General features: G+C 41.0%; 53 protein-coding genes (1 of these 53 running past the window's edge). 41 read left to right on the top strand and 12 right to left on the bottom strand.

The genetic code is table 11. The annotated features are described in order from the left end of the window. The 14 genes from WCV88_03215 to WCV88_03150 form a co-directional block, all read left to right on the top strand. Positions 1-1,377, top strand: the 3' portion of a protein-coding gene (locus WCV88_03215) for a DUF2723 domain-containing protein (GenBank protein MFA6475193.1). It extends 198 nt beyond the left edge of the window; the window shows 1,377 of its 1,575 coding nt (coding positions 199-1,575); its start codon lies off the left edge, out of view; its stop codon occupies positions 1,375-1,377. Then, positions 1,361-3,145, top strand: coding sequence for a translation elongation factor 4 (gene lepA / locus WCV88_03210; GenBank protein MFA6475192.1), 1,785 nt, complete (start codon positions 1,361-1,363; stop codon positions 3,143-3,145). The genes WCV88_03215 and lepA overlap by 17 nt, the downstream gene beginning before the upstream one ends. Positions 3,146-3,152: 7 nt before the next feature. Then, complete coding sequence (locus WCV88_03205; protein MFA6475191.1) at positions 3,153-4,997, top strand: hypothetical protein; 1,845 nt, start codon at positions 3,153-3,155, stop codon at positions 4,995-4,997. After that, entirely contained in the window at positions 4,997-6,160 is a 1,164-nt protein-coding gene (gene ftsW / locus WCV88_03200) for a putative lipid II flippase FtsW (GenBank protein MFA6475190.1), read from the top strand. The genes WCV88_03205 and ftsW overlap by 1 nt, the downstream gene beginning before the upstream one ends. Position 6,161: 1 nt before the next feature. Beyond that, positions 6,162-7,160, top strand: coding sequence for a UDP-N-acetylglucosamine--N-acetylmuramyl-(pentapeptide) pyrophosphoryl-undecaprenol N-acetylglucosamine transferase (locus WCV88_03195; protein MFA6475189.1), 999 nt, complete (start codon positions 6,162-6,164; stop codon positions 7,158-7,160). Further along, the gene (locus WCV88_03190; protein ID MFA6475188.1) at positions 7,153-8,289 is read left to right on the top strand and encodes a folylpolyglutamate synthase/dihydrofolate synthase family protein; all 1,137 of its coding nucleotides are present in this window, start codon (positions 7,153-7,155) and stop codon (positions 8,287-8,289) included. The genes WCV88_03195 and WCV88_03190 overlap by 8 nt, the downstream gene beginning before the upstream one ends. Positions 8,290-8,303: 14 nt before the next feature. Then, positions 8,304-9,680: a UDP-N-acetylmuramate--L-alanine ligase gene (gene murC / locus WCV88_03185; protein MFA6475187.1), complete on the top strand. Its 1,377-nt coding sequence runs from the start codon at positions 8,304-8,306 to the stop codon at positions 9,678-9,680. Continuing rightward, positions 9,659-10,513, top strand: a complete 855-nt coding sequence (gene murB, locus WCV88_03180) for a UDP-N-acetylmuramate dehydrogenase (protein MFA6475186.1) — start codon at positions 9,659-9,661, stop codon at positions 10,511-10,513. Before murC ends, murB begins: the two co-directional genes overlap by 22 nt. Before the next feature lie 18 nt (positions 10,514-10,531). Then, entirely contained in the window at positions 10,532-10,876 is a 345-nt protein-coding gene (raiA, locus tag WCV88_03175) for a ribosome-associated translation inhibitor RaiA (protein ID MFA6475185.1), read from the top strand. 6 nt (positions 10,877-10,882) lie between these two features. Continuing rightward, positions 10,883-13,516 (top strand): preprotein translocase subunit SecA, encoded by a 2,634-nt coding sequence (gene secA, locus WCV88_03170; protein MFA6475184.1) that lies wholly within the window; start codon positions 10,883-10,885, stop codon positions 13,514-13,516. A gap of 22 nt (positions 13,517-13,538) precedes the next feature. Further along, complete coding sequence (locus WCV88_03165; GenBank protein ID MFA6475183.1) at positions 13,539-14,531, top strand: calcium/sodium antiporter; 993 nt, start codon at positions 13,539-13,541, stop codon at positions 14,529-14,531. Between the two features lie 103 nt (positions 14,532-14,634). Beyond that, positions 14,635-15,786 carry a fibronectin type III domain-containing protein gene (locus tag WCV88_03160; protein MFA6475182.1) on the top strand — a complete coding sequence of 384 codons (1,152 nt, stop codon included), beginning with the start codon at positions 14,635-14,637 and terminating at the stop codon, positions 15,784-15,786. A gap of 170 nt (positions 15,787-15,956) precedes the next feature. After that, the gene (locus WCV88_03155; GenBank protein MFA6475181.1) at positions 15,957-17,015 is read left to right on the top strand and encodes a Fic family protein; all 1,059 of its coding nucleotides are present in this window, start codon (positions 15,957-15,959) and stop codon (positions 17,013-17,015) included. 22 nt (positions 17,016-17,037) lie between these two features. Next, positions 17,038-17,316: a hypothetical protein gene (locus tag WCV88_03150; GenBank protein ID MFA6475180.1), complete on the top strand. Its 279-nt coding sequence runs from the start codon at positions 17,038-17,040 to the stop codon at positions 17,314-17,316. A gap of 18 nt (positions 17,317-17,334) precedes the next feature. Here the strand turns inward: WCV88_03150 and WCV88_03145 are convergent, their stop codons facing one another. Further along, positions 17,335-18,570 (bottom strand): MFS transporter, encoded by a 1,236-nt coding sequence (locus WCV88_03145; GenBank protein ID MFA6475179.1) that lies wholly within the window; start codon positions 18,568-18,570, stop codon positions 17,335-17,337. A gap of 122 nt (positions 18,571-18,692) precedes the next feature. Here WCV88_03145 and WCV88_03140 point away from each other — a divergent pair, with 122 nt between their 5' ends. The 22 genes from WCV88_03140 to WCV88_03035 all read left to right on the top strand — a co-directional run bounded on the left by WCV88_03140 (position 18,693) and on the right by WCV88_03035 (position 45,269). Next, positions 18,693-19,721, top strand: coding sequence for a Fic family protein (locus WCV88_03140; protein ID MFA6475178.1), 1,029 nt, complete (start codon positions 18,693-18,695; stop codon positions 19,719-19,721). A gap of 12 nt (positions 19,722-19,733) precedes the next feature. Continuing rightward, positions 19,734-20,411 (top strand): type I 3-dehydroquinate dehydratase, encoded by a 678-nt coding sequence (locus tag WCV88_03135; protein MFA6475177.1) that lies wholly within the window; start codon positions 19,734-19,736, stop codon positions 20,409-20,411. A 52-nt stretch (positions 20,412-20,463) separates the two neighbouring features. After that, positions 20,464-21,834 carry a hypothetical protein gene (locus WCV88_03130; protein MFA6475176.1) on the top strand — a complete coding sequence of 457 codons (1,371 nt, stop codon included), beginning with the start codon at positions 20,464-20,466 and terminating at the stop codon, positions 21,832-21,834. 25 nt (positions 21,835-21,859) lie between these two features. After that, a complete protein-coding gene (locus WCV88_03125; protein ID MFA6475175.1) occupies positions 21,860-21,982 on the top strand; it encodes a hypothetical protein in 123 nt (40 codons plus the stop codon). A 92-nt stretch (positions 21,983-22,074) separates the two neighbouring features. Continuing rightward, positions 22,075-22,395 carry a hypothetical protein gene (locus WCV88_03120; protein MFA6475174.1) on the top strand — a complete coding sequence of 107 codons (321 nt, stop codon included), beginning with the start codon at positions 22,075-22,077 and terminating at the stop codon, positions 22,393-22,395. Positions 22,396-22,397: 2 nt separating this feature from the next. Beyond that, complete coding sequence (locus WCV88_03115) at positions 22,398-23,786, top strand: L,D-transpeptidase family protein (GenBank protein MFA6475173.1); 1,389 nt, start codon at positions 22,398-22,400, stop codon at positions 23,784-23,786. A gap of 24 nt (positions 23,787-23,810) precedes the next feature. Then, positions 23,811-25,202, top strand: coding sequence for a L,D-transpeptidase family protein (locus tag WCV88_03110; protein MFA6475172.1), 1,392 nt, complete (start codon positions 23,811-23,813; stop codon positions 25,200-25,202). Between the two features lie 3 nt (positions 25,203-25,205). Then, positions 25,206-25,754 (top strand): hypothetical protein, encoded by a 549-nt coding sequence (locus WCV88_03105; protein MFA6475171.1) that lies wholly within the window; start codon positions 25,206-25,208, stop codon positions 25,752-25,754. After that, positions 25,751-27,391 (top strand): protein translocase subunit SecD, encoded by a 1,641-nt coding sequence (gene secD / locus WCV88_03100; GenBank protein MFA6475170.1) that lies wholly within the window; start codon positions 25,751-25,753, stop codon positions 27,389-27,391. Before WCV88_03105 ends, secD begins: the two co-directional genes overlap by 4 nt. Before the next feature lies 1 nt (position 27,392). Further along, positions 27,393-28,277, top strand: a complete 885-nt coding sequence (gene secF, locus WCV88_03095; protein MFA6475169.1) for a protein translocase subunit SecF — start codon at positions 27,393-27,395, stop codon at positions 28,275-28,277. A 58-nt stretch (positions 28,278-28,335) separates the two neighbouring features. Continuing rightward, complete coding sequence (locus WCV88_03090; protein ID MFA6475168.1) at positions 28,336-29,430, top strand: sigma factor-like helix-turn-helix DNA-binding protein; 1,095 nt, start codon at positions 28,336-28,338, stop codon at positions 29,428-29,430. Continuing rightward, positions 29,414-30,901 carry a hypothetical protein gene (locus WCV88_03085; GenBank protein MFA6475167.1) on the top strand — a complete coding sequence of 496 codons (1,488 nt, stop codon included), beginning with the start codon at positions 29,414-29,416 and terminating at the stop codon, positions 30,899-30,901. Before WCV88_03090 ends, WCV88_03085 begins: the two co-directional genes overlap by 17 nt. A gap of 2 nt (positions 30,902-30,903) precedes the next feature. Next, on the top strand, positions 30,904-32,967 hold the full coding sequence (locus WCV88_03080; GenBank protein ID MFA6475166.1) for a type IV secretion system DNA-binding domain-containing protein: 2,064 nt from the start codon (positions 30,904-30,906) through the stop codon (positions 32,965-32,967). A gap of 53 nt (positions 32,968-33,020) precedes the next feature. After that, a complete protein-coding gene (locus tag WCV88_03075) occupies positions 33,021-35,717 on the top strand; it encodes a hypothetical protein (GenBank protein MFA6475165.1) in 2,697 nt (898 codons plus the stop codon). Further along, positions 35,714-37,285, top strand: coding sequence for a hypothetical protein (locus WCV88_03070; GenBank protein ID MFA6475164.1), 1,572 nt, complete (start codon positions 35,714-35,716; stop codon positions 37,283-37,285). Before WCV88_03075 ends, WCV88_03070 begins: the two co-directional genes overlap by 4 nt. A gap of 51 nt (positions 37,286-37,336) precedes the next feature. Then, positions 37,337-37,585 (top strand): hypothetical protein, encoded by a 249-nt coding sequence (locus tag WCV88_03065; GenBank protein MFA6475163.1) that lies wholly within the window; start codon positions 37,337-37,339, stop codon positions 37,583-37,585. A gap of 2 nt (positions 37,586-37,587) precedes the next feature. Continuing rightward, positions 37,588-37,857 (top strand): type II toxin-antitoxin system RelE/ParE family toxin, encoded by a 270-nt coding sequence (locus tag WCV88_03060; GenBank protein MFA6475162.1) that lies wholly within the window; start codon positions 37,588-37,590, stop codon positions 37,855-37,857. Beyond that, positions 37,850-39,412, top strand: a complete 1,563-nt coding sequence (locus WCV88_03055) for a hypothetical protein (protein ID MFA6475161.1) — start codon at positions 37,850-37,852, stop codon at positions 39,410-39,412. Before WCV88_03060 ends, WCV88_03055 begins: the two co-directional genes overlap by 8 nt. A 7-nt stretch (positions 39,413-39,419) precedes the next feature. Beyond that, the gene (locus WCV88_03050; GenBank protein MFA6475160.1) at positions 39,420-41,036 is read left to right on the top strand and encodes a zinc-ribbon domain containing protein; all 1,617 of its coding nucleotides are present in this window, start codon (positions 39,420-39,422) and stop codon (positions 41,034-41,036) included. 110 nt (positions 41,037-41,146) lie between these two features. Beyond that, positions 41,147-41,926, top strand: coding sequence for a helix-turn-helix domain-containing protein (locus WCV88_03045; GenBank protein MFA6475159.1), 780 nt, complete (start codon positions 41,147-41,149; stop codon positions 41,924-41,926). Between the two features lie 29 nt (positions 41,927-41,955). Next, positions 41,956-43,641, top strand: a complete 1,686-nt coding sequence (locus tag WCV88_03040; GenBank protein MFA6475158.1) for a zinc-ribbon domain containing protein — start codon at positions 41,956-41,958, stop codon at positions 43,639-43,641. After that, positions 43,638-45,269, top strand: a complete 1,632-nt coding sequence (locus WCV88_03035; GenBank protein ID MFA6475157.1) for a zinc-ribbon domain containing protein — start codon at positions 43,638-43,640, stop codon at positions 45,267-45,269. Before WCV88_03040 ends, WCV88_03035 begins: the two co-directional genes overlap by 4 nt. On the opposite strand, the gene WCV88_03030 is transcribed toward WCV88_03035, so the two are convergent. Continuing rightward, positions 45,251-46,009 carry a class I SAM-dependent methyltransferase gene (locus WCV88_03030; GenBank protein ID MFA6475156.1) on the bottom strand — a complete coding sequence of 253 codons (759 nt, stop codon included), beginning with the start codon at positions 46,007-46,009 and terminating at the stop codon, positions 45,251-45,253. The two genes, WCV88_03035 and WCV88_03030, sit on opposite strands and share 19 nt — an antisense overlap. 16 nt (positions 46,010-46,025) lie before the next feature. Here WCV88_03030 and queG point away from each other — a divergent pair, with 16 nt between their 5' ends. Together queG and WCV88_03020 are read left to right on the top strand one after the other, a co-directional pair. Further along, entirely contained in the window at positions 46,026-47,081 is a 1,056-nt protein-coding gene (gene queG / locus WCV88_03025; protein ID MFA6475155.1) for a tRNA epoxyqueuosine(34) reductase QueG, read from the top strand. A gap of 67 nt (positions 47,082-47,148) precedes the next feature. After that, positions 47,149-47,325, top strand: a complete 177-nt coding sequence (locus WCV88_03020; GenBank protein MFA6475154.1) for a hypothetical protein — start codon at positions 47,149-47,151, stop codon at positions 47,323-47,325. Here the strand turns inward: WCV88_03020 and WCV88_03015 are convergent. The 7 genes from WCV88_03015 to WCV88_02985 are packed head-to-tail and all read right to left on the bottom strand — an operon-like array spanning position 47,315 to position 52,540. After that, a complete protein-coding gene (locus WCV88_03015; protein MFA6475153.1) occupies positions 47,315-48,310 on the bottom strand; it encodes a BadF/BadG/BcrA/BcrD ATPase family protein in 996 nt (331 codons plus the stop codon). The genes WCV88_03020 and WCV88_03015 overlap by 11 nt on opposite strands. Continuing rightward, on the bottom strand, positions 48,288-48,785 hold the full coding sequence (locus WCV88_03010) for a cob(I)yrinic acid a,c-diamide adenosyltransferase (protein ID MFA6475152.1): 498 nt from the start codon (positions 48,783-48,785) through the stop codon (positions 48,288-48,290). The genes WCV88_03015 and WCV88_03010 overlap by 23 nt, the downstream gene beginning before the upstream one ends. After that, a complete protein-coding gene (locus WCV88_03005; protein MFA6475151.1) occupies positions 48,778-50,022 on the bottom strand; it encodes an ABC transporter permease in 1,245 nt (414 codons plus the stop codon). Before WCV88_03005 ends, WCV88_03010 begins: the two co-directional genes overlap by 8 nt. 3 nt (positions 50,023-50,025) lie before the next feature. Next, a complete protein-coding gene (locus tag WCV88_03000; protein MFA6475150.1) occupies positions 50,026-50,706 on the bottom strand; it encodes an ABC transporter ATP-binding protein in 681 nt (226 codons plus the stop codon). Further along, the gene (locus WCV88_02995; protein MFA6475149.1) at positions 50,706-51,608 is read right to left on the bottom strand and encodes an HlyD family efflux transporter periplasmic adaptor subunit; all 903 of its coding nucleotides are present in this window, start codon (positions 51,606-51,608) and stop codon (positions 50,706-50,708) included. Before WCV88_02995 ends, WCV88_03000 begins: the two co-directional genes overlap by 1 nt. A 39-nt stretch (positions 51,609-51,647) precedes the next feature. Then, the gene (locus tag WCV88_02990) at positions 51,648-51,947 is read right to left on the bottom strand and encodes a hypothetical protein (protein MFA6475148.1); all 300 of its coding nucleotides are present in this window, start codon (positions 51,945-51,947) and stop codon (positions 51,648-51,650) included. Next, the gene (locus WCV88_02985; protein ID MFA6475147.1) at positions 51,932-52,540 is read right to left on the bottom strand and encodes a thiamine diphosphokinase; all 609 of its coding nucleotides are present in this window, start codon (positions 52,538-52,540) and stop codon (positions 51,932-51,934) included. Before WCV88_02985 ends, WCV88_02990 begins: the two co-directional genes overlap by 16 nt. Before the next feature lie 28 nt (positions 52,541-52,568). Between WCV88_02985 and WCV88_02980 the strand changes: the two genes are divergently transcribed. Both WCV88_02980 and truB read left to right on the top strand, forming a co-directional pair. Further along, positions 52,569-52,982: an STAS/SEC14 domain-containing protein gene (locus WCV88_02980; protein MFA6475146.1), complete on the top strand. Its 414-nt coding sequence runs from the start codon at positions 52,569-52,571 to the stop codon at positions 52,980-52,982. Continuing rightward, positions 52,982-53,623, top strand: a complete 642-nt coding sequence (gene truB, locus WCV88_02975; GenBank protein ID MFA6475145.1) for a tRNA pseudouridine(55) synthase TruB — start codon at positions 52,982-52,984, stop codon at positions 53,621-53,623. Before WCV88_02980 ends, truB begins: the two co-directional genes overlap by 1 nt. Here truB and WCV88_02970 read toward each other — a convergent pair. Beyond that, complete coding sequence (locus WCV88_02970; protein MFA6475144.1) at positions 53,571-54,380, bottom strand: metal ABC transporter permease; 810 nt, start codon at positions 54,378-54,380, stop codon at positions 53,571-53,573. The two genes, truB and WCV88_02970, sit on opposite strands and share 53 nt — an antisense overlap. After that, positions 54,370-55,083, bottom strand: coding sequence for a metal ABC transporter ATP-binding protein (locus tag WCV88_02965; protein ID MFA6475143.1), 714 nt, complete (start codon positions 55,081-55,083; stop codon positions 54,370-54,372). The genes WCV88_02970 and WCV88_02965 overlap by 11 nt, the downstream gene beginning before the upstream one ends. Before the next feature lie 75 nt (positions 55,084-55,158). Between WCV88_02965 and WCV88_02960 the strand changes: the two genes are divergently transcribed. Beyond that, entirely contained in the window at positions 55,159-55,626 is a 468-nt protein-coding gene (locus WCV88_02960) for a hypothetical protein (protein MFA6475142.1), read from the top strand. 8 nt (positions 55,627-55,634) lie between these two features. On the opposite strand, the gene WCV88_02955 is transcribed toward WCV88_02960, so the two are convergent. Further along, positions 55,635-57,671, bottom strand: a 2,037-nt coding sequence (locus tag WCV88_02955; GenBank protein ID MFA6475141.1) for an integrin alpha, incomplete at its 5' end; no start/stop codon positions are given.

Below are 57,671 nucleotides of genomic sequence, written 5' to 3'. Positions count from 1 at the left end.
CCAGATAATATAGCCCTAACTTTAGTGGCGGCTCTATTTGGTTGGGTGTCTGTTATTATGCTGTATTTATTGTGTTATCAATTATCGAAGAAAAACCTGACTGCCGGATTAATCAGTTTAGCCTGGATGGTTAATCCGTTATTTTGGTTGAATCGTGAGGTGGCTCTAACGTATACGGTCGATGCGGCGGCGAGTATCACTTTAGGGTATTTGGTTTTTCTCACCATGACTAAACGTGACAGACAGTATTTAATTTTTGGAGCATTAACACTAGGATTAGCCGGAGCCTTTCGACCCTCACTGTTGTTGTTATTATTACCATTATTTATCTATCAGGCGTCTTTTCACCGCCGGAACTGGAAATTATTGCTAATAACCAGTGGTATAATTATTGGACTGACACTACTATGGTTTATCCCCGTCGTTTGGTTAACGGGTGGCTTGAATAATTATCTAGAATTATCACGGAAGTTGTACGGTAGCGCCGCGGCCGATACCGCCTGGACCTGGAATCAAATTAAGTTTGTTGGCAGTACTTTATTGTTGAGTTTGAATCTTGTTTTGGTTGGTTTAGGTTGGGCGGTTTACAAGATCATTCGTGGCCAGCGCTCATGGATTTTATTTGGCTTAGCGTGGGTGTGTCCGGCTTGGCTCATTTATGGCTTGATTCATTTTGGACAAGTCGGTTACGCCTTAGTGTTATTACCACCAGCCTACTTACTATTAGTACCGTTAGTGCAGCGCCGCTTAAGTTTAGCCGGTGTGATAATTGTTTTAAATCTGAGTATTTTTTTACTGCTCAGCCCAGTGTATGCTCAGACTAATTTTTTTCCACACACGCGGGCTCAGGTCTATTTACAAAAACTGGCGCGTTACGCACCAGAGCTGTTTAAGTGGAACTACCTGGCCTTGCAAAATCAATCAACTTATTTGTTGGAAGTACAAAAACTGGCGCAACACTATCCGGCCGATCAAACTTTGGTTGTAACAACGCGCAATTTACAATACCCCTCTCCAGCCAATGGTTTATTACTACGCAATAAAGATGCTTTTCGTGAAATATCCTACATCTTACCCGATTATCAAGTAGTGGAAGTGTCACCGGGTCGGGATTATGCTCTGAAATCTTTCAATTATGTCATGAGTAGTTCAGATCATTCAAAATTAACCGTGGCCAATAACATTCGTTATGTCATTATAGTGACAGATGCTTTTCCGTCTGAAGATATCCCTCAATCTATTATCACTCAGCCCATCCCTGTACCACACACTGATCATTTTGTTCAGCTGGGCATAATGGATAAACCGTGGCAATTCGCTAACATTGCCTTTGCGCGGGAAGCTGATATACTCGGGCTGCATGACACCACTCGATAAAATCCGCAATTTTTGCATTATTGCTCATATTGATCATGGTAAATCAACCTTAGCTGATCGGCTGTTAGAATTAACTGGCACTGTCTCCAAACGGGAGATGAAAGATCAATTGTTGGATTCCATGGATATTGAGCGGGAACGAGGTATCACCATAAAACTGCAGCCGGTACGCATGGAATATCACGGTTACATACTAAATTTAATTGATACACCTGGCCACGTTGATTTTACTTATGAAGTATCGCGTTCATTAGCCTGTTGTGAGGGAGCCTTGTTAGTGGTCGATGCGAGCCAAGGGATCGAGGCACAAACTTTAGCTAATTTGTATTTAGCTATTGAGCAAGATTTGCAAATCATACCGGTCATTAATAAAATTGATTTACCAGCTGCCGATGTACCGAAAGTGCGGCAAGAAATAAAACACTTGCTCGGCTGTACCGATGATGAAATTATTTGTGTGTCAGCCAAAACCGGTGAGAATGTTTTATCAATTTTAGATGCGGTTATTAATAAAGTTGCATCGCCGACAGTGGTAGGCGAAACCACTCAAGCCTTAATTTTTGATTCCACCTTTGATGATTATCGTGGAGTAATTGCTTATGTTCGGTTAATGCAAGGCAGTATTGATAGACATAGTAAATTGTTATTTATGATTAACAAAGTCACCTCTGAAGCCATTGAGGTGGGGTATTTTAAACCAAAATATTTAGCTCAACCCAGTTTAGGCGCCGGTGAAATTGGCTATGTGGTGACGGGCTTAAAATCTGTCGAGGAGTGTAAAGTAGGAGATACTATTACGCTAGCGAAAGATCCAGCTGCAGTGCCATTACCGGGTTATCGGCAAGCCAAGCCGATGGTGTTTGCTAGTATTTTTTGCAAAGAGGGTGATGATTTTCCTAAATTGCGTGAAGCCTTGGGTAAATTAAAATTAAATGATGCGGCTTTAACTTTTGAACCGGAAAATTCGAAAGCTTTAGGATATGGTTTTCGGTGTGGGTTTTTGGGTTTACTGCATCTTGATGTGGTGCAAGAGCGCTTACACCGTGAATATAATTTGGATTTAATTGTGACGGTTCCGGCAGTGGCGTATCGCGTGACTCTGACCAATGGTACCGTTACTACTATTTCATCGCCGCTTGATTTACCTGATCCGACACAAATGAAATTAGTGGAAGAACCGGTCATGCAAGTTGATGTGGTGACACCAACCGCCTATATTGGCGGCATCATGGCTTTACTGCAAGATCGACGGGGGCAACCATCCAATAGTGATTTGGAATATCTCGATCCGGAACGGGTAGTGATTCATTATAAGGTGCCACTGTCTGGTATCATTGTTGATTTTTATGATCGTTTAAAAAATGTGTCGTCTGGTTATGCCTCACTCAATTATGAGGTCGTGGGTTATACTACCTGCGAGGTTAGACGGATGGATATTCAAGTAGCCGGTGAACCCATTGAAGCCTTATCTTCGATTGTTTATAGTGATGATGCCCAGAGTATTGGACGAAAGATAGTAACATCATTAAAACAGGTTTTACCGCGCCAAATGTTTGAGGTTCGACTGCAAGCGACGATTGGTGGTAAGATAATAGCATCCGAGCGCATTCCAGCCATGCGCAAGGATGTCACGGCCAAACTGTATGGTGGTGATGTTAGCCGGAAACGAAAATTGCTGGAAAAACAAAAGAAAGGTAAGGCCAAAATGAAATCTATTGGCAAAGTAGATATTCCGAAAGAAGCATTTTTGGCAGTTTTAAAAAGATAATATTTGTATGTATAGATATTGGTTAATTTGTTTAGTTTGTATCAGTGTACCGGTTTTAGGACGGGCAGCAGCCGAGACCAGTCTGGCTGATTTTGCTTCAATTACCAATACAGCGGCCAGTCAATTTGCGGGAACAGCTGTGGCTAACGTTGGTGATCTCAATGCTGATGGTTATCAAGATATGATTGTGTCAGCACCATCGGCCGGAACAAATTCTGAAGGCGCGGTTTATATTATCTATGGGCAAGCCGCGCGGATTGATGAAATTGTTTTTCCTGATCAACCAACGATAACAGGCGAAACTGCCGGTGACAAACTTGGTGAACAACTGGGTGGGTTAGGAGATATCAATGGTGATGGGTTTGATGATTTTGCTGTCGTGTCAAATTATCATGACAGTAGTAATTCTAATCCTGGCACTATTTACATTGTGTATGGACAAATCAGTCATATCACAAATCAATCGGTTAAAAATTTCCCGCGCTTCTATGGAGAAAATTCTAAAGATGGAGCCGGGGCGGCTGTGCAAGGAGTTGGCGATATGGACGGCGACGGTTATGATGATTTTGCCATTGGTGCAACCTGGCGCAGTAGTCGATCCGGTGGAGTCTATCTCGTGTATGGTCAAGCCGCTAGTTTCTCAACCACTGAAGATTTAGGTGATTATACCTTATTGTCAGGTGACAGTTATGACTATACCGGTTCAGCCATTGCGGCCGGTGATGTTACGAATGATGGTGTCAGTGATATAATTGTGACCGCCCATCGCCATGATGGGTCAACTCGAGATGCTGGTTATGTTTATATTGTTCCCGGACAAACGACCCATTATACCAATCAAGCGCTAGATAATTTTAGTAATATTGCCGGACAAACCCGGAACGAAAAGATTGGTGATAGTTTAGCGGTGGGTGATGTGACCGGTGACGGTTATAATGACATTGTGATTGGTGCTCCAGCCAGTGATGCTGATGCCAGTAACGCGGGGCGGGTTTATATTATGTCTGGAGCGAGCAGTTTACCGGAGTCGCAGTCAATCAATTCTGGTATTATTTTAACAACTGCCTTCGCCGATGATGCTTTAGGTACGGCCGTGACTGTGCTAAAGGATTTAAATCATGATGGGATTGACGATCTTTTGTTGGGGGCACCGTCAAATTTAGACAACCAAGCCGGGCGGGCTTTCTTAGTGTTAGGTAGTACTTCGTTAACTAGTCATAATGTTACGGATGATTATCCATTTACTGGTGAAGCCGAGGCAGATCTAGCGGCCGCCAAAGTGGCAGCAGTTGATTTTAATGGAGATGGCGCTTCTGAGATTGTAGTTGCTGCCAGTCAGTATAATAGCGGCAATGGTAAAGTTTATATTGGTTATTGGCCGATTTATACCTGTGAGAATTCTGTCACTTTGGGCGGTATTTTAGCTAATTATCCCACCACCGATTATAAATTGCGTAAGTATGCACGCAATCGACGCTATCGCATTGTGGTTGAAAAAGTTGGCCAACAAGCTTGGGTGGTTAATTGTGCGACAAATACCATTGTCCAAACTTTAACTTTTAATGATCGTGCCCAACGCAAGATATTAGCGCGGGTGTTTGCGGCACGCCATGAATATCTTTTTATCGCTGTCACTAGAACACCTAGTAAAAGAAAGATAAAAGTGTTTTTATATAAACAACAAACCAAGTCTCTGTTAGAGACACAAACTTTTACTAAAAGATGGCGACCGCGTGGGTTTAGAATTAAACTAGGCAAGAAAAATCGTGTTACATTACAAGCTGGTCAAGAAGCCAAACATAAGCTACATTATTTAGTGACACGTAATTTGCAATTAGACCAATTAAACTAATGAAGCACAGTGTAAAATCCCGCGCCGCTGCTTTTTTCCATAATCCTAATTACACCTTAGTGGGATTAATCTTCATTGTGTTGATTTTTGGTTTAATTATGTTGTCGTCGGCCAGTGCGCCAGACGGTTTTGGTAGCCATGGTGATCCATATTATTTTGTAAAACGACAATTACTCTATGGTGTGTTGCTTGGGTTACCGGCGTTGTGGGCTTTTTCACGCTTGGATTATCACATTTGGAAAAAATTGGCCTTTCCATTAATTCTTTTGAATATTGTACTGTTGTTAGCGGTTCTAATTCCGGGTGTGGGTGTTGAATTATTAGGAGCACGGCGCTGGATTGATTTAGGCGGCATTTTATTTCAACCGTCAGAAGTTATTAAGTTAACTTTTTTATTGTACTTAGGTGTTTGGCTAGAAGCAAGAGAAAAAAGCCAAGCGATTCATGATTTTAGCACTGGTTTCATGCCATTTATGGTCATGGTTAGTTTTATGGTATTAATCATTGCCGGCCTGCAAAAAGATCTGGGCACGATGGTAGTCATTGCGGTGATTGCGATTGTGTCATATTACGTGGCCGGGGCGCCCTGGAAACACTTGGGGATTATTTTTGCCGCGGCCGGTGCCACATTTTTTGTTATGGTTAAAGTACTGCCATTATTTATGTCTTCTTTTGTTTATCGCGCCGAACGTTTGTCGGTCTTTCTGCATCCAGATTTAGATCCATTGGGCATTGGTTTTCATATCAATCAGGCCTTATTGGCGATTGGATCAGGTGGAATGTTTGGTTTAGGTTTAGGCCATTCCCGGCAAAAGTTTAATTATTTACCTGAAGTAGCAACTGATTCTATTTTTGCGGTCGTGGCTGAAGAAATGGGTTTTATTATTACAGTCAGTGTGGTGGCTTTGTTTATGGCGATTATGTGGCAGGGCGTGCAGGTGGCCAAACATGCTCCGGACAGTTTTGGAAAAATTGTGGCCACCGGTGTGGTGACTTGGATTTCATTTCAAGCGGTGGTTAACATGATGGCCATGTTGTCTTTATTACCATTAACCGGCATCCCTTTACCATTAATCAGTTATGGCAGTACATCTATGGCCACAATTCTAGCCGCGGTAGGCATTCTAATAAATATTTCCAGACAAACATCTTTACAACGTTAATATGCGCATAATGTTTAGTGGTGGTGGTACCGCCGGATCAGTCACACCGTTACTCGCTGTCGCTGAGCAGTTGCGAAAGCATGAGTTATTTTTTGTCGGCACGTATCAAGGAGTAGAAAGACAATTAGTGACCGACCTGGTTTATCTGCCGTTATTATCTGGAAAATTACGGCGGTATTTTTCTATACGAAATATTATTGATCCGTTTATTATTATATTGGCGTTCTGGCAAAGTTGGTATTACATCATGAGATATAATCCAACTGTCGTTGTTTCGGCCGGTGGGTTTGTGTCTGTACCATTAGTGTGGGCGGCTTGGTGGTGCAATGTTCCAGTGGTGGTGCACCAGCAAGATGTGCGGTTAAGTTTATCTACTAAACTGATGAAACCATTTGCTACAGTATTAACCAAAGCCTTTGCTGAAACACCTTTATCTGTCGAGCCGATTGGTAATCCGGTGCGAGATTTATCTGTTACCACTAATGAAATTAAATTAGATAGTAGTGTACCAACAGTGTTGATTATGGGTGGGGGAACAGGGGCACAGTTTATTAATGATTTAGTGTCTACAGAACTATGTAACCAGGTTAACGTGATTCATATTACCGGTGAAGGTAAAATGATACATACCATTAATCATGCACGTTATCACCCATATACTTTACTAACCAACGAGTTTAATGAGGCCATACATAAAGCTGATTTAGTGGTGTGTCGTGCCGGGTTGGGGACACTCTCTGAATTAGCGGAGTTGGGTAAACCAACTATGATTATCCCAATACCTAATTCACATCAAGAAGATAATGCTAAAATATTTACCAAACATAATGCAGCGGTGGTGTTGGAGCAAACCACACTGACACCGGAAAGGTTTACTCAGGAAATTACCAATCTACTACATGATCAAACTAAACTTGATCAGTTAGGAAAAAATATTATTGCTGTGCTACCAAACGGAGCGAAGCAACGGTTGGTTCAGTTGATTTCTAGATATGGATAACCAACTCACCGTTAATTATCAACTCGAGCGCATGCAAGCCGCTGTCGAACGGTTTGGGCATCCGGAGCGTAAATATAAAGTGATTCATGTCGGTGGGACATCAGGCAAAGGTTCCACCTGTGCCATGATTGCGAGTATTTTACAAGCAGCGGGCTATAATGTGGGATTGTTTACTTCACCGGCCTTGGTGACGGAGACAGAACGCATCACGGTAAATGGTAAACCGATTCGTAAACTAGTACCGCCAGTCGATGTTAATTTAACTGAGTTTGAACAATATACCTTAGCAGCGTTGTCATATTTTGCCGATCGTCAGGTGGATTACGCTGTGATCGAAGTTGGGATCGGTGGAAAATTCGATGCCACCAATATAGTACAACCCACTGTGGCCATAGTGACTGATATTGGTTTGGATCACATGGACATATTAGGTAAGACAAAACAAATCATTGCTCGTGATAAACAAGACATTATTAAACCTGGGTGTATTGGCCTAACTGGTTCAACGTTTATTAAACGTGGCACCTACATTGATTTATCAAAATTCAAACTTAAACAAGCTGATTTAACCGGTAGTGTGTTTGATTATAAACATTTAAAGGATGTGCAGCTTAATTGGGTTGGTCACTATCAAATTCGCAATGCCATTTTAGCCATTGAAGCCGTGCAACGTTTGGGTATCGGTAGTGCCGCCATTCGTTATGGTCTAAAAACCGTGCAGTCACGTGGGCGGTTTGAAGTAGTTAATCGTAAACCATTAATTATTTTAGACGGTGCACATAATCCACAAAAAATGTCGGCGTTTACGCACTCATTAAAACAACTAGTACCATTAAAAGATAAAACCGTTATTTGTTTATGTAGTATTAAATCAACCAAAGATCTAATCAATACATTAAAACCATTATTATCATTAGTTGATGAAATAATTCTCACTACTTTTCCCAATAGTTATTCTTTAACGCAATTAGAAAAAGCCGTAAAAAAATTGGATAAAACTATTAAGATCAAAAAATTAACCGATTCAACCGCTGCGTTTAAATACTTCAAGAAAAAATTAACCAAACAGGATGTTGGTATCGTTACTGGTTCACTCTATTTGATTGGCAAAATACTGCCACTACTATAGAATAGAGGAGGACTATGAAAATCAATCAAGCGAAAAAAATCTATTATATTGGCATCGGTGGAGCCGGCGTATCTGGTTTGGCGCGCATCACCCATCAACTCGGTAAATCCGTGTCTGGTTCCGATGGTGCCGGCGGTGCCGTGATAGATGGTTTAAAGGCCGAAGGAATTACAGTGCTTATTCCTCAATCAGCTGATCATGTGCCGTTAGATGCAGACTTATACATTTATTCTGATGCAGTGCCAACCACTAATCCAGAACGAGCTATAATCATTGAAAAGAAATTGGAACATAAAACTCAAACTTATTTTGCAGCCGTGGGAGATTTAATGTCAGCCTATAATCATCGTGTGACTGTGTCTGGCACACACGGTAAAACCACCACAACGGCTTTACTGACACTAGTTTTAACGGCCGCGGGTTACGATCCCACTGCGATTGTGGGTAGTACAATAAAATCTTTAGGGAGCAATGTGCGCGTGGGTAAAGATCATGGCACGATTGTGGTGGAAGCGTGTGAATATCGGGCGCACATGTTGGAGTTAAGTCCGAATGCCATCATCATTACAAATATTGAAGAAGATCATTTGGATTATTATCGCGATCTCGATCATATTCAAGCCACCTTTCAAAGTTATCTGGATAAACTACCTAGTGACGGTGTGTATGTGCGTAACGCCGATGATTCTGAAAGTAAAGAGTTAGGTTTCGATGGCACAGTAGTATCATTTGGTATCAAAGAGTCAGCCGATTATATGGCTAAAGATATTACCAAATCTGGTCACCAACAAACCTTTTCGGTTGATGGAGCACATTATACCATTCACGTGCCGGGGGATTTTAATATCTACAATGCTCTAGCTGTCATTGCTTATGCTCGACATTTGGGGATTGATGCTAAAACCATTCAAGCTGGGTTAGATCAATTCACCGGTACCTGGCGGCGGTTTGAATTAGTTGGGCAATATCGGGGAGCCGATGTCATTTCAGATTATGCTCATCATCCTACGGCACTGACTAGTACGTTAAAAGCCACTAAAGAGTGGTATCCAAATCGACGCATCGTAATTGTGTTTCAACCCCATCAACATAATCGTACAAAAAGATTATTTAAAGGTTTTGCTGAAGCGTTTGATCTAGCTGATTTGATTATCATGCAAGAAATTTACGATGTGGCCGGGCGTGAAGCCAGTTCTGATCAAGCTGTATCCTCACATGATTTAGTCACCGCCATTGAACAACGCGGCAAAATGGTTTTATATTCGAAAGATAATTTGGCTACGGAACATTTGTTGGCCGAGCATGTTGAAGCGAAAGATGTTGTGTTGATCGTGGGGGCAGGGGATGTTTATGAAGTGGCCGATACCTTATGCAAGACAACGTCAGCTTAGCCGCTTTTACCACTTTAAAAATTGGTGGTTCGGCCAAGTTTTTTGTGCGGGTAAAAAATACGGCTGAATTATTATCAGCCTTAAAGGAAGCCGAAACTAAACAGTGGCCGGTGTTTGTGTTAGGTGGGGGAAGTAATGTATTAGTGCATGATCATGGTTTTGCCGGGTTAGTGATTAAAGTAGATATTGGTGGAATTTCTGTCAATGATAATTATGTTAAAGCCGGAGCCGGATTACCACTTAGTGCGGTGATTCGTACCGCCGTTGGTCAGGGTTTAGCCGGTTTGGAATTTGCCACAGGTGTGCCCGCCTCAGTCGGTGGAGCCGTGTGGGCGAATCTTGGTTGTCGCGGCTCAGATATTTCTCAAGTATTAAAAACCTGTACGGTCACAGATTATGAAGGGAGAATAGCTACTTACACTAAAGCTGACTGTGCTTTTCAATATCGCGATAGTATTTTTAAACATCAACCCTTAGTGGTGCTCGATGCTACTTTCCAGTTACAACCGGGTGACCCGATGGCGTTACGTAAAACCATGATTGGTTTAGCTAATCAGAAAAAGCTGGAGCAAAATGTGGGCGAGGATACGGCTGGCTGTACTTTCCGCAATCCACCTGGCGATAAAACCGCCGCTCAGTTAATTGATGAGTTGGGTTTAAAAGGTTACAAAATCGGCGATGCCATGGTATCTAACACCCACGCCAATTTTATATTAAATGTTGGTCATGCCACCGCTGATCAAGTGGTGCAGCTGATTTCATATATTAAACAACAAGTCCGCGATAAAACCGGCGTGCAGTTAATGGAGGAGATTGAATATATTGGGTTCTAGTGTTATACTACCCCCACTATGAATATCCAACTATCCGGCAAAAACATTGAGCTGACCGAGGCTCTCAAGCAATATGTCGATACCAAAATCGGTGGTTTAGCGAAATTTAATGAGTCTATCACTGAAATTCGCGTCACCCTTGAGGATGTGCGCGAGCAACATAAGGAAGAGTTTAAAGCCACGGCTCAATTTCATGTTGGGCATGAGGTGCTTTTTACTGAGGAAGTCGCGGCTACGATGTATGCGGCGATTGATATTGTGAAGGATGAAATGGAACGACAATTACGTGACTTAAAAAATAAATTAGAAACAAAACATCGTCGAGCTAATGCTGAAAGTCGCGACCGCAAGTCGGCGGTGTAACGGAGTATGAATTTTCTCGATAAATGGTTTGGCGACGAAAGTAAAAAAATCGTCAAAGGCATTCAGCCCATCATTGATCAAGTCGATCAGTTGGAGGCGGCTTATCAAGCCATGTCTGATGCTGAGTTGCAAAGTCAAACTGGAAAACTTAAAGAGCGTTTAACCAAAGGTGAAACATTAGATAATATTTTGCCTGATGCTTTTGCAGTTGTGCGTGAAGCCGCCAAACGGGTGTTGGGGCAACGTCATTATACGGTGCAGTTAATTGGGGCAGTGGTGTTGCATCGCGGTATGATTGCCGAAATGAAAACCGGTGAAGGTAAAACTTTAACGGCTACAGCGGCAGTGTATTTGAATGCCTTATCTGGCCAAGGCGTGCACGTGGTTACAGTGAATGATTATTTAGCCAAACGAGATGCCGATTGGATGGGGCAACTGTATCACTGGTTAGGTTTATCGGTCAGTTGCATTCAACACCAAATGGTGTCATTTAAATTTGATCCAACTACTGAAGAAAATGAAGTAGATAAAACTGCGTCTTTTAAAGTAGACATGTCGAATTTAAAACCAGTCTCACGCCGTGAGGCTTATCAAGTGGATATTGTTTATGGTACCAACAATGAGTTTGGCTTTGATTATCTGCGGGACAACATGGTGACAAGTAACGAGCGCAAAACGCAACGTGGTTTAGCTTATGCTATCGTCGATGAAGTGGATAGTATTTTAATTGATGAAGCCCGCACACCATTGATTATTTCCGGTGAAGCCGAAGCCGCGACCGATCAATATTTCCGGTTTGCGCAATTAGTCGAAAAATTAGTGGAAAATGAAGATTATAATGTCGATGAAAAAATGCGTGTCACTACACTGACCGCTGGTGGCATTGCTAAGATGGAAGATTGGTTAGGAGTTGGGAATATTTATGAAAGTGGTGGTGTGACGACAGTGCATCATATTGAACAAGCCTTAAAAGCCTTTGCTTTATTTAAGCGCGATCGTGATTATGTAGTAAAAGAGAATGAAGTGATTATTGTCGATGAATTCACCGGCCGTTTAATGCCCGGCCGACGCTACAGTGAAGGTTTACATCAAGCCATAGAAGCCAAAGAACGCATTGAAATCAAACGTGAATCGCGTACATTGGCCACCATTACTTTCCAGAATTTATTTCGGTTGTATACTAAATTATCTGGTATGACCGGTACCGCTGAAACTGAGAAAGAAGAATTCTATAAAATTTATAAACTCGATGTGGTGGTGATTCCCACCAACATGCCACTAGTGCGGAAAGATTCACCCGATGCCATTTTTCGTAATGAGAAAGGAAAGATGGCTGCCGTGGTGGAAAAAGTGCGCCAATATCATGAGGCTGGTAATCCAGTATTAATTGGTACTATCTCGATTGAAAAAAATGAATTACTGTCTAAACTACTTTTTAATGCCGGTGTACCACACCAAGTCTTAAATGCGAAACAGCATGAACGTGAAGCTGAGATTATTGCTCAAGCCGGTAAGAAGGGGGCAGTGACCTTGGCTACCAACATGGCTGGCCGCGGTGTGGATATTATTTTAGGTGGTAATCCGCAAGATGCCGCCGAAGCGGAAGCGGTGCGCGCGGTCGGTGGGTTAGTGGTAGTCGGTACGGAACGGCATGAAGCGCGTCGGATTGACAATCAATTGCGTGGTCGGTCTGGCCGGCAAGGGGATCCGGGTATTTCCCAGTTTTTTGTCTCCATGGAAGATGACCTAATGAGAATTTTTGCCACCGATCGAGTGAAAGGTTTGATGAATAGTTTAAACTGGCCGGAGGATATGCCGATTGAAAATCGCATTGTATCGCGCTCGATTGAAACGGCTCAGAAAAAAGTGGAAGGACACAACTTTGATATCCGCGAACATTTGGTGAAATATGATGATGTCATGAATCGGCATCGTGAGGTAATTTATCGCAAGCGCAATGAAATCTTAGCGGTGCAACCGAATGAAGTGAATAAGTTAATCATGGAGTTAGTTGAAAACGAAATTGAGTATGTCGTGTCTTTTCATACCAATCAGGAAAAAGATAAACAGTGGGATATTCAGGAAATATATGAAACCGTCAATTCTATTTTTCCAGTAGCCGCTGAACAACGAAAAAAGTTAGAAGACATTAAAGCCCAAGGTGGTGATAAGTTACACGATGTTGAAGCCAGAACCCATATTGTGGAATATCTCATGAATTTAGCCCGTGAGCGTTATGCTAAAATGATTGAAGATGTCGCCGATACTAACTTAGTATATCAAATCGAACGAGGCTTCTATTTGCGCGCCATTGATACTTTATGGATTGAGCATCTCGATCAAATGTCCTATTTGCGTGAAGGAATTGGCTTGCGTGGTTATGGCCAAAAAGATCCGTTGGTAGAATATAAAAATGAGGCTTACGGCATGTTCACTGAATTGATTGCTAACATTCAAAAACAAGTGGTGTATAGTATCTACAAAATGGCCGATGTGAAAAAACTAGCTCCCGAGCCCGCCCAAAAACAACCCCAAAAACTCATGGGTGGTGACGAAAATGTCGAACCCGCCAAAGTTGGCCGCAATGATCCTTGCCCGTGTGGCAGTGGGAAGAAGTATAAGAAGTGCCACGGTCAATAGTTTTTTTGCTATACTACTCAACATGGCGTATGTGATCCCAATTGTACTTGGCGCAGTAGGGATGTTTATTCTCTATAAAGGTTCAACTCTGTTCTTGGATCATAGTTCCGCGTTAGCGCGTTACTGGCGAGTCCCATTGATTATTATTGGTTTAACCATTGTAGCCCTGGGAACGTCCTTACCAGAATTAGTCGTTGGTATTATTGCGGGCCTCGAGCAGAAAAACGATATTGTACTTGGTAATGTTTTGGGTAGTAACGTGGCGAATATTGGGATCGTGCTGGGGCTAAGCATACTGATTTATCCCATCAATCTAGGTTTAGCTAAAAAGTCACGGTTAGAATTATTTGGTTTGCTCTGTTCCATAGGGTTGCTTTATCTTATGGTGATTGATGGCTATTTGAGTCGCGTTGATGGGGTGATATTGGTGGCATGTGGAGTAGGGTTTACTTGGATAGCCGTACGTTACCACAGCCAAAATAATGGCATTGAACGAGACGATATAGCAACCAACATAGCCATTCGGCAGCGGAAAGATTTAGTAGTATCAGTAGCAGCATTGCTGGCCGGCTTAGCCTTGTTATTTGTTGGTGCACGGATGGTTGTGACCAATGCCATTGTGTTGGCACGATTATTTCAGTTGAGCGAATTATTTATTGGCATTACCATTGTGGCAGTTGGTACATCGTTACCAGAAATTGTCACCGGCATTACTGCTTCACTACGAAAGTCAAATGATTTAGTGATTGGCAATGTGGTCGGTAGTAATATTCTCAATATTTTGATTGTCTTAGGTGTTACTATCTGTATAGCGCCGATTACGGTTGCTGCTAGCTTCTGGAAGTTTGACTTGCCATTGGTTTTACTACTAACACTTTTACTAGCTGGATTAATGTATAGGGGACAACGTCTGAGCAAAGGGTTTGGGGTAATGTTTTTGAGTGCCTACGGGCTCTATGTTCTAATTGCGTTTTTGGTGGAGCAAGGTATACTAAATTCCTTCCCATTAAGATAGCACTTCAAACGTTGCCATGGCCAATAGGTTACAAAGGGAGGGCCTTGTTAATTAAAGTAAGGGTTTGTTATACTACTAAAATAGGATTATTAAATAATATTTTATGGTTCCATTGAAAGTGTTTATTATCAGCATCATCTCTACCAGTTTGGTCATTGGCAGTACCTTATTGCCCAATGTTGTCTCAGCCGATGGTAACGCCTGCAGTGGCGTAGTCATTGATAATAATACGGGCGACTGGGCAGATGTTGAGTCACTGACTACCGATGGATCAGATCTCACTGGAATTAGTTACTATTATAGTGACACTGGTTGGTCTACTACGGAATCTAGTGGAGATCGTTATACTACCAACATCGACCTGATGAGTGATTTAGAAAATATAAAAGTCTGTAATACGGCCACACAATTGCAACTCTATATTGACTCTTTCCACCCCTTATTATCGGTATATGATCTAGTGGAAGAAAAATACTATGAATTCGGTGACCAAGATGGCCCAGGTGACAATGTTGGTTTACCCGCTGACCTGGATATGTGGTTAGTGTTTAAGATGCAGAAAGGTGATTCTGGTTCCATTCTGTACTATGCGGTTTACCTCCACGCCTTGCGTGATAGTATCGGCATGGAAAATGGTCCTGAGGTCACGGCTATTTATGAAGAATCCACAACTGAAGATTTTGCTACAGCCGCATTTAATCCAGATGAAGATAGTTTGTTAGTTGTCATTGATCCAGAAATCGGTGACACCTCTAAGGGTGGGGAGTCGGGCAAAAACGTGGATAGCGCTGGTGGTTTTGAAACGGATTTGAATTTAACCAATGCCGATGGTACTGGATTATTGAATCTGAAAAATATTGATTATGGTGATATGCTGAATTTTGCTGTGCAAACCTATGCTGGAGGTGATTTTACTACTAGTGCATTAATGGCGGCCGATGCTGCTCAAGATTCAACTGACCAGTTGAGTTATAAAATCAAAAAGGTTGGTGTACAAAATGTGGCTGTACCGAAAGCTAATCGTACAGACAGTAGTGCGCGGGTTACTTGGGATACACTTACCGATGTGCAGAAATACACGATACAACTTCGGTCAACTTCTGGAAAAGTGCTCGATACGATCAAAACGACTGCTGCTAAGCATACCTTGTCTGAACTACTATCCAATCATCATTACCAAGTCAGGGTGCGTGCGAAAATTGGCGGCGTCTTAACACCTTGGTCAGATTCGGTTAGTTTTAAAACCGATCAATAAATGCGCTCAGTTTGGCGCCACCGGTAAAGGCACAGTCAATAAGATAATAAATTTTCCATTAAGATAACACTTCAAGAAGTGTCATGGGCAGTAAAATGTTAATCAGGCTTGCGCGATTTATGCGCGGATCTTGCGCGATTAGATTTTTTGTAGTATTATTACAATGCCGTATGTTTCATCCAAAATATCAATTGACTGATAAAATTGTTCACCTGTTAACTGCTATTTCCGAAGGTAAAGCAGTAATTGAACGTGCGCGAATTTTGCCGCAACAAGAACTAAAGCTCCGTCGGCAAGCTTTAATTAGAATGACTCATAGTTCAACGGCTATAGAGGGCAACATTTTAAATGTTCGAGAAGTTGAAGCATTGGCGAACAAACAAAAGATTACTGCCCCGGTGCGAGATATTTATGAAGTAGAAAATTATCTCAAAGCACTCAAATATATTGACCAAGTTGTTAAAGAAAAAAAGGTCATAACTAAACAGGTTATTTTAAAGATTCATCGTTTAGTGACAACCAATACATTGCCAGTTGGATCATCTGGTAAATATAGAAAACACATGGTGTATGTTGTACGTAGATATGCTGACGGTAGACAGGAGATCATGTACACAGCTGCCGCGGTAAATGCTGTACCAAAGTTAATGGATAATTTAATCGAATGGATGCAGTATAGTATCAAAGAGCAAATTAATCCGGTTATCGTAGCAGGCATTGTCCATCAAGAAATTGCTGCGATTCATCCTTTTGCCGATGGCAATGGTCGAACGGCTCGCGCCCTAGCCACTTTAGTGCTCTATCAGCGTGGTTATGATTTCCGTCACTTATTTGCGTTGGAAGATTATTATAACAATGATCGGCCAGCTTATTATGCCGCCATTAATATTGGCAAGGATTATGATACTCGTCGCCAAGATTTTACCCCTTGGTTGGAATATTTTATAAATGGCTTTAAAGAAGAAATCGATCTGGTGAGACGTAAAATATTCAGTTTGCCAGTCAAGCTGAAGGATTTAAATATCGACACGCAAATATTTTTGGATAAAGATCAAGTTACTATTTTAGATTTTCTTGGTTCGCTTGGTAGACTGACCATCAGTGATGTGGTGGATATTTTACATTGTCCAAAACGAACCGCTCAATTACATCTACAAAAGTTGAAGAAAATTAAAATGATTGCAGCGCACGGCAAAGGCAAAGCGACGTATTATCGTTTGAAGAAATAATTTATATATTAACAAGAATAATATGGAAAAATCACCCTTTAAAGTACAGCCCAAAAATATAGAAGGTATGAAACCTACCTTAAAGGAAGAATCAGAACAACCCATGACAGATGAGGAAATTAAAAGTGAAATTGCCTTTTGTGCGGCAAGAAAACGGGAGCAGCTTGATAACTTCGAAAAATATAGCGGTAAATATAAAGAGGGTGAAATGGTTCCAGAACTTGGCGAGTGGCTTAGTAGTGATACTTCAGTGTGGGATAATAAAATTAGTGCTTTGAAAGCCCACCTAATACAAGAATAGTTATAGAAACGTAGCACCTTAATTTTCACGTTTATATTCTGCTGTCAGTTTACTGTTCTTTGTAGCGTAATAATAAAGTGGGATCAGAAACAATAGTATCAGGCCGGCCAAGAGCCAGGTGAGTGAAATGGAATATTGTCGGGCTAAATAACCAAATAAAATTAAGCCAGCGCCGGCACATAATTTGCTTATTAAGGAATCAAACGATAATAACGTCGCGCGTTCATTTGCTGGAATGTGTTTATTTAAAAAACTTTTATGGAGTGGCGTTAGTAAACCACGGCCAATCTCATAAATGAAGAAGCCACTTAGCAATGTCGATACTACGGAGGTTGAGGCAATGATAATAATTGGTAAAGCTAATATCAAAGTTGTGATCACAAACAACCAGTGCTGAGACATCGTGAATTTGGTAAAGCGTTGTGCTAAATAAGCTCCCAACATTAGACTAAGAGAGACTCCGATCCAAACATAACTTAATAACCAAACTTGATGATTAGTCATTTCCATTACGCGGGGCGACCAATACATGTTCAATGGTTGAAATGCAAAATTAGCTACCCCGGTCGCCAGTAACAACCAAATGACCACCGGATTAAAGGCATGTCTAATACTTTTTACACCGGTTAGCCAGTGAAATTGGCGGCGTTTAGTGTGATTAATTGTTTCCATCATTCCCCAGTAGGTGAATAACAATACTAATAAACCAAAGATAGCTCCAAAACCAAATGGTAAACCTAATGAAATATTTCCCAACTGCGCACCAATTACACCACCCAGCAGTAAAGCTAAACCACTAGCGATACCACCATGTGAAAAAACTAAATCAGTTTTACTGGTATAACCCTGGTGTTGTATTTGATCAATTACCCAAGCATCGAGAGCACCAGATAAGCAGGCTACAGCAAAAGCAATCCAAAGTTCGGCGAACATAAACCAACCGATTGATGAAGAGAAATAATATATTCCAAAGCCGATGGGTAAACACGCAAAACTGAGGAGCACGGATATTTTGCGGCCAGCGTAATCGGCCAACGCACCAGTTGGAATTTCAAAAATTACACTACCCAACATAAAAACCGTGTTGACTAAATTGACCTGAAATAAATCTAAGCCGTTACGGAGTAGGTATAGTGAATAAATAGTGGCGGTTAGACCAACTAAGAAATCAAAAGAAAATACTAATACGTAATAGATTGCTCGGGTATCTTTAGTTAGCAAAGCCTGAAAAAAGGTGAGTCTTGTTGTTAACATTGTGTCGTATTATATCACAAAAACAAACTCCATATTGTGGTCTATCTGTGCAATTTCAGTTTGACAATCGTCTATGAATCGTCTATAATGCGTCTATAAATAAATAGATACATCAGACAATTATGTTTGAACCCAAGTACACTATTACCAATCAATTACTGGCTAATATTAAGAAAATTAGCCAGATAGTGGAAATTTTGAATAACCGGCGTTTTCCGCAAGTAGTTTTATTTGAACTGGAACGAATTGCACGTGAAGTGTCAGCTCATGCTTCAACTAGTATCGAGGGGAATCCCTTACCATTAACAGATGTGAAACAACTTCTCAAACAAGCTCCGGCGCATATTCGTGATACCCAACGAGAAGTGTTGAATTATAATCAGGCTTTAATGATGTTAAATGATCAACTAAAAACTGGCAGACATATACTTGATGAATCTTTAATATTAAAAATTCATCGTCAAGTAACAACAGGAGTCATGTTGGAATCATCCTCAGGAGTGATAAGAACTGCGCCAGTGTTTGTACGTGATCCAAGCATTGGTCAAACAGTTTATTGGCCACCAGATCAGCAGGATGTGCCAAATTTACTCGGAGATTTAATAGAGTTTATTGCTACTCAACAAGGCACGATTGATGCTTTAATCTTATCCGGAATTTTTCACAAACAATTTGTTTTAATTCATCCGTTTATTGATGGCAATGGTCGAACCGTGCGTTTGGCTACCAAAGTATTGTTAGCTGGATTAGGTTTAAATACTTTTCAATTATTTAGTTTTGAGCGTTATTATAATAATAATGTGACAAAGTATTTTTCTCTGGTGGGAGAGAGAGGTAGTTATTATGATTTGAAAGTTGATTTTACGGTGTGGCTAGAATATTTTACGGACGGAATCATTGATGAACTAATACGAGTGAAGACTGAGCTAGATAACACCAGCCAAGCCCCCGCTTCAGGTTTAAAAGAGTATCACCATATTATCATGAACTATATTCGAGCCCATGGCTCGATCAATGATGCGTTTTATGCCACATTGGTAAAACGCGCCAAATCAACTCGCGCCGCCGATTTGCGTTATCTCGTTGATCAAAAAATGATTACAGCACACGGTAAAGGCAAGGCAACGTATTACAAATTAAAACAGAACTGATAATTTAATGCTATGACTATAAAATACTGTCTACCCATAATTAAGAGCACTCAAGCAGAAGTGTTAGCAACTATTCAGGCTAATCTGTCTGACTATACCTACTTCGAAGTGTGGTTGGATTACATCACTGATTTGGATGATTCATTTGTTCCACAACTGATTAAACAATTGGGTAAAAAACTTATTCTGGTGTTGCGCAGACAAAAGCTCGCTCGAGTACGTTTGGATGCCGATCAACATTTAAGAATTATCCAACAAGTGCGTAACACACCGGCTTGGTTGGATTTAGATATTTCCGATCAAACTGACGAGTTAGAGCTTATCAAAAACCACCATTGGTCTGTTCAACAAATTGTGTCTTATCATAATTATCACAATACACCGCATCTGGAAAAATTATGGGAAATAATTGATGTCATGCACCGGTATGCACCCAAGATTTATAAAATCTCAACCCTGTGTTTACATAAAAAAAATGCCCTGACCTTACTGCAATTATTACTGGAACTAAAAGCTAAAAAGTTTCCGGTTATTGTTCTCGGTATGGGCGAATGGGGGACAGTGACCAGAATCTATGGATCACTGTGGGGCAATGAGATGATATTTGCCCCGTTAACTAAAGCCGAGCAATCCGCCCCCGGGCAATTAACCAAAGCTCAACTGCAAACCATGTTCACACAACTAAGTTGATCTTTCCCCTTTTTTCGATTACAATACAACCTATTACTATTTACTAACCCCTATGGATCAACCAACAAAACCAGTCTCACTACTTGCCAAAAACAATTATTTATTAATCCAGTATTTTACGGCGGTGATTATTCTGGCCATGTCGATTGGAGTATTTAGTTTAATTATGATGGCCGTGGTTAGTACCCGAGAAGATATTACCGCCAGTAATTATGACGCTGTCAGTGCGGTTTATAATGGATCACTCACACAAACTTCGCCTAGTTTAGCAGGGGTTGATTCGGCTGAACCTTTGTATGACAAGGAGCAACTTAATGCCGAAAAAGTGAAACGCTTTGTTGAGAATACTTCTCTCACTAGTACTTCCGGTCAAGTAGATATCACCGCGGATTATGTGAAAAAAGGTTTAACCTACCAACCCACTTACCGCACAAAATTTAGTGCTGATTATGTATTAAGTAATACCTTAGCTGAAACGGCGGCCGTGTCGTTTAGATTTCCTTTCCCCAGCGAAGCGAGTGATAATGAAATTAGTAATGCCACCTTATCGGTTGATGGTAAACCAGTCTCAAATGCCAAGACTACTATTAAACTGGAAAATAATACCGACACGTACGACTATTATTATCCCAGCGTCACGGAAAATCTTGGTTTAGAATGGAATGGTGAGATTCCGGCTAATGGTAATGTGACAGTTCATGTGACCTATAACACAGTTGGTTTAGCCGTGTTTACTTATGAAGGGATTGATAATCCCAAAGGGTCGCAGGATTTTCATTTTATCGGACGCATCAACGGTATTCGGTCTTACGATGTCGCCAAAGGTTTATCGGTTGATCAGAGAGAGTTTGGTGCGAACTATGTGCAACTCACTTGGGATAAGCCTGACCTTTATTCCAAACCAACTATTTCTATAGCGATCGGGGATAAGGTTAACCCATCACTGCAAGTATCGCGCGTTTATGTGGTGATGGCGCCGATCTTTGTAGTCTTTATTATCATCTTATTATTTTTAGTTTATCAGTTTGGTAGCAAACCATTATCGTTAATCGATTTGTTTTTACTATCAATTCTATATACTTTATTTTTCCCACTATTCCATTATTTATCGAGCTTTACGATTGATCCAACCATTGAAGTGTTTGCCAACATTACAAATGTCCCATATTTTTCGATGCCACTGTATGGCGCCTTTGTCAGTGCGTGGGTATTAATAAGTGCACTCATGTTGTATTTAGTTGGGCGCGTGGCTGGTGGTAAATTCTCCATAAAATTCCTCTTGCCCATGTTGGTATTGTTCATGGGTTTCTTCCCCTTAGTGGTTACCATTCCGGAATACTCAATTTTGTTAGCCTTAGTCGGAGTAGTGGCCTTAATGGTGATTGTGATTCAAAGTCGGTTAAAGTTATCAACTAATCAATAATTAAGCAGTCACTAAACAAAAATGTATGAGTAAATATTTGCGCAATAATCGGTCTGGTCTAAGTACCACCATGATGATCGTCTTAGGTTTTGGCGGAGCTGTGGCGTTGGTTTTCTTGGTTGGAGTGATCGTCTATTTTGTCAGCTAGTTGACGAAGGTCATTTTTTTTGCTATACTTTGTTTATAGTGATTTTGAGTTAGTTCAAAAATAAAAAACGGTAGTTAAAACACAAGCAAAATATGACAGAATTAAAGCCTGATTTTTGGAGGCACCGTAATAATGAACGCGGTTCTATTCCTGAACAAACTCGTAGTGGTACGATAGATGTGAATATTCCAGGGAGCGATCAACCGGTCAAGTTTGCCGTGGTAATGACAAAAGATGTCGGTACCGGTTCGATGTCTGTCGATATTACACCTACATACGGAGCAGTTGTCGAAAATGAGGCTTTGCAAGGTTTTAAAGATCTGAAATTTAGTGGTTCTTCACTAGCAGAAGTTATAGCTGAATTAACTAAGTCTCAATACACAGTGGTTGAGGGTAGTTTAAATATGAATTGATTATGAAGACACACTACATAATAGTGAGTTTATTTTGCCTTCTGATTGGAACAACTGTCGCCACCAATGTTCAGGCGGCCACATATTTGCGAGCACCGGAAGTACGGGTGTTTTCGAATAGTAATGGACAGTACAACCAAACTACTCATTTTTTTGCTTACGATCAAGCCTTTACGGGCGGCGGTACAATAGCGATCGCTGATCTAGGAACAGATGGCATACCAGAAATAATTACGGCGGCCGGTTTAGGAGGCGGGCCGCAAGTTAGAACCTTTCGATTAGATGGTTCATTTATTAATCAGTTCTACGCGTACGATACCAACATGCTAGCAGGGGTGAATGTAGCCGCTGGTGATGTGGATGGAGATGGTCGAACCGAAATTATCACTGGGCCAAAAGTTGGTGGTGGTCCACATATTCGCGTGTTCGATGGCAGTGGTCGGGTGGATCAAACAGTAGGCTTCTTCGCCTTCGATCAATCTTACAATGGCGGAGTCAATGTCGCCGTGGGAGATGTTGATGCCGACGGTAAAGCTGACATCGTAGTGGGCAGTGGAGAAAAAATGGCACCAACCGTGCGTGTTTTCTCAGCGACCGGTAAACAAAAAACATATGAGTTTCATCCGTTTGCCAATGACAACCAGGGTGGTGTCAGTGTCGCTGTTGGTAATGTCGATAACGATCCAGCCGCCGAAGTGATCACTACTATTCAACAAGATGGCGATGCTTGGGTTAAAATTTATAACTACGATGCCCAACAAACTATCGTTAACGAATTTAAAGTTTTCGGTGAAGGGTTTAGAGGTGGCGTGAATGTCGCGGCCAGTGACATTGATAATGATGGTAAAGTTGAAATAGTGGTAGGTGTACATGGTAAGGGCGGTCCACAAGTAAAAATGTATGAGGCCAATGGTAAAGATATCAATCCTGGTTTCTTTGCCTATGAAGAAGATTTTCACAGTGGCGTGAATATAGCAGTCTACCAAGATCGCATCGTCACCTTGCCTGGTAAACTAAAACCAGATGGTCGCACTGATGTGGCTAAATATGTGCGCGTAGATTTAAGTGAACAAAGAATGTATGCATACGAACAGGGTTATTTGGTGAATAGTTTTTTAATCTCGTCCGGTGTCCCGGGTATGGGCACACCGCCAGGGGAGTATCATATTCTAAGAAAAATCTATAGTAAGTTATATTCTGGTCCTGGTTTTTATCTACCAAATACCTTATATAATCTTGAGTTTAGACCTCATTATTATTTACACGGTGCCTACTGGCATAATAATTTTGGTCATCCTATGAGCCATGGTTGTGTGAACATTTCTTATACCAATGCCGAGTGGCTCTATGGTTGGATGAATGTGGGCGACCTTGCGGTTATTGAACAATAAGACTGAACCTGCTACACTAGCGCCATGCATAAATATGGTCTAGTAATAACACTTAGTTTGTGTTTTCCAGTGCTGACCTTGGCCTACGATAGTATGGCACCCGAGGTACGAGTATTTGATAAATCTTTTAATCAAACTACTAGTTTTAACGCCCTCAATGGTAGTTTTGATGGTGGTCTTGATGTAGCAGTGGGTGATGTGGATGGCGATGGAGTTGATGAAATTGTGGTTGGAGCCGGCCGGGACGGTGGCCCAATGGTGCAAGTGTTTGAAGGTGACGGTACGTTAGTATCACAGTGGTTTGCTTACGATCAGTCTTTACGCACTGGTGTAAAAGTTGCCACCGGTGATTTGAACCACGATGGTAAAGCGGAGATTATCACCGGAGTTGGTGCTGGCGGTGGGCCACAGGTGCGGGTGTTTGATGCTGCGGGCAAAAGTGTATTTGGCCCAGGTTTTTTTGCGTTTGCTTCTAATTTTCGCGGTGGCTGTGATGTTACCGTGGGTGATTATAACGGCGATGGCATTTCTGAAATAGCGGTCGCGGCCGGCCCAGGGGGTGCTGCGGATGTGCGCGTGTTTTCGCGTAAAGGTCGTTTTTTGGGGACTGAGTTTCATCCTTTTGCCAGTGACAATGTTGGTGGTGTCGCTATAACAACCGCCAATGTGGATGGTGGTAAAGATGATGAACTGGTCATGTCAATTTATTCAGCCGGTGAAGATTGGGTGAAAGTTTATAAAAATAACGGTGACATATTAGGGAACTGGAAAGCTTTTTCCGGATTATATAGTGGTACTAATGTAGCCGCGGGTGACATTGATCATGATGGTATGGCTGAAGTAGCGGTTACGCCTCGGCAAAGTGGTGGCCCACAAGTTATTTTTTTTGAAGGGTATGGAGCGAACACCAGTAAAAGTTTTTTTGCTTACCCAGCAGATTTTCGCGGTGGCTTAAACCTGGCACTGGGTGATGTGACTGGCGATGGTAAGATTGACGTCGTAACCGTCCCGGGCAAGAATCGCGCCCAAGGCCGAGCGGATTTAATTCGCTATATTGAAACTGATATATCCGAACAAAAAACGCGCGTCTACGAATATGGTGAATTAGTCCGAGAGTTTTATGTTTCCACCGGGATTGATAAATATCCCACACCGCTTGGTCAATTTGCTGTGCAAGAAAAAATATTCATGAAAGATTATACCTGGAATTATGGTACAAACAATCCTGATAACTATGATTTAAAGAACGTCAAATGGAACCTACGTTTTTCTGGACCATTTCACCTACACTATGCCTACTGGCATCACAACTTTGGTCACAAAATGAGTCATGGTTGTATTAACATTGATGCGACCAATGCCGAATGGTTGTATAATTGGGGTCAAGTGGGCGATGTTGTAATAAATGTTCCATAAGTTATGATTTGGTTTTTAACTTTATTATTTCCACTAATGGCTCAAGCTGTGTCTCTACCGCAGCCATCAGATGTGGTATTGTTGCATGATGGCCAATCCGATGAACAACAAACGCGATATAATTATGTTTTTACTTTAGCCAATGATGCTACGATTTACACTTGTCAGGGTAATCGGTGTAGTTTAACGCCATTTCGTGAGCAAGCCTCAGTTGATGCCACATTTTATCAATTGCCGGAAGGTTATCCGCGGGTGGCTAATCTGACCGATCAAACTATCCTACAAAGTTATCAACAAGCTGCCGTCGCTCAATATTCAGTGACAGGTTTAGCCACAGCGCTGGAAGCGGGTGATAAAAATCGCAGTTATCATACTATCAATATTAAAGCTGATGGGAGTTATACTAGTGATGCTGTTACGCAAGAACGGAATAAACCGATTGTACTGGATGACACTAATGCCGTAAAATACTGGCCGTGGGTGGTAGGAGGAGTGATTGGTGTGCTACTTATTTTATCAGCCGGTTATTATATCTATCGTAAACGCTTATGACAGTGCGTCGGAAACTTTGGTGCTTGTTTGGTGGTATTATGGCTTTGGCGGTGGTGGCCGCGGTAGTGGATTACCCGAATGGTCCGGATATCACCTGGCAAGGCAAAATGGTGCGTGAATTAAAAGTGCAGTTAGGTCTTGATTTACAAGGTGGTACGGCTTTAGTATATGAAGCCGATTTGTCTCGCGTCGCAGCCGGTGAAGAAGCCGATGCTTTAGCTGGTTTACGTGATGTGATTGAACGGCGCGTTAATGCTTTTGGTGTATCTGAGCCAGTGGTACAAAGTAGCCGGTCGGGCGAACACTGGCGGGTGTTGGTGGAATTACCCGGTATCACCGACATCAATGCCGCCATAAAACAAATTGGTGAAACGCCATCGTTACAATTTAAAACTGAGTCCACTGATCAAACGCTCAGCGCTGATCAAAAAAATTTCTTAGATGGCCTTAATGTCCAAACACAAACCCAAGCGCAAGGCACATTGGATAAAGCCAAAGCGGGGGAAGATTTTGCTACGTTAGCGCCTGATAATTATACGGCTTTAGGTTATGTCTCTCGTGTGCAAATTGATCCAGCCTTAGCCGATACTGCGTTTTCAGCAAACAGTGGGGCTGTGATACCGAATTTGATCGATAAAAGTGATGCCTATGTAATATTAAAAGTGGAAGATAAACAAACCGGTGTGCTAGATGTTTTAAATGGTATCAGTACAACAGCTCCGGAAGGTGCCGCCACCATCGAAGCTGTGAAAATAAGTACTATTGAATATAAAAAGTATCCCTTAGATATTAGTGTGTTTGGTCCACAGTATGATGATACTGAATTAACCGGTAAACAATTAAAAAAAGCGTCAGTCCAATTTGACCAAACCACATCAGTGCCACTGGTAGCTTTGCAGTTTAACGATGAAGGTTCAAAATTATTTGAAAAAATTACCGGAGATAATGTTGGTAAAACGATTGCGATTTATTTAGATGGTAGCGCTATCAGTACGCCAGTGGTGAACGAAGCGATTAGTGGTGGTCAAGCTACCATTGAAGGAAATTTCACATTAGATGAAGCTAAAACCTTAGCCCGCCGTTTAAATGAAGGGGCTCTACCAGTACCAATTACATTAGTTAATCAGCGCAACATTGGCCCTAGTTTGGGTATAGAGGCCTTAGAGCGTAGTGTTTTAGCTGGCCTATTAGCTATGATCTGTTTGGCAGTATTTATGGTTGGTTATTACCGGTATCCAGGTATACTGGCAATCTGTGCTTTGACGGTGTATGGTTTAGTGCTCTTAGCCATATTTAAACTTTGGCCGATTACTTTAACGCTTTCAGGTATTGCCGGGTTTATTTTGTCATTAGGTATGGCGGTTGATGCCAATATTTTAATCTTTGAAAGAATGAAAGAAGAATTAAAACGCGGTAAAGATAAACAAAGTGCCATTGACGATGGTTTTAAACGGGCTTGGTTATCAATTCGCGATTCTAATGTCTCATCATTAATTACTTGTGTGATTCTAATTTGGTTTGGTACCTCAGTGATTAAAGGTTTTGCTGTCACCTTAGCCATTGGTATTGTTTTGAGTATGTTTACCGCTATCACGGTGACGCGGACATTATTAAAAGTGTTATCTTCTAAAAAATAATATGGGTATTTTACGCTTACGTTTAGTCTGGTATACCATCTCTGGTTTGATGGTGGGTGGTAGTATCGTTTTAATTATTATCTTCGGCTTCAATTTGGGCATTGATTTCACCGGTGGTACTTTATTACAAGTTAAATACACCACACAACGTCCTAGTCCAGAAACGGTTTCAAGTCAGGTCGCCGCATTAAATTTGGGTGAGGTGCAAGTGGAACCGGTTAATGACGATAGTTATATTTTAAAAACTCAATTCATGAGTGATGATCAGCGGGTGGCCGTGTTGGCGGCTTTAGGCACAGGGGCGGTTGAAGACAGTTTTGAATCAATCGGTCCAACGATCGGCCAAGAATTAAGGCAAAAAGCCATTACGGCTATTATCCTGGTAGTGGTAGCCATTGTTATCTACATCGCCTGGGCTTTCCGCTCAGTGTCTAACGGTCCGGTGCCATCTTGGGCGTATGGTTTATCTACAGTCATTGCTTTGTTACATGATATTACGATCCCGCTGGGTGTGTTTGTGGTGTTAGGTAAATATTATGGTGTCGAAATAAACGTCATGTTTATCACGGCTTTATTGACCATCTTGGGTTTCTCCGTTCATGACACCATTGTAGTCTTTGATAGAATTCGGGAAAACTTACATCGGTCTGCTCGGAGTACTTTTGCTGAAATAATTGGACATAGTATTGAACAGACATTAATGCGGTCATTAAACACCTCAACGACAGTCATTATTGTATTGGCTGTCTTGTTACTTTTCGGGGGAGAGAGTATTCGCTATTTCATCTTAGCTTTAATAATTGGTGTTGGAGTTGGTACCTATTCTTCAATCTTTATCGCCAGCCCATCACTTTTAATCTGGCAAAGATTACTCAATAAAAAATAATATCAGGTCAGGCCATAGATTTGACAGATTGTAAAGAAAGTGATATACTCCGCTTATTATGGATATGGGAGTTTCTATTCTTGATCGCATTATTGCGAGCAAAGAGGATCAAGAAAAACAGGAGTTTGAACCTGGTGATGTTGTTCGTGTACTTTTAGCCAAATTAAATGATAAAGAAGCTGATGTGTTACAGCGGCGTTACGGATTAAATGGTGTACCAAAAGAAACCCTAGAAGCGATCGGAGTATCATATACCGTGACTCGGGAACGGATTCGTCAGATCGAAAACCTAGCTGTGAGTAAAATTAAATTACATCCAAGTTTACAAGTAGTTTTAAAACCGATTGAGCATGTTATTCTAACCACCTTGGAAGAGCACGGGGGTATCATGCAAGAGAGCCATTTATTAAGTGAGGTTTTATTGGAAAAAAGTACGGTCGAACTGGAGGCGGCTTTAGTGTTTATTTTGACTGAATTGCTCAGTGCACGGGTAATGTCAGTCGGTCCGGACAAAACTTTTATGAAAAGTTGGCGCATTAAGACCGCTGACATCAAGTTTATTACCGAGTCGCTCGATTTGTTAGTGCGCACTATTGGTACGGCCAATATCCCTCTCAATGTAGCTGGTATTATGAACCTAATTCCACCTGATGCAAGATTAACTGAAAAAACTATTATCGCTTTATTGGAAGTGAGTGATGCGATCGATCATAATCCATTTGATGAATACGGTTTACGGGCGTGGGGGAGCGTGGTACCAAAACGCATGAATGATAAAATCTATTTAATTTTGAAAAAAGTAAGTAAACCGATGCATTTTGTCGACATTGCTCAGCAAATTACCGAAGTTTTTAAAAAAGAAGCCCATCCACCCACGGTGCATAATGAATTAATTTTAAATAGCCAGTATGTGTTAGTGGGTCGTGGCATTTATGCTCTTAAGGAGTGGGGTTACGAAAAAGGCGCCGTAGCTGATATTGTGAAAAAAATCTTAACCGAGCGTGGTCCATTAACACGCGATCAACTTGTCACAGCCGTATTGGAACAACGGATTGTGAAAAAAAATACCATTCATTTAGCCCTCACTAATCGTCGATTATTTAGTAAATTACCAGACGGTCGTTATACTGTTGTGTATGCCCCCGCTGCTTGAATATATTTTAAAAGAGTACGGCAATAACCCGTTTCAAGCGTTATGGTTTTTGCTTGGTCATGGTGGGGCATTGATTTTTATACCGATCATGATAAAAATGGCCTTTACCGGTTGGTTGTTTTGGATTCAAGAAAAGTTTAAACACCATACCAAACATGTCATGTATCGCATTGAAGTGCCGCTGAACAATGAGCAGAGTATGAAGGCAGTAGAACAGATTTTTGTACAACTGCATGGTATTTATAACCAACCCGATTGGTACGAAACTTGGTGGTTGGGTTTTGTACAAGAGCAATACTCTTTCGAAATTGTCAGTGATGGTGGCTATATTACTTATTATGTACGTGCTCCAAAATATTATAAAGAAATGGTGCAGGCGGCATTTTATTCTCATTACCCCGATGCCATCATGTCTGAAGTCGAAGATTATACGAAAGATATCTCATTAGAAATGATTAATTCTCGTAAAGTGACCGGATGGGGATCAGAGATGCGTTTGGAAGGTGACGATGTTTTACCGATTAAACCTTATCCGGCGTTTGAACATAGTTTAGCGCAGAAGGCGGTTGATCCATTTGCCAACCTTTTGGAATTTATGAGTCGCTTGCAACCCGGTGAAAAATTGTGGTATCAAATTATGATTCAACCAGCCGATCTTGGTAAACTTAAAATCCGGGCACAAGAAACCATCATGAATCTAGTTGAGCCAGGCAAATCTGGCCATGCTGGCCCGGATATTATGGATCACGTTCAATCTACTGTCATATCAACACTGCAAATGACTAATCAGGCTCTGTTTGGCGGTGAATCAGCGGCGGCCGAAACACACGATGATACTCGTTTAGAAGAAAGACAGCGTATGACTAAACCAGAACAGGAATTTGTTGAGGAAGTTGATAAAAAAGCCTCGCGTTGGCCGTTTCATTCAAAAGTGCGCTTTATGTATTTTGCTCCACCGGCTATGGTTGATTCCAAAAAAGTTCGTCGTGGTATGTTAAGCGGTTTGCGTTTGTATCGTTATATTAATTCTTTTACTGAGGGTGAAATTACGCGGACTGATCAAAATTGTTTATCTTGGCGGTTTGTATTTCCAAAGTATCGGGTATTGAATCGTTATCGCCGGATGTATTGGGCATATAAGTCACGCGACATGGAACGAGGTGAACATGAAGGGTTTATTTTATCAACCGAAGAGATTACGGCTTTATTTCACTTTCCGTCAATTGATGTGCGAGCGCCGTATGTGGCTAAGGCGCAATCGCGTGGTGTGGAACCGCCGACGTTATTGCGCTATGATGAAGCTGAGGCTAGTGCTGCCATTCCGGTGCAGTTAGAAAAAGGCGGTGGTGTTACTGTTAAACCTGTCGTCATGGTTGAACCCGTCATGGAAACACCAACAACTCAAACATCTCCCGCAACTCCAGCAATTAAAGTCGAACCAGAAGCGCCATCTAATTTACCATTTGTATAAATATGTCCAGCGAAATTGCCGTCTTTGCCGAAACTAACTTCCGTAACCAACGGCGTAAATTTGGTATTAAACGGGATGATCGGCGCCGGCATATGTATTTAGTGGGTAAGACCGGCATGGGTAAATCCACCATGTTGGAAAATGCGATTATTAGTGATATTCGGGCTGGGCATGGCGTAGCCGTAGTTGACCCACATGGTGATTTAGCCGAAAAGATTTTAGAGTTCATTCCCACTAATCGGGTTAATGATGTGATCTACTTTAATCCGTCTGATACCAAATATCCGATTGCGTTTAATATTTTAGAAAGTATTGGCGAAGATTATAAACATCTAGTGGCCTATGGTTTAGTGGGTGTGTTCAAGAAAATCTGGGCTGATTCTTGGGGACCACGCATGGAGTACATTATGACCAATACCATTTTGGCGTTATTAGAATATCCCGGCAGCACGTTGTTGGGTTTAATGCGCATGTTGGTCGATAAAGCCTATCGTAAAAAAGTGGTTGATAAAGTGACCGACCCAGTGGTGAAAACCTTTTGGGCCGATGAATACGCCAATTATTCAGAAAAATTTAGAACTGAAGCGATTGCGCCAATTCAAAACAAAGTCGGTCAGTTTTTAGCTTCAGCGATTATTCGTAACATTGTCGGACAATCGAAGAGCACTATCGAGATGCGTGATGTGATGGACAATCAGAAGATTTTAATTATGAATCTGGCTAAAGGCAGAATTGGTGAAGAAAATTCGGCCTTGCTGGGAGCCATGATGATTACAAAATTGCAAATTGCGGCCATGAGCCGGGTAGATATTCCAGAAGAGGAGCGGAAAGATTTCTATTTATATGTTGATGAGTTTCAAAATTTCGCCACCGATAGTTTTGCTGGAATTTTATCTGAAGCCAGAAAATATCGCTTGTGTTTAATCATGGCGCATCAGTATTTTGAACAATTAGGTGATGTGGTAAAAGCCGCTGTGTTTGGTAACGTCGGGACAATGATTGTGTTTCGAGTGGGTGCAACTGATGCTGCCGAGTTAGAGTTAGAATTCGCGCCACAGTTTTTACCAGCCGATATTGTTAATCTGAAAAAATATACTGTTTGCATGCGTTTAATGGTTGATGGTGTGGCCACCGAACCATTCTCAGCTATTGGTTTACCACCAGCCACCGGTGCCACCGACAATAAAGACAAAGTGATTAAAGTCTCACGCGAACGGTATGCTCGCCCTCAAGCCGTGGTGGAAGATCGGATTATTCGTTGGAGTGGCGTACAAATTAATCGACCCAATGTTAACCCCGAGATAGCTCCAACAACCTCACCCAAAGACGATGAGATGGATTGGCCGGATCAAATTATCACCGCTGCTGAACCTGAATTATCAGACGATGACAAACCAGCTAAAATGTCTAAAGAGGGTGTACAGCTAACCGTCAATGAAGCCGAAGCAACTAATGGGCAGGTTGATACCAGTAATTTTATTCCCGGTGAAGTACCAGCTAAGCCAATTCAAGTTGAACAAACAAAACCAAATAAACCAGCAGTAGTCGAATTAGCAAAAGCTATTAAAGAAGATGAAGTAGAAAATAATAATGCATCAACTCGGCCACGGATTAGTTTTATTAATCATCAATTGAGAGACCTCGCCCCCAGCCCCTCTCCTTCTGCAGGAGAGGGGAGTAAGAAAGTTGATCTGGTTGTTGATGAAGATAATGATGATGAGTTCGAAGATGTGCCGGATGATGAGATTGAACCAATTCACCCTGTAGGGGCAATTCATGAATTGCCCCTACAGGCATTAAAAAATGGTACGGCTCCACGTGTTGTTTTGGAAAAACCCGTGGTTCAACAACCAAAACCACAGAATGTTCAACCAACTCCAACCGGTGATGGACAAAAACGCAAACGGCGCCGACGACGGCGAAATAGAGGTGGTGAATTGCCCCAACAGGTACCACCGCAACCAAATAAACCTGTACAACCACAACCGGTTAAACCAAAACCAATCACTCCACCGCAAATCAATGCGCCAGCCAATAAAGTATCTTGGAAAGACTTGTTGGAGTAATTATGTCTGTAGAAACTCGAGGTAGAGGGAGAAGAGGAAAACAAGCAAGAACTGTGGATACAGGTCGTAAATTGCAACCTGCCGATACTGGTGTAGAAATAGTTAAAGATGAGATCAAAACTGTCCCACCTAAGTCGGCGCAGCAAGTTTTAGATGTTACTTTTAGAACTGGTACCAACGATGGAGCCTTAGAGAGTTTATCCAGACGAGTAGCGGATAAGTCTGATGCAGTGGTATTAGTGGGGGACATTGAAACACGCTTAGAGGCTTTTGCTGTAAATACATCGTATCCAGCATTACTCTATCGCGCGGCAGGAAATGGTGCACCATTAAACCCAGCTGAACAAACTCAACTACGCACCTTACAAGGATATTTAATTGGTGAATTAAACCCAAAATTTTATAATCTACAGGAACTGATTAGAACGATTGATGTTTTAGATGCTGTTCAAACTGGTCTATACAGGGGGGAAGCCGGTGCCGAACGCGTCACTTCATTATTTGGTTTGATGCAGGCAGTGCATGACCAAGATCCTACTTTTCCAATTTTAGATTTCACTACCCCGGTTCATCCCGGTAAAGAAGCTATTAAATGGGTGGGAGAAATTGATCCATTAGATGGTGCAACTCATCAAGACTATTGGCAAACCAGATTAGAGATCAGGCGTGATAGGGCACCACGTACTTTACCCAATGAATTACGGCGTCGATCAGATACTTTAGCCTATGATTTAGAACATGCCCCGGATCACGCGGCTTATCAAACGCTGATTACTTGGATTGATGAACACAGTAAGCTATTACGAGACGACATGTCTCCAGCTGAACTGGCTGATTATCGCGCCACGCTACACTTTGCCCATGGTGATTCTGAAGATGTTATTGCCTTACTTAATGCTGCTGAAAAAGTTAAAGCTACTAATCCATTATTGTTTTTACAAATGATCGGCGTTACCCCTGGCCATGATTATGCCGAGCCAACCGCCGCTCGCAGTGGGGTATTTGGTAATGTGTTTCATCTCGCCTTATATCGGTCATTACATTTATCCATTCCAGAAGATAATGAAGGTCTACAACTATTTAAAAAACGAGTTGAAGCCTTACTTGAGGTTGATACCCCCATGCCGGAATTAACCGCCATCTCTGATGCTGCCATGCGCACTATTGATGCTCAATTTAGACAAGCGGCCACTGAGCAAACAGTTCACCCAGTGTTGTTAGCTGGTATGTATATGCAGTTTATGCCGGGGTACAAAATCCGCCATGATCTTGAAGCCATGTTGAAAGTTGTCTCCTTTGCCGAACGTGAAAGAACTCTACACCGTCTTAAAACTGGTACTCCAGATGTATTTTTTGCTACTTGGAATAGTTTACCTGAAGTTATGCAAAATGATCCTGAGATTAAAAAAATTAAAGAGGCTCGTGTTGGAACTATGAAATTAAAAACCCTAACTGGACCTATATTTGAAGATATGCGCTTACAAATTTGGGAAACTGTATCTGATACAGCGTTACTGTGTGATGAATTTCAGCATGATTTGACTAAAGAACAAAGACTACATCGACTGGATCGTCAACTTGGATTAAGAGATGTATGGGAAGCGCATCCAAATATCACTCAAGAACAATGGTTGAAATGGTATGATGGATTAGTAGAACGTGAGGCGCAAGCTATGAAAGATGAATCTACGTTTCAACGAGCACGTCGTGCCTGGCAAAAAAGACAGGGGGTTAAACCAAAAACTGTGGCAGCAGTTTGGCGAAAAATTCTTAAACCAACTAGACTTTATGCGATGGCGAAAGAAGTAGATAGTAAAGTGTTTATTATTGGGCAACGTCTTATTGAAGATGACCCAAATGTTCCAGAATCAGAGAAATTTAAAAAATATATAGAGACAATTTATAATTACCGACCAAACGGTGAACCGGGAGCGATATATCGGGTACTACAACGCATCGTAACACCTGATCAATTTGTAGAACAATGGGGTAGAATAGTACGCGAGGGTGATTTTGAGGCGATTATTGAAGCCATGCCCGAAGCCGACCGGAAAGTTTTATTACAAAAATTATTTGATCCAAAGTATAATGCCTTACTTGAGTTTGCCAAACCACTTGAAGCACAAGAAGTTACAGTTTATGAAGAAGGCCAACCTAAAACAAAAAAAATAGATAGAATTACAACTTTAGATCAGTGGAGAGATACTTTAAAAAAAATGAGAGATGATGATCCTAATCTTTTTGATAATATATATTTTGATAATATAATAAATTACAAACATGATTGGCAGACAAAGTTATTTCGTTTAGCTGAACAATATATTCCAAATGATCCTGGTTTTATTAGCATGCAACAGGGTGAACAGGCAATTGATCAATTGTCTCTGCGTCTGTGTTACCAAGAAGATTACAGAGCTGCCCTTTGGTCAGGTGTAGTAATGTTTCAGCATAACTCTACAACTGCTGAAGTAAAGAAATTGATCCCTGGATCAATAGATAATCTTCAAAAAGCGGTGTTAGTATTATTACCAAATCAAGTTAGAGCACTGGCACAAGAATTAAAAAAAATAGTAATACGTGAAATTAATCTTGCCATTAGAAAACGAGTATTTGGGGCTGGTGAAGCTGTAACGCAATCTAGTATATTAACCAGACTAGAGAGTTGTTTTATGGATTCAGATAAATCAGCCGTGGCTCAATCAGTTCATGAAAGAGTGAAAAAAAGACTAAATGAGCTGAAAAATATATGATTAAACAATGTGTTCGCTGTCAGCAACGCTTTGTGCTTGATCAAATGGATTTAGATTTTTATAAACAAATGGCTGTGCCACCACCCACGTGGTGTCCACAGTGTCGGTTAATTCGGCGGTTGAGTTTTTATAACATGCGGTCGTTGTATCAAGACCAGTGTGATTTATGCGGTAAGTCAATGTTATCAATGTATTCCTCAGATAAACCTTATACAGTGTACTGTAACACTTGTTGGTGGTCTGACCAGTGGGAGGCGATGACATATGGCACTGACTATGATTTTTCTAAACCGTTTTTTACACAATTTAAACAACTCATGCAGCGCGTGCCCTTGATGGCATTATGCTCTGACACTCCCACATTGGAGAATAGTGACTACTGTATGAATGTGGGTCATTTAAAAAATTGTTATCTGGTGTTTCATTCTGATTATGTCGAAGATTCTTATTATTGCGATAATATCACTAAATCTAAAGATTGTTTTGATTGCAACATGGTTGACGAGTCGGAATTGTGTTATTGGAGTAGTAACATAAAAAAATGTTATCGCACCTTTTACTCGATTGATTGTAATGATTCTAGTGATATATATTTTTCACGAAATTTAGTTGGTTGCACCAATTGTTTTGGGTCAGCTAATTTGCATAATCAAAATTATTATTGGTTTAATCAGCCACTGGATAAAGACACCTACCTGGCTAAATTAGCGAGCGTAGACTTTACATCTAATACTGAAATACACCGGCTCAAAACTGAAGCGAGTAATAATTGGTTGCAATACCCAGTAAAATACATGCATGGTAAAAAAAATGACAGTGTGTCTGGCGATTATGTTGATAATTCTAGACATACTTATCAGGCTTATCAAGTTAGTCAGGCCGAAAATTGCAAATACATTATGTTAAGTGGGCTTAATCCCATACGTGACTCTTATGATTATTTATCCTGGGGTAATAATGTGGAGCGAGCCTATGAATGTGTGGGGGTAGGGGAGAATGTTTACAATGTGAAATTTAGTATCATGAGCTGGCCGGATTGTCGTAATTTAGAATATGCGCTGTTAGCCATAAATTCAGCCGATATCTTCGGTTGTGTCGGTGTCAGAAAAAAACAGTATTGTATTTTAAATAAACAGTATTCTGCATCTGCTTACCACGATCTAGTCAAAAAAATTAAACAACACATGATCGACATGCCGTACGTTGATACCAAAGGTCTGAGATACACGTATGGTGAATTTTTTCCATTAGATTTATCCATGTATACTTATAATGAAACTTTGGCTCAAGCATATTTTCCATTAACTGAAACCAAAACCACCCAGTGTACCCACCCATTTAAGATTATTGCCCAAGAGCTAGCTTTTTATCAAAAGATGCGTCTACCCCAACCACACTTGTGCCCAAACTGTCGTCTGGCGGAACGATTCAAATTTCAAAACCCAATGACCTTGTGGCATCGTCAATGCATGAATAAAGGTTGTAAAAACGAATTCGAAACCACTTATGCATCAGATAGAAAAGAGTTAGTGTATTGTGAAGACTGTTATCAAAGAATAGTAGCTTGACATAAATATATGAAATAGTATACGATAATATATATTAAATAAAATATAACTATGACTAGTATTATTACTACAACTGAAGTACAACAACGCATTGGAACCATTTCTACTGCCATTGCAGACAAAAGCTATATTGTCACCAATCACGGCAAAGGTAGAATTGTTATGTTACCGTATTTTGATGGTTGTGATGACACCATTAGTGATTATTTAGAAGATTTTGCCATGAATAAAAATGCTGAAAAATTGCAACGGCGTTATCAACAATCAGCTAAATCTGGTCTTAGTAGTTTAGTCATTTAAACATGGTTACTTTTGTTTTTAGTCAGTGGGCTGAGAAACGATTCAAAAAATTACATGTCGTACAACAGAGCCGAATTGTCAGCAAACTAAAACAGCTTAAAACCCATCCGGATATAATATCGGTTTTAAAACCGTTGCATAATTTTGCTCCAGCCACACATCGTTTGCGGGTAGGTGATTATCGGGTGATTTTACAATTAAGTCATGAATCTTTTTCGACAATTAAATTAATCATTCTTGATGTTGGACATCGGCGTGACGTTTATGAGTAAGTGCACTAATTGTCAGCAAACATTTACCATTTATCCAGCCGATCTGGAGTTTTATCAACGTATGGCTGTACCGCAGCCAACCTTGTGTCCAGATTGTCGGCAACAGCGGCGCTTGGCGTGGCGGAATGAGCGGAGTTTGTACGCAGATAAGTGCCGCTTATGTGGCAAAGCAGTGATTTCATTATATGCACCAGATAGCCCATACACCATATACTGTCAAACTTGCTGGTTGTCTGATGTTTGGGATCCACTTAGTTTTGGTCGGGTATATCAACCGGGTCAATCTTTTTTTGAGCAAATTCGGGCTTTACAATTAGTGGTGCCGCGCATGGCCATTACCACTCGCAATTGTGAAAATTGCGATTATGCGCCGTGGGCAGTAGCCGGGAAAAATTTATATTTGTCAGCCGGTGGCATTGATAATGAAAATTGTCTGTATGGTATGTTTCCATTTCACTCGCGTGACTGTATGGATTTTATTATGCCGTATCGCTGTGAATTGTGTTACGAAATAGTTGAGTGCAGTGATTGTTATCAAGTGTTTTTTTCACAACGCTGTGTTAATTGTCGGGATTGTTATTTTTCATATGCGTGTCGTAACTGCAGCGATTGTTTTGGCTGTGTTAATTTGCGCAATAAAAAGTTTTGTTGGTTCAATGAACAATTAAGTGAAGCTGACTACCGAGCACGTTTAGCGGCGGTTAATTGGACACATGAAACGATTGCACAGTATCGCGCTCAACTAGCTAAACTAGAAATAGCGTTACCGCATTTAGCCAGTGAGCAAATTAATTGTGAACAATCTTCCGGTGATTTAATGAAAAATTGTTACCAAACTACTTATGGGTTTGATGTGATTGACCAGGAGCAAACAGCTTATGTATTTGATGTGCGGCAAACAAAGGACAGTCGGGATTTATTTATTGGTGGAGTTGAGAATGAGTTAACTTACGAATGTCATAGTAGTTTACAGACTAAAAACAGTCTTGGTTTAAATATTTGTTGGGATGGGAATTCCAATTTGTTTTATTGTGATCATTGTTTTACCAGCCAGAATTTATTTGGTTGCATTGGTTTACGTAAACAACAATATTGTATTTTAAATAAGTCTTATTCGGAAACAGATTATAATACTTTGGTAAAACAAATTAAACAAGGTATGACACAACACGGGGAGTGGGGAGAATTTTTTCCATTGTCACTGTCGCCATTTCCATATCAAGACACAGTGGCTCAGGAGTATTTTCCTATGGCTGAAACTGTCACAAAACAGCTAGACAACCAGGTTGATAATCTACCAACCTGTCAGCGCTGTGCGAAAAATTATCGCCTAGTTGCTAATGAACTGGCCTATTATCAGCAATGGCATTTGCCAGTACCGCAGCTTTGTCCGCAGTGCCGACATTTGGATAGAATGAAATTACGCAATCCGCGTCGCTTATGGCACCGTCAATGTATGAATAAAGGGTGTCAGGTAGAGTTTGAAACCACTTATGCACCAGATAGAAAAGAAACAGTGTATTGTGAAGGGTGTTACAATAAGCTAATATATTAATCACCTTATGGAAACAACTTGTCAGCACTGTCAACATAGTTTCATCATTACTGAGGCGGATCAGGCTTATTACAAGCGTTTGGGCGTACCTAAGCCGGTACGGTGTCCGGCGTGTCGGTTTCAATTACGTTTAACGAATCGTAATGAACATACTTTATATCAACGCCAGTGTGCGGTGTGTGGTAATAATACTTTGTCTGTGTATTCACCGGATAAAAAGTATACAGTGTATTGTCGCACGTGTTGGTGGAGTGATACATGGAACCCACTTGATTATGGTCAAGACATTGATTTTACGCGACCGTTGTTTGATCAACTGTTAGAGCTCAAACAGCGTGTACCGCGCATTGCTTTAATGAATGATGCCACCGGGGAAAATAGTGATTATTGTAATCACGTTTATAGATTAAAGAATTGTTACATGGTGTACGATGCCACTGATTGTGAAAATTCCTTATATTCGTTGGGCATCTACTATGTAAAAGATTCAATTGATTGCAGTTATAACCACAAATGTGAGCTGTGTTACGAAACCACGCATAGTGAGGATTGTTACAATGTCAATTACTCGTGGCATGTTAATAATTGTCGCGATTCATATTTTTTAACAGATTGTAATGGATGTTCAAATTGTTTTATGTCGGTGGGTTTACGGAACAAATCGTATTGTATTTTTAATCAGCAATATAACCCGGAAGACTATGCTAAAAAGTTAGCTAGTTATCAATTAGATACTCGGGCAGGCATTAACCGAGCGCGTGATGAGTTTAATGAATTCACCCTGACAGTACCGTATAAGTATTATCGTGGTTTACGCAATGAGATGAGTAGTGGTGATTATTTAGTCGGCAATCTGGCTACAACATTTTCCTTTCAAACAAAAACCTCAGAACATTGTGCGTATTGTTTTGGCATCTTTCAATCGAAAGATTGCTACGATTTTACCGTTTACGGTGAAGAAGCCGAGCTGCTCTATGAAGCGCATGCTTGTGGTGGACAAGCGTATGGTAATTGGTTTTGTAATATTGTTTGGCATGGGCAAAATAACTTGTACTGTGATCAATGTTTAAATGGACCGGAAAATTGTTTTGGTTGTATTGGTTTAAAAAATGAAAAATATTGCATTTTAAATAAACAGTATTCTGAGACAGATTATAATACACTGAAAGATAAATTAATCGAGCACATGAAACAAACCGGCGAGTGGGGTCAATTCTTTTCGCCGGCGCTGTCTACCTATGCGTATAATGAGACGATGGCCCAAGAAATGTTTCCGCTAACCAAAGCGCAAGCGCGCGCTAGCGGTTGGATGTGGCAAGATCAGCTGCCTGGCACTTATGGTAAAGCCGATGCGACTAAACAAATTTATGATTGCACACACTGTCACAAGAGTTTTAAATTAATTCCGCAAGAATTGAAGTTTTACGCCACTCAGAACATACCCTGGCCAGAAATTTGCCCAGACTGCCGACATATTGAGCGTATGAAACATCGTGTGCCGTATCAATTATGGCATAAACAATGCATGAATACTGGTTGTAAAACCGAATTTGAAACCACTTATTCACCAGATAGAAAAGAGTTAGTGTATTGTGAAGACTGTTATACAAAAACTGTAGTATAAGTTGATTTGACATGTTTGGTTAATCTGCTAACCTAAGGCTAGCTATTTTATTCATTTTCCACAGGTAGAAATATAATCACGTTTGACCACGTTACGGCACATGATAACCTATGATCACAAGCAAAATTAAGAAAGATCTTTTACAACTTGGTTTAACGGACAACGATATAAAATTTTATGTGGCCGGATTAGAGTTGGGTTTAGCCACGATTCCGCAAATTGCCGAACGGGCTGGATTATCCCGCATGACTGGTTACAATATTTTTAAAGTCTTGAATCAAAAGGGGCTAGCGGATATGGATGTGCGCAGCTATGGGCAAAAATGCAAAGTGGCCAAACCGGCTAAATTACTGACCGTGTTTGAACAAGAGCGCCGCAATTTGGATAAGTTGGCCACCGACATGCCTAATCTAATTGGCGAATTAAATGTTCTCTATGCGTCAGTACCGGAAGATTTGGAGATTCATTATTTCCGCGCACAGGAAGCGATTGCCAAAATTTGGGATGAGGCTTTAACTTATTCCAAAAAGGGTGACGATTTATTAGTGCTCGCGGCGGTGGATTATACACCCACGCTGCATGGCCGGTATCTAGAATTTTTAGAGGAGATCATGTTACGCAGCAAGGAAAAAGATCTACACTTGAAAATGATTCTAGAAACCTCCGGTTCATATACGGTCGCGCGCAGTACTATTCAGGAAATAATTCCAGAATCAAGCCAGCGTCAACTTGGTGCTACCTGTGATCAATTAATTTACGCCGATCACGTAGCCTACATTTTCCCCGGGCAAGAACTATTTGGTATTACGATTCATAATAAAGAATTAGCCAATCATCAGGCACATATCTTCTATACGTTGTGGCATCAATCCGTTGAGTCGAGTAAATAGGAGTTTATTTATACTGAGTTTATCGAAGTATGACCAAACAATGTCAACAGTGCAGTAAAACTTTTCAAATCACAGATTCCGATCAGGCTTTTTATCAGAAGATTGTTGTACCAGCACCAACCTTGTGTCCAGATTGCCGACAACAGCGGCGCCTGACATGGTGTAATGAAATGATTTTATATCCAGGAGAGTGTCAATTGTGTCACAAAAAAATTCTGACCATTTATAAACCAAATTCGCCTTATGTTTCATATTGTCGTGCTTGTTGGTGGAGTGATAAGTGGGATCCATTAGACTATGGCAGTGAGATTGATTTAACTAAACCTTTTTTTCCGCAATTGCAAGCACTTGATCAATGTATTCCACATCAAGCGACTGATGTTGGTGGAAACAATGAAAATAGCGATTATACAAATTATGCCGGTGATAATAAAAATTGTTACTTAATCTTTCATGCTGACCTCAACGAAAACTGTCTATACACTTACGGCCTAAAACAATCCAAAGATACCATGGATGGTTATAATAATTTCAACTGTGAGCTTTGCTATAACTGTATAGATTGTCATGATTCGTATAATCTCAAGTGGTCGCAAGATTGTTTGAATTGTTCGGACAGTTTCATGCTTAAGGATTGTGTGGGTTGTCATGATTGCTTTGGATCGGTTGGTTTACGTAACCAAAAATATTATTGGTTGAATAAGCAGCTCACTGAGGTTGAGTATAATCATCGTCTCGAAGCCATAAATTTTGGTTCGCACAGCCAAGTTCAGTATTGGTTGGAAAAAATACATCAATATCAAGTGACGAGGTTTTACAAATATCAACAAAGCAACAAGACGGAAGATTGCACCGGTAATAACATTTATCAAAGCAAAAATGTCTTGGCTAGTTATGATTGCCGAGAAGTGGAGAACAGTAAATTCTGTTCGCAGTTATCCATGCACGTAAAAGATAGTTATGACTACTATCAGTATGGTTTAAATGCCGAATTGATCTATGACTGCACCATTGTCGGGGGTAACTGTTATAACATTAAGTTTTGTCACCAAGTGTTTGATGGTAGCAGTAACATGGAATACTGTATCAGCTCATCTGGCTGTAAAAACTGTTTTGGGTCTGTGTCATTAAGACAAAAAGAATTTTGCATTTTAAATCGGTCATATGCGGCGAGTGAATATTATGAATTACGTACTAAGTTAATAACGGCCATGCAAGACCGTGGTGAATATGGACAATACTTTCCTGCGGTGATCAGTCCATTTGGCTACAATGAAACCTCTGCTCAATGGTGGTTCCCACTAACTCAATCTATGGCACAAGCTCAGGGCTATCATTGGCAAGAGCAATTACCTAGTACAGTTGGACAAGAAACAATGACCATTTTACCGGATGATATTAAGGAAGTGAATGATGATATATTGACTGCAATTCTAGCCTGCCAAAATTGCCGCAAAAACTACAAGATTACCACCCATGAACTAGAGTATTACCGTGCGCGTATTATTCCACTACCAAATATTTGTTTTTACTGTCGTCATCTGCAACGTCGATTTTTACGTAATCCTCGCCAGCTCTGGCAGCGTCAATGCATGTGCACACAAATTGACCATAAACATGCAGGCCGTTGTGCCGTGAACTTTGAAACAACCTATTCGCCAGACCGTAAGGAGATTCTCTATTGTGAAGACTGTTATCAAAAAGAAGCAGTATGACCAAACAATGTCAACAGTGCAGTAAAACTTTTCAAATCACAGCTTCCGATCAGGTTTTTTATCAGAAGATTTCTGTACCAGCACCAACCTTGTGTCCAGATTGTCGGCAACAGCGGCGCTTGGCGTGGCGGAATGAGCATACGATGTTTAATCGGCCGTGTGATCTTTGTCATAAACCAATAATCTCAATTTATCCAGCTGAAACAGTCTATACAATATATTGTTCCGATTGTTGGTTATCAGATCAATGGACTGCTTTAGATTATGGTCAAGAGATTGATTTCGCGCAGCCATTTTTTACGCAATGGAATAAACTTTTCAAAGCCGTTCCAAAGATGGCTTTAACAGTCATTGCTAATGAGAATTCCAATTATGTTAATATGACCGGACATTGCAAAGATTGTTATTTGGTCTTTGCCGGAGATTACGATGAAGATTGTTTGTATTCTAGTCAGATCATAAAATCGATTAGTTGTGTGGATACTTTGAATTGCATTGAAAGTGAAGATTGTTATGAGGTAGTTGATGTGGAAAAATGTTATCGTTTGTGGTTTGCGCAAAATTGTAAGCATTGTACCGATAGCTTGTTTTTGTTCGATTGTCGTGGTTGCACCGATTGTTTATTCTCTACCAATTTAAGAAATAAACAATATTATATTTATAATAAACATTATTCACCGGAGGCATATACACAAGAGAAGGGCCTGATTATGGAGAAATTAAGACAGGGTAAACTGACTGAATTGTTAACAAAATTTGAGGAACTAAAGATCAAGGCTATTCATCGGCCATTAGAGCAAGCCAGCAGCGAGCAAGTATCGGGTGATTTTATTTTTAATTCGCATGCTGCTTATCAGTGTTACGATGTAACTGGTATCGATCAGTGTGCTTATGTGTATACTGGTTTTCATGTGAAAGATTTAATGGATGTTTGTCATACTACCGATATAGAATTAGCTTATGAAGGTAGTAGTTTGGGGTATCAATCATATAACTGTAAATTTTCCATAGGTGCGTGGTCGGCGACTAACTGTGTGTATAGTATCGAAATTGAAAAAGGCCATGATTTGTTTGGGTGTGTTGGGTTAAAGCAAGAAAAATTTTGCATTCTTAATAAACCCTACTCAGAAACCGATTATAAACAGTTACAGCAAAAGTTGATTACCCATATGAAGCAAACCGGCGAATGGGGTGAATTCTTTCCAATCACAATGTCACCGTTTGCTTATAATGAATCGATGGCGCAAATGTGGTACCCATTAACGTCTGAGCAAACACGTAATCATGGTTGGTTGTGGCGGGAAAATACGAGTGCAGCGGGCTCTAGTGTAACAAACAGTAACACCTTAGTTTGCGCCGTGACTGGTAAACCATATCGCACTGTGCAGGCCGAATTGGATTTTTATCAGCGTATGGGTTTACCAATTCCACAGTTGTGTCCAGATGAACGGCGTCGACAACGCTTTCAGCTACGCAATCCGCGACAACTGTGGCAACGGCAGTGTATGTGCACCCAAATTGATCACAGTCATCACGGGCGGTGCAGCACAGAATTTTCTACTACCTATTCACCGGAGCGTAAAGAATTAGTTTACTGTGAAGGTTGTTATCAGAAAGAGGTGACATAAGCTCTAATCGCCATAAACAACGGAAACTCCTGGCGGGATCGATTTTCGGCTTTGGCACGACCACCCGGTTGACTGGCACGATTGGAGGTCCATTCTTCGAGGCGATCAATCATAAAACCAGCGACTCCTAAACCATTTATGTAATCTTGTAACGGGCGATGAAATGATACTGTACTCACAGTGGTTTTTTTACCGGGATGGGCCGTCAAGTTCACATGATAACTACTCATATACGTATCAATCCGGCGATACTGGAGTTTACGTGGTTCATCAAACCCCCAGCCGCTTTGTTGCGGTGGACGAAAACAAGGATGGTTTAAGACAATAATCAAAGGGGAGTTTGGTTTTAGAACTTTAGCGGTGGCTTTGAAAATCGGTGTGATATCTGCGATATTTTGTAAAGCTAAAATACAAGTGGCGCCATCAAACTGGTGTTCAAGAATTTGTTTGGGAAAATTAGTGGCATCACCTACTATAAAGTGGCAGTTACGTAACTGTTTTTTGTTAGCCTGAGCGATTAAATTTGGGGCAAGATCTACCCCGGTGACGTGAGTATTTTTGGTTTTTATGATATGCTCGGCCAACGCCCCTTCACCACAGGCAATATCTAGGTAATGTTTATCTGGTTGTGGTTGTAATAAGTGCAGTGTTTTGGGGAAAATTAAACTATGTTGGTAAGTATCTGGTTTTTGCAGATGTTTACCATACCAGATAGATACTTTATTCCAATCGGTTCTCATAAATATATTTTACCACATGACACCAGATTTTAGTGCGCAACTTGTCCACTGGGCTCAAACTCACTTGGGGTTTCTACGAGTGGGTATAATACCGACTGAACCAGCGCAGACTTTTCCACAATTTAGTGAATGGTTAGATCATCGCTATCAAGCTGACATGAACTGGTTAGAAACTAATCAACGAAAAGAGAAACGGGCTGATATTCGTAATATTTTGCCGACTGGTCAATCTGTCATTACACTGGTTTATACGTATCGAACTAGTGATCTGCCAGATGCGATCAAAAATGATCCGAGGCGCGGGATATTTGCGCGGTATACTTGGGGTAAAGATTACCATAAAGTCATCAAGAAAAAATTATTAGTGTTAATTAAATATTTAGAAGAACAATTAGGGGATACAGTCTCAGCACGCGCTTATGTTGATACTGGGCCAATTTTAGAACGAGACTTAGCCGAACGCGCTGGACTGGGTTTTATCGGTAATAACTCAATGTTAATAAATTCGCTGTATGGCTCATATTTATTTATTTGTGAGATTATTGTGAATAAGAATTTAGCACCAGTTATTTATAAAAAAACTGGTGGTTGCCGAACCTGTCATACTTGCTTGGCAAATTGTCCAACTCAGGCCATTGTAAAAAATAAAGTCATAGATGCCAGACGGTGTTTGTCTTATTTAACCATTGAAAGTAAAACTAGTATTCCAGAACAATTTAGGCCGTTATTGAAAAATAACATTTATGGTTGTGATATCTGCCAGGAAGTCTGTCCGTGGAATGGAACCGAGCAGGCTAAACAGACTCAGAATGACTGGTTTGATGCAGCGTTAGAGCGGCAGGCACCATATTTAACAGACTTGGCTCAATTAACTGAAGCAACTTTTTTGGAACGGTTTAAAGGAACGCCGATTATGCGTGTGAAACGATCCGGTTTATTACGCAATGTGGCCGTGGCTCTAGGTAATTCTGGTCACACAGGGCATATTAAAACCTTAGAGTGGTTAGTCCATGATAATGATCCTTTAATTAGGGAACATGCTGAATGGGGATTGAATAGATTACAAAAATAGTTGCACAAGATGACCATGACTTGTATACTACCGCCAGTAAATTTATTATTAACCTGGAGGAAAGGTTATGTCTCAAGTTTATGTCTGTGCTGGGTCTTGCCATGGGCAAGCCGGTGAACCAGGTAATTGTCAGGCTGATGCCTGCGAACAACACGGTAGGGCGTTAGTGGAAATGAATCAATGTGATAAGTGTGGTGTCATTTACCATAATGACGAAACCCACTATTGTATTGTTAAACCATAGCGGCCGCTAAACGCACAGCGCCATATACCGGTGGGTATTTCGGTTGTATCACTTCGGCTCGTGGACAGATTGGTTTAATCTTCTTTTTGAATGTATCTAAGAATGGTAGCGCACTGATATTAAAGACACCGCCGACTACAACTAAATCAAATGGGACAGCCTGCAGTTTAAGACGCTGCACAACAGCCGAGACTAATAAAACCAGTTCAGCCATGGTTTCGTCAATAATTTCTAAAGCGCGCCAATCACCTTTTTTAGCTTGAGCGTCAACTAGTTTGGCTAACTGCGCAATGTCGGTTTTTCTTAAACCGGTTCCATGATAAACAACCGGTTCCAGTGATCTGATTGTACCTACTTTGAAATGTTTAAGAACAGCCTTTTCTAGGCCAGTTGGTTTAATTCGGCCATCACCACTACGAATCGCGGCGCGTAAGGCCTTGAGACCCATTTCATAAGCACTCCCTTCATCAGATAATATATATTCTAAACCTCCAGCATGAGCCAATTCACCTTTATGATTTATACCAAAACAATGCGAGCCAGTACCGGCAATTAAAGCCATACCGTACGGATCATCGCTCCCACTACTTCTAACGATATGAATATCATTCATGACTTGTAATTGGCAGTGCGGTGCCAACCAGGTTTTCAAAGCTTGTATAACTAATTTTTCCGCTAACGATTGATCGTGCGGTGAATCGATGCCGGCCATACCCACTACGATCGCGCGAAATTGCGGAAGTTGCGCGAGGTGCAGTTGTTTAACAGCTTGGTCTGTGGCAGAACGTAAATGAGTTATAATGTCATTTGGTGTATTATCATGAATGTTACCCGGGCCATTTTCGCCCTGACTATAAATTCGTTTACTATCACCGATGGCTGCAGTGGTTTTTGTAGCACCCACATCTAAACCTAACACTAAACCAGTCGTCTGTAATTGGAGTTGTGGTTGGACTTTGGTTTTAGTGGCTATTGTATTGGACATAACGGGCTAGGGTAAATAACCAATCTGATAATCTATTTATATATTGAATAATTAACGGATCAATTGTGTCTGTTTCAGCCAAGGTAATAATATTTCTTTCTGCCCGGCGACAGACTGTTCTGGCAATGTGAATTTGGCTAGAAATGATATTTCCACCCGGTAGGATGAATTCGTGCAGTTCAGGTAGAGTAGATGTCATTTTATCAATAGATTTTTCCAGATCAGTAATTAAATCAGGTGACAATTGAGGTAAGGGAGCGAGGGCCAGGTGTGACGCAATATTTTGAATGGTTTTTTGAATAGTTTGTAATTGAGTTTGCTGAGCGGGGAGTAAAGCCACAATTAAACCCACATGGCTGTTTAATTCATCTAATGTGCCATACGCCTCTAATCTTGGATGATTTTTTTTTACTCGTTCACCCCCAAACAACCCCGACGTGCCTTTATCTCCTGTTTTGGTGTATATTTTACTCATACCTGAGTGCCTCGATAGGGTGTAATTTAGCGGCTTTCATCGCTGGATACAGGCCAAAAATGAATCCGGTACTCATAGATACAGCACAGGCTAAAATAATAGCTGATGGCACCAGTACAAAATGAATAGCCCAAGTGGGTTGCACAATATTAACCACAAATACAGCCAGGTTAGCTAAACCTAAGGCACTACCAATACCAATCAAACCACCCACCGTGGTTAACACAGCCGCTTCAATTAAGAATTGAATCAGTATTGAACTATTTTTGGCACCCACGGCCTTACGTAAACCAATTTCTTTGGTGCGTTCCTTAACTGTCACTAACATGATATTCATAATCCCAATACCACCAACAAACAGTGAGATGCCTGCGATAGCGGCGACAAACATTTGGATACCAAGCAACACATTGTTAAAAATACTGAGCATTTGTTCACGACTGGCCACGCTAATACCTTCCATCTGGGCATCGTCTAAATGTTTAATTCTTTTTAGTTCAAATGAGAGGCGATCTTTAAATAGTTCAGTGTCAGTTTCTGGTTTGGTAGAAATCATTAAAAAAATCACTTTATTATTATCGGCCGCTGGGGCTAAATATGCATAAGTGGTGGTGATAGGAAAATATGTATAGCTACCGCCAAAAGGTCCACCACTCATGGGGGGATCATTAACGACACCTAAAACCGTAAAGGCGCGACCCGACACCGTTACTGTTTTACCAATAGCATTAGCCGATGTATCAAACACATCTTCAGCAAATTTTTGCGATAATACAATCACTCGATCACTACGATTTACTTCAGCATCAGTGAAAGTTCTACCCGCTAAAACATCCAGTTTGTTTATGGTAAATACAGCTGGCTTGTCTCCCCAAATCATGATCTGATATTTTTTACTGTCGTATTCTAAGGTACCAGCTGAAGTATAAGCCGCTGAGATCGCTTCCATATCAGATAATAAACTGGAACGCTCGAGGGCTTCGGCATCTTGCAAACTAAAAGTGATTGGTTCTTCTTCTTTGAAAGGACCGAACGAACCAGTGGAGGCAACTTCTATCACATTGGTACCAAATTGAGAAATCTGACCCAACAAAAACTGTTTGGCAATTTCACCTAAGGTCATAATTAAAATAACTGAACCGATTCCGATAATAATACCCAACATGGTTAAAGCTGATTTGGCTTTGTTGGAGAGTAATTGGCGTAGTGCAGTTTGAACGTGAGTAATAAGCATCATAGTCTATATAATTTTACCATCGCGTAAAATAATCTTTCTAGCCGCAAAAGCAGCCACTTCTTCTTCGTGGGTGACCATGACAATGGTTTTACCTTCTTTATGTAAGGTACCAATTAATTCCATGATTTCGTTAGATGTCTTTGAATCTAAATTACCGGTTGGTTCATCACAAAACAACACTGTTGGATTATTAACTAAAGCTCGAGCTATAGAAACACGTTGTTGTTGACCACCGGATAGTTCATTCGGGCGGTGATAAATGCGATGGGCTAAACCAACTTTTTTTAACATTGCGTATGCGCGTTCACGCGCCTTGGATTTTTTTACACCGGCATAGAGTAGGGGAAGGGCGACATTATCCAGTGCGGTGGTACGAGCCAGGAGATGAAATTGTTGAAACACAAATCCCAACACTGCATTACGTAATTCGGCGCGGTAGTTATCATCAAACGAGGTGATATTAGTGCCCGCAAACCAATATTCACCGCTCGTGGGAGCATCCAAGAAAGCCAGTACGTTCATTAAAGTAGATTTACCCGAACCAGATGGACCCATTAAGGCTAAGAAATCACCCTCTGGTACTTCCAAGTCAATACCGCGTAAGGCCTCTACGGCTACACTGCCACTCCAGTAAGTTTTTACCAAATTAACCACTTTAATAACTGGCGTGCCGGATGGTTTCATTAGAAAATTGAATTGGTCGACGCTTTAGGAATATTGAGCAAAATAGTATCACCCGCTTTAATACCAGATGTAATTTCGATATAATCATCTCCTTCAAAATCAGTAACTATGTTTTGTACGATCGGTTCGGTTGGCGTCACTGAATTTGGCGTCCAAACAAACGGTCGATCAACGCTGTCATATTGAATCGCCGCGCGTTCGACCGACAAAACATTTGTTTTTTCGGCAATCAGAACTTTAACATTAACCGTTAAATCAATTCGATTGTTCACAGTGTCCGGTAGATCAGTTGGACGAATACGAACCAGATAACCGTTTTCAGTAGCACTTAACATGACTTTTTTAGAACTCACCGTTTCAACAGTACCATGGTAAACCGTTGAACCAGTGTTGTAAGTAGGGATAGTTAGTTCAGCTGTTTGACCAGTAGTGATATCAAATACCTCCGATTCGGAAGCGATAAAATCAATAAAGTTTGTGCGATAACCAATTTCCATCACTGGAATACCAGGCGTAGCAGTGGAGCCAACAAAGGTACTGACAGAAATAACTCGACCATCAAACGGCGCTTTCAAACTTTGGTTTGAAGTTTTAGCCAAAACATCATCTTTACTTACTTCATCGCCAACCGCAACGTTTAATTCTTTGATACTACCACCAAAACTAAAAGATAACGCTTCACTGTGTTCTGGGGCAATTTTGCCAGTGGTCACGATAGTTTTAGCTAAGTCACGGCGCTCTGCTATAACGGTTTGTTCAGCGGTTGTACTGCTTGAGCTTATTGAGCTGCGCACTTGTTGTACAATTACACCGGCAACAGCGAGCAGGACAACAATTATTAACAGCCAGATCCACCAGCGTTTGTACCAAGATTTGGTTGGAGGTTGTGGTAAACTCGACATAGATTGTTTACGGGTTAGTTGAATGATAAGCGATCATCATTATAGCATTTCGGCATAACTAATCCAGCGTTCAATTCTACCCAGCTCGGCTTGCACTGCAGTGCCTTGAGATTCTCCAGCATGGCGTTTTAAACCAGGCAAATCAATAGTGTGTTGTTTTTGGTCTAAATGGAGAGAACATTTTAATTGTTGCTCTTTCAAGTTCGCGTGTAAATGAAAACGAGGGTAATAACTATTACCAAATGGTCGCACCCAGGCATCATCTAATGGATGATAACCCGCTTGGCGCAATATCACCGGAAGGTTGATTGGTTTTGCTAGTGTTATGGTTTTGTCCATATAGTTTCTAATGATACCAGCACACAACCAGATTTAATAATTATAGAGATGTTTTCATCGTTGGTTTTATTGGATAAACCTGATTGATCACTTTTTAAATGAAAATCACCACTCCATTTACAACCAGATATTCTAACATCAACCTCATTTTTACCGTATGGTAAGATTGATAATCTGGTTTTATTGGGCGACTTAATGATGAGTGATTTGTCCACAAACCAGATTTGTTCATTCACACTAAAGAGTGACTGGATTTGTTTATACTGAGTGAGTAAATAAATAGCATTCAGGGTATGATCAAGCCGTTCACCACTCGTGACACAAAATAAATCAATCTTAACTTCATGACCAAATGTTTTTTGCACAAAATTAAGCCCTTTTTGTAAATCAGTGATGGTTTGAGATTGATCGTGAATAAAATCATCTGGTGGATTTGTGATAGAATCACCATCACCCAAGACATAATCAGGTTTTATAGCTAAAACTTTACAATGATTAAAGCCGCCATCTAGGGCAATAACAACATCATAGGTTTGCAGTTGAACTTGACAGGGTATAAAATCTCCATTACCAACTAAGGCAATTCTTTTCATGAATCCACTATAGTGGTAGTATTGTAAAATGTCTACAGTCACAAAACGTTTTGAATATGCCGCCTTGGGAGATATTATTGAATTTACCGCACCCGATTTTGTCTTGATCGAGTTTGGTCGATCGTCTAGCGATGAGGCAGAAAATACTCAAGAAACATACTGGGTAAATGAGTGTTTAACGGCCATTAAGCCCTTAGCGCCGCACGGTAATTTACGCATTTTAGCAGATTTTTCACGCGTTGATTCCAGCGAATATAACAGTCACGAGTCAAATAAATTGTATCAGCAAATGTTAAAAGATCCGGCCATTTGTAAGGTAGCGGCGTTTGGATTGAAAACTGGCTGGCAATTATTGATGGATTTAATTGGTATTTTAGCGCCACAAAAGTTAAAGACTTTTGCAACCGAACAAGATGCCAGAGCTTGGCTAAATAAACCATAATGTTACTGATCGACAAACCCGAAGGCTTGTCTTCTTTCGCCGTGGTGGCACAAGTGCGGCGGGCTTTAGGTGTGAAGCGAATTGGGCATGCCGGCACACTTGACCCGTTAGCCACCGGTCTATTGATTGTGTTAGTCGGACGTGATGAAACCAAACAGCAAGATAGTTTTATGAAACTGGATAAAGAGTATGTGGTAACAATTGAATTGGGTAAATTCAGCACCACAGATGATCGTGAGGGTGAGCTGACCATGACAAATTTACCCTTGCCGACCAAGGTTGAATTTGCCACTACTTTAAAAAAGTTTATTGGATCAATTCAACAAACACCACCAATCTATTCAGCCATTCATGTCAATGGGGCTAGAGCCTATAAGTTGGCTCGCTCTGGTCAAACAGATATGGTTATACCTACACGCACGGTAATTATTCATGATATAGAGCTGTTAGATTTTAAATTACCCCATGTCACACTAAGAGTAGCCTGTGGCCATGGCACCTATATTCGTTCATTAGCACATGATCTGGGTGGTTACGTAACAGCTTTAAGGCGCACTAAAATAGGGCAGTACAATGTGGCTCAAGCCATTAGCGTCGAGCAAATAGCGATAGACCGAAACCAGTCGCTGATACCAGAATAATGGTTGGTCCGGCCGGTAAATCAAACAACAAAGATAAAGTCAGGCCAGTGATGGTAGCCACTACGCTCATAATCATAGCTAACCAAACCAGCTGTTTGAAAGAATGAGCAATATTTTTCGCCACAGCCGCCGGTAAAATTAATAACCCAGTGACTAATATTATACCAACAATTTTGATACTGACAGCGATAGTGAGAGCAGTGATGATAAAAAAAGCATAATCAAGAGCCACACCGTTCACACCACGCACAAAAGTGAAATCTTGTGAGAAGGTCATAAGTAATAAACGTCGACTGGTGTAGAGTAAGAAAATAACGACACCAACAGTAATGGCTCCAGCTAAACCAACATCGAGCCAAGAGAGCGTGAGAATATCGCCAAATAAAATACTAAATAATTCAGAGCGATAGGTGGGCAATAAACTCATTAAGATCACACCTAAAGACAAACCGGCTGAAAAAATAACTCCCACTACCGTATCTAAGCTAATCACTGAGCGGTTTTTTATATACACCGTGGCAATGCCAATACCAATACAGAAAATAATCGCCGCCACAGTTGGAGAAATATTTAGGAGTAAACCCAGGGCAATACCCGCCAAAGCTGAGTGCGCGATCGTGTCTGAATAAAACGATAAATTGCGTAAGGTAATAAACACCCCTAAAAACGCCGCGGCCATGCCAATACACAAACCAGCCAGCAAGGCTCGTTGCATAAACGGTAGAGCAAATAATTGGAGTAGAGTATCAAGCGTCATGATGGTGTTCATTTACTTTGGTCAATGGGATGCCGTACATTTTTTCAAAATTCTGCTGATTAAAAACATCTTGCGGTCGGCCGGTACAGATTAATTGTTTGTTCAAACATAATACTTCGTCGGCGTATTGGGCGGTAACGTCAATATCGTGTGATACCATGATAATAGAGATGCCGTGTTTTTCATTCAACTTGTGTAAGTGATGATACATTTCAGCTTGGCCGTGCGGATCTATGCCACTGGAAAATTCATCAAGAAATAATACTTTAGGTTTGGTACTCAATACACCCGCCAGCAAAACCCGCTGCAGTTGACCACCGGAGAGTTGGCCAATGCGGTGTTTTAACAAATGGCTCACGGCAAAAATATCATCCAGCTTAGGTAACTTTTGCCACACCCACCAACCGCGTGGTTGTAAATACAGCTGTAAAAATTCTTCGACTGTAATGGGAAAAGTTGGATCGACATTCAGACGTTGTGGCACATAGCCGACTGCTTTTATATCAAAATGGCGCGTGATATCACCTGAAGTTGGGTTTAACAAACCTATCATAATGCGCAATAACTGAGTTTTCCCGGCTCCATTTGGTCCAAGAATCGACACAAATGAGCCCTGAGGAATAACAAAACCAACTTTATCTAATACAGTGACATCACCAAAGTTTAAACTGAGATCATCGGCATGAATTAAGTCCCCGTGCATAAATTGACTGTACTGAGATTTTATGGGTCTGTCAACTTGACAAAAGTCTAATATAAAGCTAGGGTTAGATCAATTATGACACGCACTCATTTTGGCCTAATATTAAGCGTAATTTGCACTGTTATAGTGTCGTTTGGCGTTGTTTTACCGACCAATGCAGCTACCTATTACAATAAATCTCAGGATAAGAAATTGTTACTCTATGTTGAAAATACAGAAAATACCGTAGTAAAAACGTTAGTAAACGGTACGGTTGTTAAAGCTAGCTCTAATAATGTGGTGATTCGATCTCTACAGAATAAATTAGTATCCTATCAATTGGTGAATAATCCGATTGTCGCGGTTGGTGAGACAGTAGAAAAAGGTCAGACCATTGCCAGTGCCACACAAGGTTATTTAGTATCTACGCGGCAAGTTGGTTTGAAACATGGTCAAGCCGTGAAACGATTACGCTTACTACAAGCGGTATTACAAAGTCAAACCACTGGTAACTCTGTCAGTGAAATGTTGCAAACCATTTCTAATTTATCGTATTCGTTGTAGCAATCAATTCAGTTTGAGAGTGGTGTCCAAGTAAACACGTGTCTCGCCGTCCCGTTGATTAAAACCTCAACGGTTTTGTTTTTTATCTCGACGCGATAGGAGTGCCGGACATAATGATAACTAGTTTCTTTCAAAAGAGAGAAAGTATTTTGTCTGGTATTAAAACTGTAGACTCTTAAATATAAAGTAGCTCCACGCCGCGCTGATATCACAAATTCTTCTGTATCAGTGGAACTATTTAAATTACCAATGGCTGGCTGGCGCCAATGTAATTCCGGAGACAATCTGATTTTTTCAAGAACATCTCCCGTAGTAGTGTACATGTGCATACTGGAACCAGAGCGTCGTTTCAACGCCAAAACGTAAGTGCTGCGTTTTATGTTGACCAATCTCACAATTACACCACCTTCATTAAAGGCATCCCATTGTTTAATAAGAACATTGTTATTATCGTAAATACTAATAGTACCAGGACCTTGTTTGGTACCGGTTACATACTGTACTGGCCCATTATATTTTTCATTGTCATTAGTGACATAACCAATTGGAACGGTATATGAACAAATCGACACGGTGATATCTGGATTGCCTAAACCATCTTGATCGCCGTCTTTATAGTAGGTTTGATTGGCAGAAATAGTGGCATCAGCATCATTACAGTCTGTGCCAATAATGCTGCCGTCGTTATCATAATCATTATCATTGGTATCAGTGCTATTAGTGACATAGCCAGCTGTGACCGTCATCGAACAAACCACTGAGGTGGTAGCGAGATCACCTAAACCATCCAAATCAGCATCACGGTAATAGGTTTGATTAGAGTGAACGGTGGCATCAGCATCATTACAGTCTGTGCCAATAATGCTGCCGTCGTTATCGTAATCATTATCATTGGTATCAGTGCTATTAGTGACATAGCCAGCCGTGACCGTCATCGAACAAACCACTGAGGTGGTAGCGAGATCACCTAAACCATCCAGATCAGCATCACGGTAATAGGTTTGATTAGCATAAACTGTCGCATCAGCATCATTACAGTCTGTGCCGGTAAACAGGCCAGTAGCACCAGCTCGACCATCACCATCTACGTCTATATAGAGATAACTAAGATAAGCCGCCCCAGCGTTGGAAGCTGCATCATCATTGTTTGGTCCACCTAAAATAATATCCGCAAAACCGTCATTATTTACATCACCCGCCGAAGCCACAAAATTTCCAAGTAAATCGCCAGCCACCTCACCGGTAAATTCAATGGCGGTAGATAATGAAGTACCAGTTGTAAAAGCAGCCGACTGTCCATAAATAAGATAAGTTGCACCGGCACTAACACCAGTATCGTCATTGCGTAGTGCTCCGATTAAGATATCGTCATAACCGTCATTATTAACATCTCCGGCCGAACCCACGGATAAGCCAGTATTATCACTGGCCGTCTTACCGATAAATTTTATTGCTGTAGACAGTGAAATATCTGTGACAAAATTGGCACTTTGCCCATAAATCAAATAAACCCACCCGGCCCACAGAGAAGCATCACCAGTATCAGTGGCGCCGACTAACATATCATCATAACCGTCATTATTAACATCTCCCGCTGAAGCCACGGCAATACCAGCATAATTGTACTCAGCTTCACCGGTAAACTCTACTGCCGTGGATAAAGACCCACCGGCTAAAGTACCGCTTTGACCATAAATTAAGTAAGCAGCCCCAGCATACGCGGCGGCATCACTATTGGCGTAGGCTCCAATTAACATATCATAGTAACCATCATTATTTACATCACCCGCGGAATTTACTGACCAACCGGCATAACTGCTCGCATTTTCACCAGTAAACTTTTTAGCCCAGGCTGAGCCTAACGAACCGCCATCTAGCTGAGCCGCCTGACCATAAATCAAATAGACCGCCCCGGCACTCGCACCACCAAAGTCATTACCCCGAGCACCGATTAAAATATCATCATAACCATCATTATTAACATCACCGGCGGACGCGACAGAATTTCCAGCCGCATCACTGGCCACTTCACCGGTAAATTTTAC

This window comes from Patescibacteria group bacterium (genome assembly GCA_041665365.1).
Classification (GTDB): Bacteria; Patescibacteriota; Patescibacteriia; order UBA9570; family UBA9570; genus UBA9570.
The sequence above is the reverse complement of the archived record's forward strand: the minus strand, read 5'-3'. Positions and strand labels throughout refer to the sequence as shown.

What these genes read in the sequence shown, in the direction of transcription:
- lepA (MFA6475192.1), top strand. Translation starts at nt 1,361, where the DNA reads ATGACACCACTCGATAAAATCCGCAATTTTTGCATTATTGCTCATATT.
- WCV88_03205 (MFA6475191.1), top strand. Translation starts at nt 3,153, where the DNA reads ATGTATAGATATTGGTTAATTTGTTTAGTTTGTATCAGTGTACCGGTT.
- ftsW (MFA6475190.1), top strand. Translation starts at nt 4,997, where the DNA reads ATGAAGCACAGTGTAAAATCCCGCGCCGCTGCTTTTTTCCATAATCCT.
- WCV88_03195 (MFA6475189.1), top strand. Translation starts at nt 6,162, where the DNA reads ATGCGCATAATGTTTAGTGGTGGTGGTACCGCCGGATCAGTCACACCG.
- WCV88_03190 (MFA6475188.1), top strand. Translation starts at nt 7,153, where the DNA reads ATGGATAACCAACTCACCGTTAATTATCAACTCGAGCGCATGCAAGCC.
- murC (MFA6475187.1), top strand. Translation starts at nt 8,304, where the DNA reads ATGAAAATCAATCAAGCGAAAAAAATCTATTATATTGGCATCGGTGGA.
- murB (MFA6475186.1), top strand. Translation starts at nt 9,659, where the DNA reads ATGCAAGACAACGTCAGCTTAGCCGCTTTTACCACTTTAAAAATTGGT.
- raiA (MFA6475185.1), top strand. Translation starts at nt 10,532, where the DNA reads ATGAATATCCAACTATCCGGCAAAAACATTGAGCTGACCGAGGCTCTC.
- secA (MFA6475184.1), top strand. Translation starts at nt 10,883, where the DNA reads ATGAATTTTCTCGATAAATGGTTTGGCGACGAAAGTAAAAAAATCGTC.
- WCV88_03165 (MFA6475183.1), top strand. Translation starts at nt 13,539, where the DNA reads ATGGCGTATGTGATCCCAATTGTACTTGGCGCAGTAGGGATGTTTATT.
- WCV88_03160 (MFA6475182.1), top strand. Translation starts at nt 14,635, where the DNA reads ATGGTTCCATTGAAAGTGTTTATTATCAGCATCATCTCTACCAGTTTG.
- WCV88_03155 (MFA6475181.1), top strand. Translation starts at nt 15,957, where the DNA reads ATGTTTCATCCAAAATATCAATTGACTGATAAAATTGTTCACCTGTTA.
- WCV88_03150 (MFA6475180.1), top strand. Translation starts at nt 17,038, where the DNA reads ATGGAAAAATCACCCTTTAAAGTACAGCCCAAAAATATAGAAGGTATG.
- WCV88_03145 (MFA6475179.1), bottom strand. Translation starts at nt 18,570, where the DNA reads ATGTTAACAACAAGACTCACCTTTTTTCAGGCTTTGCTAACTAAAGAT.
- WCV88_03140 (MFA6475178.1), top strand. Translation starts at nt 18,693, where the DNA reads ATGTTTGAACCCAAGTACACTATTACCAATCAATTACTGGCTAATATT.
- WCV88_03135 (MFA6475177.1), top strand. Translation starts at nt 19,734, where the DNA reads ATGACTATAAAATACTGTCTACCCATAATTAAGAGCACTCAAGCAGAA.
- WCV88_03130 (MFA6475176.1), top strand. Translation starts at nt 20,464, where the DNA reads ATGGATCAACCAACAAAACCAGTCTCACTACTTGCCAAAAACAATTAT.
- WCV88_03125 (MFA6475175.1), top strand. Translation starts at nt 21,860, where the DNA reads ATGAGTAAATATTTGCGCAATAATCGGTCTGGTCTAAGTACCACCATG.
- WCV88_03120 (MFA6475174.1), top strand. Translation starts at nt 22,075, where the DNA reads ATGACAGAATTAAAGCCTGATTTTTGGAGGCACCGTAATAATGAACGC.
- WCV88_03115 (MFA6475173.1), top strand. Translation starts at nt 22,398, where the DNA reads ATGAAGACACACTACATAATAGTGAGTTTATTTTGCCTTCTGATTGGA.
- WCV88_03110 (MFA6475172.1), top strand. Translation starts at nt 23,811, where the DNA reads ATGCATAAATATGGTCTAGTAATAACACTTAGTTTGTGTTTTCCAGTG.
- WCV88_03105 (MFA6475171.1), top strand. Translation starts at nt 25,206, where the DNA reads ATGATTTGGTTTTTAACTTTATTATTTCCACTAATGGCTCAAGCTGTG.
- secD (MFA6475170.1), top strand. Translation starts at nt 25,751, where the DNA reads ATGACAGTGCGTCGGAAACTTTGGTGCTTGTTTGGTGGTATTATGGCT.
- secF (MFA6475169.1), top strand. Translation starts at nt 27,393, where the DNA reads ATGGGTATTTTACGCTTACGTTTAGTCTGGTATACCATCTCTGGTTTG.
- WCV88_03090 (MFA6475168.1), top strand. Translation starts at nt 28,336, where the DNA reads ATGGATATGGGAGTTTCTATTCTTGATCGCATTATTGCGAGCAAAGAG.
- WCV88_03085 (MFA6475167.1), top strand. Translation starts at nt 29,414, where the DNA reads ATGCCCCCGCTGCTTGAATATATTTTAAAAGAGTACGGCAATAACCCG.
- WCV88_03080 (MFA6475166.1), top strand. Translation starts at nt 30,904, where the DNA reads ATGTCCAGCGAAATTGCCGTCTTTGCCGAAACTAACTTCCGTAACCAA.
- WCV88_03070 (MFA6475164.1), top strand. Translation starts at nt 35,714, where the DNA reads ATGATTAAACAATGTGTTCGCTGTCAGCAACGCTTTGTGCTTGATCAA.
- WCV88_03065 (MFA6475163.1), top strand. Translation starts at nt 37,337, where the DNA reads ATGACTAGTATTATTACTACAACTGAAGTACAACAACGCATTGGAACC.
- WCV88_03060 (MFA6475162.1), top strand. Translation starts at nt 37,588, where the DNA reads ATGGTTACTTTTGTTTTTAGTCAGTGGGCTGAGAAACGATTCAAAAAA.
- WCV88_03055 (MFA6475161.1), top strand. Translation starts at nt 37,850, where the DNA reads ATGAGTAAGTGCACTAATTGTCAGCAAACATTTACCATTTATCCAGCC.
- WCV88_03050 (MFA6475160.1), top strand. Translation starts at nt 39,420, where the DNA reads ATGGAAACAACTTGTCAGCACTGTCAACATAGTTTCATCATTACTGAG.
- WCV88_03045 (MFA6475159.1), top strand. Translation starts at nt 41,147, where the DNA reads ATGATCACAAGCAAAATTAAGAAAGATCTTTTACAACTTGGTTTAACG.
- WCV88_03040 (MFA6475158.1), top strand. Translation starts at nt 41,956, where the DNA reads ATGACCAAACAATGTCAACAGTGCAGTAAAACTTTTCAAATCACAGAT.
- WCV88_03035 (MFA6475157.1), top strand. Translation starts at nt 43,638, where the DNA reads ATGACCAAACAATGTCAACAGTGCAGTAAAACTTTTCAAATCACAGCT.
- WCV88_03030 (MFA6475156.1), bottom strand. Translation starts at nt 46,009, where the DNA reads ATGAGAACCGATTGGAATAAAGTATCTATCTGGTATGGTAAACATCTG.
- queG (MFA6475155.1), top strand. Translation starts at nt 46,026, where the DNA reads ATGACACCAGATTTTAGTGCGCAACTTGTCCACTGGGCTCAAACTCAC.
- WCV88_03020 (MFA6475154.1), top strand. Translation starts at nt 47,149, where the DNA reads ATGTCTCAAGTTTATGTCTGTGCTGGGTCTTGCCATGGGCAAGCCGGT.
- WCV88_03015 (MFA6475153.1), bottom strand. Translation starts at nt 48,310, where the DNA reads ATGTCCAATACAATAGCCACTAAAACCAAAGTCCAACCACAACTCCAA.
- WCV88_03010 (MFA6475152.1), bottom strand. Translation starts at nt 48,785, where the DNA reads ATGAGTAAAATATACACCAAAACAGGAGATAAAGGCACGTCGGGGTTG.
- WCV88_03005 (MFA6475151.1), bottom strand. Translation starts at nt 50,022, where the DNA reads ATGATGCTTATTACTCACGTTCAAACTGCACTACGCCAATTACTCTCC.
- WCV88_03000 (MFA6475150.1), bottom strand. Translation starts at nt 50,706, where the DNA reads ATGAAACCATCCGGCACGCCAGTTATTAAAGTGGTTAATTTGGTAAAA.
- WCV88_02995 (MFA6475149.1), bottom strand. Translation starts at nt 51,608, where the DNA reads ATGTCGAGTTTACCACAACCTCCAACCAAATCTTGGTACAAACGCTGG.
- WCV88_02990 (MFA6475148.1), bottom strand. Translation starts at nt 51,947, where the DNA reads ATGGACAAAACCATAACACTAGCAAAACCAATCAACCTTCCGGTGATA.
- WCV88_02985 (MFA6475147.1), bottom strand. Translation starts at nt 52,540, where the DNA reads ATGAAAAGAATTGCCTTAGTTGGTAATGGAGATTTTATACCCTGTCAA.
- WCV88_02980 (MFA6475146.1), top strand. Translation starts at nt 52,569, where the DNA reads ATGTCTACAGTCACAAAACGTTTTGAATATGCCGCCTTGGGAGATATT.
- truB (MFA6475145.1), top strand. Translation starts at nt 52,982, where the DNA reads ATGTTACTGATCGACAAACCCGAAGGCTTGTCTTCTTTCGCCGTGGTG.
- WCV88_02970 (MFA6475144.1), bottom strand. Translation starts at nt 54,380, where the DNA reads ATGACGCTTGATACTCTACTCCAATTATTTGCTCTACCGTTTATGCAA.
- WCV88_02965 (MFA6475143.1), bottom strand. Translation starts at nt 55,083, where the DNA reads ATGCACGGGGACTTAATTCATGCCGATGATCTCAGTTTAAACTTTGGT.
- WCV88_02960 (MFA6475142.1), top strand. Translation starts at nt 55,159, where the DNA reads ATGACACGCACTCATTTTGGCCTAATATTAAGCGTAATTTGCACTGTT.